The organism is Streptomyces sp. NRRL S-118 (assembly GCF_000716335.1).
Lineage (GTDB): Bacteria > Actinomycetota > Actinomycetes > Streptomycetales > Streptomycetaceae > Streptomyces.
Genome location: NZ_KL591002.1, coordinates 293,282 through 348,601 on the forward strand (window position 1 = coordinate 293,282; position 55,320 = coordinate 348,601).

58 protein-coding genes and 2 tRNA genes (1 of these 60 running past the window's edge) are annotated in these 55,320 nt (G+C 71.9%); 36 read left to right on the forward strand and 24 right to left on the reverse strand.

Going from position 1 to position 55,320, the window contains the following annotated elements; translation table 11 throughout:
* Positions 1-135: 135 nt before the first annotated feature.
* Positions 136-675, reverse strand: a complete 540-nt coding sequence (locus IH00_RS39860) for a DUF4145 domain-containing protein (protein ID WP_158827666.1) — start codon at positions 673-675, stop codon at positions 136-138.
* A 94-nt stretch (positions 676-769) separates the two neighbouring features.
* Between IH00_RS39860 and IH00_RS42600 the strand changes: the two genes are divergently transcribed.
* Positions 770-867, forward strand: a tRNA-Ser gene (locus tag IH00_RS42600).
* 467 nt (positions 868-1,334) lie between these two features.
* On the opposite strand, the gene IH00_RS0104745 is transcribed toward IH00_RS42600, so the two are convergent.
* Entirely contained in the window at positions 1,335-1,562 is a 228-nt protein-coding gene (locus IH00_RS0104745; RefSeq protein WP_324615771.1) for an e9imm peptide, read from the reverse strand.
* Positions 1,559-2,026: an NUDIX hydrolase gene (locus IH00_RS0104750; RefSeq protein WP_031069895.1), complete on the reverse strand. Its 468-nt coding sequence runs from the start codon at positions 2,024-2,026 to the stop codon at positions 1,559-1,561. Before IH00_RS0104750 ends, IH00_RS0104745 begins: the two co-directional genes overlap by 4 nt.
* Positions 2,027-2,044: 18 nt before the next feature.
* Between IH00_RS0104750 and IH00_RS0104755 the strand changes: the two genes are divergently transcribed.
* The 12 genes from IH00_RS0104755 (at position 2,045) to IH00_RS0104810 (ending at position 9,756) form a co-directional block, all read left to right on the forward strand.
* Positions 2,045-2,824: a GntR family transcriptional regulator gene (locus tag IH00_RS0104755; protein WP_031069897.1), complete on the forward strand. Its 780-nt coding sequence runs from the start codon at positions 2,045-2,047 to the stop codon at positions 2,822-2,824.
* Between the two features lie 138 nt (positions 2,825-2,962).
* Positions 2,963-3,307, forward strand: coding sequence for an SCO3933 family regulatory protein (locus tag IH00_RS0104760; RefSeq protein WP_031069899.1), 345 nt, complete (start codon positions 2,963-2,965; stop codon positions 3,305-3,307).
* Positions 3,308-3,309: 2 nt separating this feature from the next.
* On the forward strand, positions 3,310-4,665 hold the full coding sequence (locus tag IH00_RS0104765) for an FtsK/SpoIIIE domain-containing protein (RefSeq protein ID WP_031069901.1): 1,356 nt from the start codon (positions 3,310-3,312) through the stop codon (positions 4,663-4,665).
* A gap of 84 nt (positions 4,666-4,749) precedes the next feature.
* Positions 4,750-5,469 (forward strand): DUF2637 domain-containing protein, encoded by a 720-nt coding sequence (locus tag IH00_RS0104770; protein WP_031069903.1) that lies wholly within the window; start codon positions 4,750-4,752, stop codon positions 5,467-5,469.
* A gap of 12 nt (positions 5,470-5,481) precedes the next feature.
* A complete protein-coding gene (locus tag IH00_RS0104775) occupies positions 5,482-5,673 on the forward strand; it encodes a mobile element transfer protein (RefSeq protein WP_031069905.1) in 192 nt (63 codons plus the stop codon).
* A 19-nt stretch (positions 5,674-5,692) separates the two neighbouring features.
* Positions 5,693-5,848: a hypothetical protein gene (locus IH00_RS43245; RefSeq protein WP_199819690.1), complete on the forward strand. Its 156-nt coding sequence runs from the start codon at positions 5,693-5,695 to the stop codon at positions 5,846-5,848.
* A gap of 11 nt (positions 5,849-5,859) precedes the next feature.
* Positions 5,860-6,192 (forward strand): hypothetical protein, encoded by a 333-nt coding sequence (locus IH00_RS0104785; protein ID WP_031069907.1) that lies wholly within the window; start codon positions 5,860-5,862, stop codon positions 6,190-6,192.
* 5 nt (positions 6,193-6,197) lie between these two features.
* Positions 6,198-6,746: a GGDEF domain-containing protein gene (locus tag IH00_RS0104790; RefSeq protein ID WP_031069910.1), complete on the forward strand. Its 549-nt coding sequence runs from the start codon at positions 6,198-6,200 to the stop codon at positions 6,744-6,746.
* A gap of 91 nt (positions 6,747-6,837) precedes the next feature.
* Positions 6,838-7,020, forward strand: a complete 183-nt coding sequence (locus IH00_RS0104795; RefSeq protein WP_420710857.1) for a hypothetical protein — start codon at positions 6,838-6,840, stop codon at positions 7,018-7,020.
* 5 nt (positions 7,021-7,025) lie between these two features.
* A complete protein-coding gene (gene repSA / locus IH00_RS0104800) occupies positions 7,026-8,420 on the forward strand; it encodes a replication initiator protein RepSA (RefSeq protein WP_031069914.1) in 1,395 nt (464 codons plus the stop codon).
* Positions 8,417-8,605, forward strand: a complete 189-nt coding sequence (locus IH00_RS0104805; RefSeq protein ID WP_031069916.1) for a helix-turn-helix domain-containing protein — start codon at positions 8,417-8,419, stop codon at positions 8,603-8,605. Before repSA ends, IH00_RS0104805 begins: the two co-directional genes overlap by 4 nt.
* Positions 8,605-9,756, forward strand: a complete 1,152-nt coding sequence (locus IH00_RS0104810; RefSeq protein WP_031069918.1) for a tyrosine-type recombinase/integrase — start codon at positions 8,605-8,607, stop codon at positions 9,754-9,756. The genes IH00_RS0104805 and IH00_RS0104810 overlap by 1 nt, the downstream gene beginning before the upstream one ends.
* Positions 9,757-9,828: 72 nt before the next feature.
* Here the strand turns inward: IH00_RS0104810 and IH00_RS0104815 are convergent.
* Positions 9,829-9,903, reverse strand: a tRNA-Val gene (locus IH00_RS0104815).
* 170 nt (positions 9,904-10,073) lie between these two features.
* Here IH00_RS0104815 and IH00_RS0104820 point away from each other — a divergent pair.
* The 3 genes from IH00_RS0104820 to IH00_RS39865 all read left to right on the forward strand — a co-directional run bounded on the left by IH00_RS0104820 (position 10,074) and on the right by IH00_RS39865 (position 12,558).
* Positions 10,074-10,856: a DUF4097 family beta strand repeat-containing protein gene (locus IH00_RS0104820; protein ID WP_078887587.1), complete on the forward strand. Its 783-nt coding sequence runs from the start codon at positions 10,074-10,076 to the stop codon at positions 10,854-10,856.
* A 118-nt stretch (positions 10,857-10,974) separates the two neighbouring features.
* Complete coding sequence (locus IH00_RS0104825; RefSeq protein ID WP_031069922.1) at positions 10,975-12,285, forward strand: coiled-coil domain-containing protein; 1,311 nt, start codon at positions 10,975-10,977, stop codon at positions 12,283-12,285.
* Positions 12,286-12,333: 48 nt separating this feature from the next.
* Positions 12,334-12,558, forward strand: a complete 225-nt coding sequence (locus IH00_RS39865; RefSeq protein ID WP_039946233.1) for an FmdB family zinc ribbon protein — start codon at positions 12,334-12,336, stop codon at positions 12,556-12,558.
* 162 nt (positions 12,559-12,720) lie between these two features.
* On the opposite strand, the gene IH00_RS0104830 is transcribed toward IH00_RS39865, so the two are convergent.
* Entirely contained in the window at positions 12,721-13,365 is a 645-nt protein-coding gene (locus IH00_RS0104830; protein WP_031069923.1) for a response regulator transcription factor, read from the reverse strand.
* Positions 13,356-14,546: a sensor histidine kinase gene (locus tag IH00_RS0104835; protein ID WP_031069926.1), complete on the reverse strand. Its 1,191-nt coding sequence runs from the start codon at positions 14,544-14,546 to the stop codon at positions 13,356-13,358. The genes IH00_RS0104830 and IH00_RS0104835 overlap by 10 nt, the downstream gene beginning before the upstream one ends.
* Positions 14,547-14,658: 112 nt before the next feature.
* Here IH00_RS0104835 and IH00_RS0104840 point away from each other — a divergent pair, with 112 nt between their 5' ends.
* Positions 14,659-15,273 carry a DedA family protein gene (locus tag IH00_RS0104840; protein WP_031069928.1) on the forward strand — a complete coding sequence of 205 codons (615 nt, stop codon included), beginning with the start codon at positions 14,659-14,661 and terminating at the stop codon, positions 15,271-15,273.
* Here IH00_RS0104840 and IH00_RS0104845 read toward each other — a convergent pair.
* The 3 genes from IH00_RS0104845 to IH00_RS0104855 are packed head-to-tail and all read right to left on the reverse strand — an operon-like array spanning position 15,239 to position 19,826.
* Complete coding sequence (locus IH00_RS0104845) at positions 15,239-16,060, reverse strand: HAD family hydrolase (protein WP_031069931.1); 822 nt, start codon at positions 16,058-16,060, stop codon at positions 15,239-15,241. The two genes, IH00_RS0104840 and IH00_RS0104845, sit on opposite strands and share 35 nt — an antisense overlap.
* Complete coding sequence (locus tag IH00_RS0104850) at positions 16,057-18,633, reverse strand: phosphoribosyltransferase (RefSeq protein ID WP_031069933.1); 2,577 nt, start codon at positions 18,631-18,633, stop codon at positions 16,057-16,059. Before IH00_RS0104850 ends, IH00_RS0104845 begins: the two co-directional genes overlap by 4 nt.
* A 29-nt stretch (positions 18,634-18,662) precedes the next feature.
* Positions 18,663-19,826, reverse strand: a complete 1,164-nt coding sequence (locus IH00_RS0104855) for an HpcH/HpaI aldolase/citrate lyase family protein (RefSeq protein WP_031069935.1) — start codon at positions 19,824-19,826, stop codon at positions 18,663-18,665.
* Between the two features lie 188 nt (positions 19,827-20,014).
* On the opposite strand from IH00_RS0104855, the gene IH00_RS0104860 reads away from it, so the two are divergent.
* Positions 20,015-20,887 (forward strand): TerD family protein, encoded by an 873-nt coding sequence (locus IH00_RS0104860; protein WP_031069937.1) that lies wholly within the window; start codon positions 20,015-20,017, stop codon positions 20,885-20,887.
* Between the two features lie 37 nt (positions 20,888-20,924).
* Here IH00_RS0104860 and IH00_RS0104865 read toward each other — a convergent pair whose 3' ends face one another.
* The 6 genes from IH00_RS0104865 to IH00_RS0104890 form a co-directional block, all read right to left on the reverse strand.
* Positions 20,925-21,665 (reverse strand): TerD family protein, encoded by a 741-nt coding sequence (locus tag IH00_RS0104865; RefSeq protein WP_031069939.1) that lies wholly within the window; start codon positions 21,663-21,665, stop codon positions 20,925-20,927.
* Positions 21,666-21,814: 149 nt separating this feature from the next.
* Positions 21,815-22,957 (reverse strand): DUF475 domain-containing protein, encoded by a 1,143-nt coding sequence (locus IH00_RS0104870; RefSeq protein WP_031069941.1) that lies wholly within the window; start codon positions 22,955-22,957, stop codon positions 21,815-21,817.
* Between the two features lie 83 nt (positions 22,958-23,040).
* Complete coding sequence (locus IH00_RS0104875) at positions 23,041-23,616, reverse strand: TerD family protein (protein WP_031069943.1); 576 nt, start codon at positions 23,614-23,616, stop codon at positions 23,041-23,043.
* 131 nt (positions 23,617-23,747) lie between these two features.
* On the reverse strand, positions 23,748-24,323 hold the full coding sequence (locus tag IH00_RS0104880; protein ID WP_031069946.1) for a TerD family protein: 576 nt from the start codon (positions 24,321-24,323) through the stop codon (positions 23,748-23,750).
* 112 nt (positions 24,324-24,435) lie between these two features.
* Complete coding sequence (locus tag IH00_RS0104885) at positions 24,436-24,912, reverse strand: peroxiredoxin (RefSeq protein WP_031069948.1); 477 nt, start codon at positions 24,910-24,912, stop codon at positions 24,436-24,438.
* A 153-nt stretch (positions 24,913-25,065) separates the two neighbouring features.
* Positions 25,066-25,506, reverse strand: a complete 441-nt coding sequence (locus IH00_RS0104890; protein ID WP_031069951.1) for a DUF3052 domain-containing protein — start codon at positions 25,504-25,506, stop codon at positions 25,066-25,068.
* A gap of 538 nt (positions 25,507-26,044) precedes the next feature.
* Between IH00_RS0104890 and aceE the strand changes: the two genes are divergently transcribed.
* Both aceE and IH00_RS0104900 read left to right on the forward strand, forming a co-directional pair.
* Positions 26,045-28,777: a pyruvate dehydrogenase (acetyl-transferring), homodimeric type gene (aceE, locus tag IH00_RS0104895; protein WP_031069952.1), complete on the forward strand. Its 2,733-nt coding sequence runs from the start codon at positions 26,045-26,047 to the stop codon at positions 28,775-28,777.
* 105 nt (positions 28,778-28,882) lie between these two features.
* The gene (locus IH00_RS0104900) at positions 28,883-29,635 is read left to right on the forward strand and encodes a potassium channel family protein (RefSeq protein WP_039946238.1); all 753 of its coding nucleotides are present in this window, start codon (positions 28,883-28,885) and stop codon (positions 29,633-29,635) included.
* An 89-nt stretch (positions 29,636-29,724) separates the two neighbouring features.
* Here the strand turns inward: IH00_RS0104900 and IH00_RS0104905 are convergent, their stop codons facing one another.
* Both IH00_RS0104905 and IH00_RS0104910 read right to left on the reverse strand, forming a co-directional pair.
* Positions 29,725-30,138, reverse strand: coding sequence for a peptidase inhibitor family I36 protein (locus IH00_RS0104905; protein ID WP_031069955.1), 414 nt, complete (start codon positions 30,136-30,138; stop codon positions 29,725-29,727).
* Between the two features lie 286 nt (positions 30,139-30,424).
* Entirely contained in the window at positions 30,425-32,035 is a 1,611-nt protein-coding gene (locus IH00_RS0104910; RefSeq protein WP_031069957.1) for an MFS transporter, read from the reverse strand.
* Between the two features lie 115 nt (positions 32,036-32,150).
* Here IH00_RS0104910 and IH00_RS0104915 point away from each other — a divergent pair, with 115 nt between their 5' ends.
* Positions 32,151-32,798, forward strand: a complete 648-nt coding sequence (locus IH00_RS0104915) for a TetR/AcrR family transcriptional regulator (RefSeq protein ID WP_031069959.1) — start codon at positions 32,151-32,153, stop codon at positions 32,796-32,798.
* A 109-nt stretch (positions 32,799-32,907) separates the two neighbouring features.
* On the opposite strand, the gene IH00_RS0104920 is transcribed toward IH00_RS0104915, so the two are convergent.
* Entirely contained in the window at positions 32,908-33,414 is a 507-nt protein-coding gene (locus IH00_RS0104920; protein WP_039946239.1) for a GNAT family N-acetyltransferase, read from the reverse strand.
* A 460-nt stretch (positions 33,415-33,874) separates the two neighbouring features.
* Here IH00_RS0104920 and IH00_RS0104925 point away from each other — a divergent pair, with 460 nt between their 5' ends.
* From IH00_RS0104925 to IH00_RS0104950, 6 genes are all read left to right on the forward strand, one after another.
* Positions 33,875-35,089 (forward strand): alpha/beta hydrolase, encoded by a 1,215-nt coding sequence (locus IH00_RS0104925; RefSeq protein WP_031069964.1) that lies wholly within the window; start codon positions 33,875-33,877, stop codon positions 35,087-35,089.
* Between the two features lie 85 nt (positions 35,090-35,174).
* Positions 35,175-36,044, forward strand: coding sequence for a DUF4429 domain-containing protein (locus IH00_RS0104930; protein WP_031069966.1), 870 nt, complete (start codon positions 35,175-35,177; stop codon positions 36,042-36,044).
* Between the two features lie 344 nt (positions 36,045-36,388).
* Entirely contained in the window at positions 36,389-37,717 is a 1,329-nt protein-coding gene (locus IH00_RS0104935; protein WP_031069968.1) for a sensor histidine kinase, read from the forward strand.
* A complete protein-coding gene (locus IH00_RS0104940; protein WP_031069970.1) occupies positions 37,714-38,388 on the forward strand; it encodes a response regulator in 675 nt (224 codons plus the stop codon). Before IH00_RS0104935 ends, IH00_RS0104940 begins: the two co-directional genes overlap by 4 nt.
* A 129-nt stretch (positions 38,389-38,517) precedes the next feature.
* Entirely contained in the window at positions 38,518-39,579 is a 1,062-nt protein-coding gene (locus IH00_RS0104945; protein ID WP_031069972.1) for an alpha/beta hydrolase, read from the forward strand.
* Positions 39,576-40,766, forward strand: a complete 1,191-nt coding sequence (locus IH00_RS0104950) for an acyltransferase family protein (RefSeq protein WP_031069973.1) — start codon at positions 39,576-39,578, stop codon at positions 40,764-40,766. The genes IH00_RS0104945 and IH00_RS0104950 overlap by 4 nt, the downstream gene beginning before the upstream one ends.
* Positions 40,767-40,788: 22 nt before the next feature.
* Here IH00_RS0104950 and IH00_RS0104955 read toward each other — a convergent pair whose 3' ends face one another.
* Entirely contained in the window at positions 40,789-41,808 is a 1,020-nt protein-coding gene (locus tag IH00_RS0104955; protein WP_031069975.1) for an aldo/keto reductase, read from the reverse strand.
* On the reverse strand, positions 41,805-42,275 hold the full coding sequence (locus IH00_RS0104960) for a MerR family transcriptional regulator (RefSeq protein ID WP_031069977.1): 471 nt from the start codon (positions 42,273-42,275) through the stop codon (positions 41,805-41,807). Before IH00_RS0104960 ends, IH00_RS0104955 begins: the two co-directional genes overlap by 4 nt.
* Positions 42,276-42,356: 81 nt before the next feature.
* Between IH00_RS0104960 and IH00_RS0104965 the strand changes: the two genes are divergently transcribed.
* A complete protein-coding gene (locus IH00_RS0104965; RefSeq protein ID WP_031069978.1) occupies positions 42,357-43,199 on the forward strand; it encodes a serine hydrolase domain-containing protein in 843 nt (280 codons plus the stop codon).
* A 33-nt stretch (positions 43,200-43,232) separates the two neighbouring features.
* On the opposite strand, the gene IH00_RS0104970 is transcribed toward IH00_RS0104965, so the two are convergent.
* Positions 43,233-43,889, reverse strand: coding sequence for a pirin family protein (locus tag IH00_RS0104970; RefSeq protein WP_031069980.1), 657 nt, complete (start codon positions 43,887-43,889; stop codon positions 43,233-43,235).
* A gap of 96 nt (positions 43,890-43,985) precedes the next feature.
* On the opposite strand from IH00_RS0104970, the gene IH00_RS0104975 reads away from it, so the two are divergent.
* The 5 genes from IH00_RS0104975 to fabF all read left to right on the forward strand — a co-directional run bounded on the left by IH00_RS0104975 (position 43,986) and on the right by fabF (position 48,895).
* Positions 43,986-45,170: a PucR family transcriptional regulator gene (locus IH00_RS0104975; RefSeq protein ID WP_031069982.1), complete on the forward strand. Its 1,185-nt coding sequence runs from the start codon at positions 43,986-43,988 to the stop codon at positions 45,168-45,170.
* A gap of 100 nt (positions 45,171-45,270) precedes the next feature.
* Positions 45,271-46,194 (forward strand): ACP S-malonyltransferase, encoded by a 924-nt coding sequence (locus IH00_RS0104980; RefSeq protein ID WP_031069984.1) that lies wholly within the window; start codon positions 45,271-45,273, stop codon positions 46,192-46,194.
* Positions 46,195-46,221: 27 nt separating this feature from the next.
* Entirely contained in the window at positions 46,222-47,223 is a 1,002-nt protein-coding gene (locus IH00_RS0104985; RefSeq protein WP_031069985.1) for a ketoacyl-ACP synthase III, read from the forward strand.
* 94 nt (positions 47,224-47,317) lie between these two features.
* Positions 47,318-47,566: an acyl carrier protein gene (locus tag IH00_RS0104990; protein WP_031069987.1), complete on the forward strand. Its 249-nt coding sequence runs from the start codon at positions 47,318-47,320 to the stop codon at positions 47,564-47,566.
* A gap of 66 nt (positions 47,567-47,632) precedes the next feature.
* A complete protein-coding gene (gene fabF, locus IH00_RS0104995; RefSeq protein ID WP_031069989.1) occupies positions 47,633-48,895 on the forward strand; it encodes a beta-ketoacyl-ACP synthase II in 1,263 nt (420 codons plus the stop codon).
* A 122-nt stretch (positions 48,896-49,017) separates the two neighbouring features.
* Here fabF and IH00_RS0105000 read toward each other — a convergent pair whose 3' ends face one another.
* The gene (locus IH00_RS0105000; protein ID WP_031069992.1) at positions 49,018-49,512 is read right to left on the reverse strand and encodes a DUF3145 domain-containing protein; all 495 of its coding nucleotides are present in this window, start codon (positions 49,510-49,512) and stop codon (positions 49,018-49,020) included.
* Positions 49,513-49,777: 265 nt separating this feature from the next.
* Between IH00_RS0105000 and IH00_RS0105005 the strand changes: the two genes are divergently transcribed.
* Complete coding sequence (locus IH00_RS0105005; protein WP_031069994.1) at positions 49,778-50,626, forward strand: SGNH/GDSL hydrolase family protein; 849 nt, start codon at positions 49,778-49,780, stop codon at positions 50,624-50,626.
* Here IH00_RS0105005 and IH00_RS0105010 read toward each other — a convergent pair.
* Positions 50,616-53,147, reverse strand: a complete 2,532-nt coding sequence (locus IH00_RS0105010; protein ID WP_107064401.1) for a beta-glucosidase family protein — start codon at positions 53,145-53,147, stop codon at positions 50,616-50,618. The genes IH00_RS0105005 and IH00_RS0105010 overlap by 11 nt on opposite strands.
* 110 nt (positions 53,148-53,257) lie before the next feature.
* On the opposite strand from IH00_RS0105010, the gene IH00_RS0105015 reads away from it, so the two are divergent.
* Complete coding sequence (locus IH00_RS0105015; RefSeq protein WP_031069997.1) at positions 53,258-53,824, forward strand: TetR/AcrR family transcriptional regulator; 567 nt, start codon at positions 53,258-53,260, stop codon at positions 53,822-53,824.
* Between the two features lie 141 nt (positions 53,825-53,965).
* Complete coding sequence (locus tag IH00_RS0105020) at positions 53,966-55,201, forward strand: pyroglutamyl-peptidase I (protein WP_031069999.1); 1,236 nt, start codon at positions 53,966-53,968, stop codon at positions 55,199-55,201.
* Here IH00_RS0105020 and IH00_RS0105025 read toward each other — a convergent pair.
* Positions 55,188-55,320, reverse strand: the 3' portion of a protein-coding gene (locus tag IH00_RS0105025) for a LysE family translocator (protein WP_031070002.1). The gene runs 479 nt beyond the window's last position; the window shows 133 of its 612 coding nt (coding positions 480-612); its start codon lies off the right edge, out of view; it ends in the stop codon at positions 55,188-55,190. The two genes, IH00_RS0105020 and IH00_RS0105025, sit on opposite strands and share 14 nt — an antisense overlap.

Below are 55,320 nucleotides of genomic sequence, written 5' to 3' on the forward strand. Positions count from 1 at the left end.
AACCGCCGACATCTGCTTTGTAAGTTCGATCCGAGTCTGTTCCGGCTGCTGCGGTCGACTGGCGCGGTAGCCGGACAGAGACGCTGACGTACGCCTCTGTCTGGCGTCGTTGATGTCAGCTGTGGATGTCAGAACTCAGTTTGCTGACGCCTGCCTACGTTTCTGAAACTCCTCGTACTTGGCTGTGAAAACGTAGATGTAGTTCAGTAGAGCCTCGGCAAGAGACAATGCATCCGCTGCGTCTTCCCGGCTCACCGATTCCTCGCTGAAGTGCGCGCCTTGGTTGCCTAGCACTCGCAACGCCTGCGCCCAGTCGAAGAGACGGCCCTCGATCTTCCCGTTATCGCGGAGCTCCTGGAGTGCCTGGAAGAGGGCTTTTTTCTGCGTGCCCTGGTCGATGCACATGCCTTCAAGCGTGCGGCGGACCATGACGGCAGCTGCTGTGTACAGGTTCGCATCAAAGCATGCACGCGCTTCCACCATCTCGCGCGCTATCGATGTTGGGACGCCCGGAGCAAGTGCGGTGACCGGGGGCCACAACCGTTGATTTTCGGGCTCGTACCAGAGTTGGGGCTGTCCACACGCCAGGCAACCCCAGAGCTTGAAGTCAGCCGGGCGGCCAACTTGGCCTGGTGCCCCGTCGCGACGTATGACCCATTCGTCAAGAATGGACACTTCCTCGCATTGTGGACACTGAAGCAACCGCGAAACTTGGCTCATGCATGCCCCCGGGTTCGGCGCGACCAGCTGCTGAGCCTAGCGTGCAACAGGTTGGTGGAGTCTCAATAGGCGGGTCACGCCAGTTAGCGATCTCGAAAACCGTCGTGGCGCGAGTCACCGTGGGTTCAAATCCCACACCCACCGCCAGTGAAACGGCCCCTGACCAGGCAACATGGTCAGGGGCCGCTCTGTGTGCCGCGTCCTGTGACTACCCGCCGTTCCCCCTGTTTCCCCGACCGATCGGGCACGCCGGGGGCACGGGTCGCCTGAGGTCGGTGGAGCGGCTTTGGGCGGGAGCTGCCATGGGGCGAGAGATCGGGGGCCCGTAAGCTTCCCGCGACTCGGGCAGTCTCTGGACCTGCCCGCTAAGGCCCGATGTGGGCCCCCGATCTTCGAGGCTCGCCCCATGGTGGCTGCCTAAAGCCGTGGAGCCGACCGGCCCCAGCCACATCGGGGTTCACCCCCGATCCCCCTCGCCGCTTTGCGTGCGGCCGGCGGCCGGGCCGCGCCGGGCGAAGACAGGGGTGCGGGCCGAGCCGTCGGGCCGCGCGCTGCCGCGCCGTGCGCGGCGGTGCGTGCCTTGATGAAGTAGAGAAAGTCTTACCGCACTGCCCTCAGAGGGCGATCGGCTTGTAGGCCAGTGCCCTGTCGACGACCTTCTCGGCGGTCAGCTCCGGATCGAAGTCCCAGAAGATGTAGTCGCTGATGTGCGGGCAGGCCAGGCCTCGTCTTAGGTTGTCCAAGATGTCGTCCCCCTCCTCCTCGGAGGCCTCCGCGTTCATGAGGCACTGCACGAGAGGAATCGCTTCCTCGCGGGACATCCGCGTCGGCTTCGCGGTCACGGCTGCGTGATCAGTCGGCGGCCGTCGTGGCTGCGCACGTGGGGCCCCGCCCCGTCCAGGGCGTCCAGCAACCTGATCGCGAAGACCTCGGCCATACGCTCCTCGACCTCGGCCGGCGTCAGCCACTCGACCGCCGTCGACTCGTCGGACGTTCGCTCGGCGCCGCCCGCGGGCTTGCAGCGGAAGACCAGAGCGACGATGCCCCGCGTCGTGTTCTTGTAGACCCCGGTCAGCTCGTCCACCTCGACGCGGATGCCGGTCTCTTCCCAGACCTCGCGGACGACGCCCTCCTCCGGGGGCTCGGTGAGTTCGAGGACGCCGCCCGGAAGCTCCCACGTCCCGTTGTCGGCTCGCCGGATCGCGAGGAGGCGCCCGTCCTCCCGGACGACCGCTCCCGCCACCGATACGGAGTGCAGTGGCGTTGACTGGCCTTTGCGGGCGCTGTTACTCATGTACAGGAGCATAGGAGAGTGAAGAGGACCGTGGGAACTCCAGTAGGAGGTGGTCGAGCGGTACCTCGGTACGTTCAGATCGCCGATGAGATCGTCCAGCAGATCCGCGCGGGCGTCCTCAAGCCGGGCGAGATGGTGCCGAGCGAGTCTGAGCTCATCGATCGTTACGGCGTCGCGGGCGGGACGATCCGCAAGGCCATGGTGGAGGTCAGGGCAAGCGGCTTGGTCGAGACCCGGCACGGCAAGGGTTCGATCGTGAAGGACCGGCCGCCCGTACGGCTCCGTTCCTCGGACCGGTTCCGCGCCTCGCACCGCCGTGGAGGCAAGGCCGCGTACCTCGCAGAGTCCGAGCAGTCCGGCGCCACGGCGAAGGTGAGCGTCCTCTACATCGGCCCCATGGAAGCGCCGGCCGAGGTCGCCGAGCGACTGGGCCTCGATGCCGGGACGAAGGTTCTCGCCCGTCGCCGCCTGTACTTCCGGAACGGCACCCCGGTGGAGACGGCCTCTTCCTACCTGCCGTGGGACGTGGTCAAGGACATCCCCGAGCTGTTCGAGGAGAACCCAGGCCCCGGCGGTATCTACGCACGCCTCGAAGACCACGGCCACGTCTTCGCCGAGTTCGTCGAGACGCTTCAGGCCCGGCCGGCCACCAAGGCGGAGGCATCGGAACTCGCGCTGAGCCCTGGCGCTCCCGTGATCCACCTCCTTCGGAACGCGGTCACCGAGGAAGACCGCGTGGTCGAGGTCTGCGACACCCTCATGGCCGCTGACCAGTTCGTTTTCCAGTACCGCATCCCGGCCACCGACTGACGCCGACTCAACTGCCATCAGCCCGCCGCGATTTCTTCTTCGCGGCGGGTTGACTCATGTACAGGAGTGCTGCACTCTTCTTCATGTCACTCCTATACAGGAGTGGACAAGCCGAGCCTGTATAGAGGAGTAACCGCTGTGCGTCAGATCCCCGTCGACACCTCCACGGCCATGGTGATGGTGGCCCAGCCCCCCACCCCGAAGATGGCGAACCGACAGACCGGAGAGGTCGCCACTGACCGTGAGACCGGCGCGACCCTGATGACGATCGACGTCATGTTCGTCATGGACGGGAACGCGGAGATCCTGAACCTGACCGTCCCCGAGACCGGCATCTCCGGCGAGCTGACGATGGGCACCCCGGTCGCCCTGACCGGCGTCGTCGCCCGGCCGTGGGAGAACGAGTTCAACGGCCAGAAGCGCCACGGGATCAGCTTCCGCGCCGTCGCCGTCACCTCCCTCACCGCTGCGAAGGCGGCCTGACGATGACCGCCTTAACGGTCGCTCTCGTCCTGGTCACCACCGTCGCGCTGCTGCTGCGGTGGCAGCGTCCGGCCTGGTACTGGCTGAGCTTCGGCATCGGTCTCGCGATCGTGCGGGTCCTGGTCCGGTACTCGTCCGTCATGGACGCATGCGGGCTGACCGTCCCGCCCTCGCGCTGGCGCCTCACCCTGGCCCGCCTGACCGGGCGGCCGATTCCCGAGTCACGTTCCCCCCGGATTCTGCGGCTGCGGCCGACACGTACGGGTCTGGTGCTTCGGGTGAAACTCCGCCCGGGCCAGGACGCGTTCGACTTCTCGGCCGCCTCCGACCGGCTGCGGCACTCGTTCGTCATGCGGAACGTCACCACCCGCGAGATCCGCTCCGGCGTGGTCGAACTGCGGATGACCGGCTACGACGTCCTCAAGCGCGTACAGATGCCGGCACTGCCCGGCGGCGGGACGATGCGAGTACCAGTCGCCCTGCGGGAGGACGGAGAGGTCTACTACCGCGACTACCGCCAGATCCCACACGCGCTGAACGTCGGCGCCACTCAGTCAGGCAAGTCCGTCTACCAGCGCAACCTCGTCGCCGCCCTCGCGCCTCTCGACGTGGCCCTCGTCGGCATCGACTGCAAGCAAGGTGTCGAACTCGCGCCGCTGGCGCGAAGGTTCACGGCTCTGGCCGACAACCCCGACACAGCAGCCGACCTCCTCGACGCTCTCGTCCGGCACATGGAGGACGTCTATCAGCTCATCCGGCGCGAGCAGAGGCTGAGCGCGGACGTCCCGGACGCGGAGATCACCGCCGACATCTGGGACCTGCCCGCCGGCCTCCGCCCGACTCCGATCGTCCTGCTGGTCGATGAGGTCGCCGAACTCGCGCTCTTCGCCACGAAGGACGAGGAGAAGCGCCGGGACAGGATCGTCACGTCCCTCGTCCGGCTCTCTCAGCTCGGCCGCGCCGCCGGCGTCTACCTGGAGATCTGCGGGCAGCGCTTCGGTTCCGAACTCGGCAAGGGGATCACCATGCTCCGGGCCCAGCTCACGGGCCGTACCGCTCACCGCGTCAACGACGAGACGTCCGCCAACATGGCCTTCGGTGACATCTCGCCGGACGCCGTACTCGCCACGATCCAGATCCCCACGGACCGCCCCGGCACCGCCGTCGTCGGCGACTCCTCCGGCGGCTGGGTCCGCATCCGCACCCCGCACCTCACCCTGCGGCGGGCCGTGAACATCTGTAACGCCCACGCCCACCGGACCCCGGGGCTCCCCGTGCTGGACGCCTTCCGGCCCGTCCTGCCGCCCTTGGCGAAGTCCGCGACACCCGCCGTCGCGACGGCCCCCGCGACCGCCTGACCGTTCCCGCACCACGGCCGGTGTGACCGCCTCACGCCACGTCCCTACCCCTCCCTTGCCTGATGCCGGAAAGGAGGAACCGCGATGCGCCCCACGCTCCGGCCGGACGCCGTCCTCGTGCAAGCCGTGATCGCCGGTGCCCTGTCCTTCGCCCATCTGCATGACCTCGCCCAGGCCGCCGGACAGACCGGATGGAAGGCGTGGGCCTACCCGGTCTCCGTCGATCTCCTCCTCGTCGCCGCCTGGAACCGCCTCCGGAGCCTCCGGGCCGCCGGCACTTCGGCTCGGTCCGCCTGGACCTGGTTCACCGTGGCCCTGGCCGCGTCTCTCGGCGCGAACATCTCCACTGCCGGGCTCCTCGACCTCACCGACGTACCGGACTGGCTGCGCATCCTCGTCGCAGGGTGGCCCGCCCTGGCCTTCCTCGGCGGCACCCTCCTTGTCCACTCTCCTGGGCATCCGGCGGCCGATCCGCCCGCCGAACCCGACGCGGAGGCGGGGCATCCCCCGGCCGTGGAAGCGGTCATCGAGCGGGACGCGGTGGCCGAGCCGGAACCGGAGGTTGCTCCCGCCCCGGCCCTCCCTTCCCCGGAACCGGAGCCCGGCCCCGAGCCTGCCGAGGAAGCTGCCCCCGAGCCGGAGCCCGTCCCCGTGGCTGTACCGCCGGCGCTCGTCGCTCACGCCCGCAAGGTCGCCGACGACCACCGCGCCCGCACCGGCTACCCGATTGACGCCGACACCCTGCGCGCCCGCCTCGGCGTCCCGCCCCCGATGGCCAACGCCATCGCCGCCCAGCTCGCCTGAAAGGAGAACGCGATGCCCGCCCGCGACCGCTTCCACTCCGTGATGCGGATCGGCCCCGTCCAGATCGGCACCCACCGCGACCGCCACCGCCGCACCAAGTACGCCGCCGTCTGCACCGCCGACCGCTGCGGCTGGTCCGCCGACTACTCCAGCTCCTCCGCCGCCCAGCTCGCCGCCCGCACCCACCGCTGCACCGTTCGCTGACCCGAAGGAGAACCGCGTCATGGACGTCCCGCTCTGGCTCGCCCTGATCGTCGTCGGCGCCCTCGGCATCAAGTTGATCCGCCCGCCCTGGTGGCTCATCGCCGTGATCCTCCTCGGCGGCTACCTCCTCTCCGACAGCGTCATCGCCCCGCTCATCGACAGCACGATCAAGTAGGGAGAACCGCCATGTTCCGTCCGCGCATTCCGGTCAACCCGCTGCCGACCGGCATCGTCGCCCCGCTCGTCCAGCCGACCGACTCGACCTCGATCGAGCCGACGCCCTGCCACCACAGCCACGCCCCGACACCCGCCCAGGCCACGCCTGCCGTCCAGGTGCCGGCCATCCGCCTCACCCCGACCGGCCTCGTCACCGTCGTCGCCGGCGGCGCCGGACTCGTCCTCCTGGTGGGCACGGTCCTCGTCTCGCTGCTGCTCGCGGTCGCCATCACCGGCGCGTCCGTCGCCGTGAGCGCCGTGGTCCTGCGGCTGCTCGTCCGCGACCTCCAGAAGGGCCGGTGACCCACATGGACGCCCAGACGATCGCAGCCGCAGGCTTACCGGCCCTGGGCTGGGCCCTGCACGGCGGTCTGCTCCTTCGCCGCCTGGCCACCGCCCGCCGCGATCCCCTGACCGGTCTGCACACCCGCGCCGGATGGACCGCTCGCGCCGAACACCTCATGGCCAAGAACGCGAACGCCGTCGTCCTCCTGGTCGACCTGGACGACTTCAAGGCCATCAACGACACCCACGGCCACGCCGCCGGAGACGCGGTTCTCACCGCCACCGCCGACCGGCTCACCACCTGGTGCGGACGCCACGGCATCGCCGCCCGCCTCGGCGGAGACGAGTTCGCCGCCATCGTCACTGACCCCGACCGCACCGCAGGGCTCCTGCCGCTCCAGACCGCACTGGACCAGCCAGTCACCCACCACGGCCACGTCCTACGGGTCTCGGCCTCGGTCGGCCAGTGCCACCGCACGGACCTCACGGTCCCGGCCCTCACCGACGCCCTCTCGGCCGCCGACGCCTCGATGTACGCGGCCAAGGGCCACGGCAGGCGCAACACACGCTAAGCGGCCCCCGGGACGGCCTCTGTCGCCAAACATCCGCCGCCCCGGGCGCCTGAACCCCTCCCAGATCCAACGGACCCGAAAGGGACAGCTCATGATGCCCCAGACCCCGACCACGCGCGTTTGCTCCCACTGCGACGGCTTCCCCGTCGTCCACATCACCACCGGCACCACCACCCCGGACGGCCGACGCCAGACGCTCCCCGCCACCTGCCCCGTCTGCAAGGGCACCGGCCACCGCACCGCCCCCTCCGCCCTCGTCCGCGCCGGGAAGTGACCCTCTTGAACGACACCGCTCTCACTGCGGCGGGCCTGGACTCGGCCACCCTGGGCGACATGCTCCGGGTGGCCGGGTCCACCGGCTTCGACCGCTGGAAGGAGCAGATCCAGCGCACCGGTGGCTGCTCCAACCCCGTCCACCTCCAGGGCTGGACCCTTACTCAGGACAAGACCACCGGCGAGACCCTGCACCGGTACTCCACCGACACCGAACCCGGCGGACGGCTTCGGGTCGCCTGCGGCAACCGGCGGGCCTCCCGCTGTCCCGCCTGCGCCTGGACCTACGCCGGGGACACCTTCCACCTCATCCGCGCCGGCCTCGCCGGGGACGACCGCCGTGACATCCCCGCCGCCGTACGCGACCACCCCCGGGTGTTCCTGACCCTCACGGCGCCCTCCTTCGGCCCCGTCCACAACAGGCCCGGCAACCGCCCCTGCCGGTGCGGCACCCACCACGCCGAGGACGACCCCGCGCTCGGCACTCCGCTCGACCCCGACACGTACGACTACGCGGCCGCGGTCCTCTTCAACAACCACGCGGGGCAGCTCTGGCAGAGGTTCACGAATCGCCTTCGCCGCGAGATCGCCGCGGGCGCGGGCCTCTCCCAGCGGGAGTTGAAGGAGCTCGCGCGGATTTCGTACGGGAAGGTCGCGGAGTTCCAGAAGCGCGGCGCGGTCCACTTTCACGCCGTCGTCCGCGTCGACGGCCCGGATGGCCCCGACAGCCCTCCGCCGTCCTGGGCCACAACCGAGCTGCTGACGAATTCGCTACGGGCTGCTGTCGTGCACACGTACACCACCGTCACCGTCCCCGCCGCCGGCGACCAGCCCGCCCGCCGTCTCCGCTGGGGCACCCAGCTCGATATCCGGCCCGTCAAGGCCTTCGGCGACGGCTCCGACATCACCGAACAGGCCGTCGCCTCCTACATCGCCAAGTACTCCACAAAGGCCGCCGAGACGACCGGCAGCCTGGACCGCCGCATCGGCAACCGCGAGGCCCTGGTCCTCCTCGGCGTTCCCGACCACACCCGGCGCCTGGTGGAAGCCTGCTTCGACCTCGACCCGCTCTACCCGGACCGGCGCCTCCTCGCCTGGGCCCACATGCTCGGCTTCCGGGGCCACTTCTCCACCAAGTCCCGGCAGTACTCGACCACGTTGGGCGACCTCCGCCAGACCCGCGCCGAGTACCGCGCCGCCCAGGAACGCGCCGCACGGGGGCTGGACGACATCGAGCCGGACACCGTCCTCGTCCTCGCCTCCTGGCAGTACGCCGGCCAGGGTCACAGCCCCGGAGAGGCCGTCCTCGCCGCATCCATCGCCCGGGACATCGCACTCAATCGCGAGACCGCCCGCGAAGCCCTGCACGACCACCTCGCCCTGGAAGGAGCAGCAACGTGACCACCGCCGCCCCCGAACTGCTGACCGTGCCTGAGGTTATGGCGCGGCTCAAGCTCGGACGTTCGACCGTCTACGACCTCATCCGCTCTCGCCGACTGATCTCCATCACGATCGGCCGGTCTCGCCGGGTTCCCGCCGAAGCCGTCCGGGACTTCATCGACAACCAGATTGAGGAGGCTGCCTGATGGCCACTCCTCGCAAGCGCAACCCCAACGGGGCCGGCACGATCACCAAGCGGGCAGACGGTCGCTACCAGGCTGCCGTCTACGTCCTCCAGCCCGACGGCACGCGGGCCCGGAAGTTCGCCTACGGCAAGACCTGGGCCGAGTGCGACGCCAAGCGCCGCGCGCTCCTCGACAAGGTCGACAACGGCGTTCCCGTCCCGACCCGTTCGATGAAGCTCTCCGAGTGGCTGCCGTACTGGCTGGACAACATCGTCAAGCCGCGCCGCAAGAAGACCACCGCGGCCAAGTACGAGGTGCACGTCCGGCTCTACCTCGTCCCGATGCTCGGCTCCAAGCGGCTAGAGTCCCTCGCCGTCGCCGACGTCCGGCGCTTCCTCGTCCAGTTGGAGAAGAAGACCAGCGCCGCCACGGCCAAGGAGTCGCACCGCGTCCTGCGCACCGCCCTCACCGCCGCCTGCCGTGAAGAGCTGGTGAGCCGGAACGTCGCGACGCTCGTCGAGCCGCCGACCGTCACCACCCGGGAGCTCTCCCCCTGGTCCCTGGACGAGACGCTCGACTTCCTCGCCGCCGCCCGGAAGGACCCGCTGTACGCCGCCTTCGTGCTCGCCATCGCCCTCGGCTTTCGTCGCGGGGAGGTCGTCGGCCTCCGCTGGGAGAACGTCGACCTCGACAAGCGGGAGATCCGGGTCAGGACGCAGCGGCAGCGGGTGGCCGGTGAGGTGTACGAGGACGATCCCAAGGGGCGCCGTCGCAAGCAGACGCTTCCCCTCCCGGCGATCTGCGTCGCTCCCCTGCGGTGGCAACGTCTCAAGCAGGCTGCCGCCCGCGAGCGTGCCGGGGAGAAGTGGACGGAGACCGGGTACGTGTTCACCACCCGCACCGGCCAGCCCATCGAGCCGCGCAACCTCTACCGCTCGTTCACCCGTGTCGCGAAGAACGCTGGCCTTCGCGTCGTCCGGCTGCACGACGCCCGGCACGGTACGGCGACGCTCCTGACCGCCGCCGGCGTCCCGCCCCGCGTCGTGATGGAGATCCTCGGGCACAGCCAGATCGCCGTGACGATGAACGTGTACACGCACGTCGTCCAGGACACGCAGCGGGAGGCCGTGAGTCACGTGGATCGGCTGCTCAGGAGCCGTCCCCGGTCGTGATCGACCGTCCCCGTTGATGTCAGAAGTGGATGTCAAAGGCCCCGGACCATGATCGGTCCGGGGCCTTTGTGCTGGTGGGCGCGGACGGTTTCGAACCGCCGACATCTGCTTTGTAAGAGCAGCGCTCTACCCCTGAGCTACGCACCCGTGGAGTGAGGCAACAGCGTACATGGCCCACCGGTGGGTCCTGCAAACCAAGGGGCGGGGCCTCGCGAGTGGGGGGTTGTCCCCACCATGCGACGGTGGGCCGCCGGATCGTGCGGCGAGGGTGTGGATACGTAGCGTGGAGGGACAGTAACAGCGCTACCTGGGGGTTCATCGTGGCCGGAGTCCGTGTTCGTCGTCGTGTCCGTACGCTCCTCGCCGTCGGCGGAGCCGTGCTCGTCGCGGTCGGGGTCGGTGGGTGCGGGAGCACCGATGTGGCCGAGGCACCGACGGAGAAGAAGGTCTTCGCGTTCGAGGGGGACAAGCTGACCGTCGACTCGGACGACTCCGCCCTGGTGCTGGTCCCGGCCGATGTGGAGGACGTGGAGGTGACCCGGCAGGTCGACGGCTGGGTGGTCGCGGGTGAGGGGCCGGAGCCCAGCTGGCAGCTGGAGGACGGGAAGCTCACGCTGCGGCTCGGGTGCACCGGGATGATCAGCAACTGCCAGGCGCGCCACGAGGTGAAGGTGCCGCGCGGCGTCGCCCTCACCGTGGCGGGCGACAACGGGAGCGTGACCGCCGACGGATTCCGTACGGCGCTGAAGGTGCGGTCCGACAACGGCGAGGTGGTCGTGCGGAACGCGAGCGGGCCGCTGGAGCTGCAGAGCAGCAACGGGGAGATCGTCGTGGAGCGGGCGGCGTCCCGCAGCGTCATAGCCCGGTCCGACAACGGGGAGGTGCGGCTCGGGTTCACGGCCGCGCCGGACAGGGTGGACACGACGAGCGACAACGGGGAGATCAGCATCGAGCTGCCGACCGGGAAGGTCTCGTACGCCGTCGAGACGCAGAGCGACAACGGCGAGATCGAGGTGGGCGTGCCCACCGACAAGAGCAGCGCTCACATCGTCACGGCGCGCAGCGACAACGGGGAGATCACCATACGCAACGCGAACTAACCGGGCCCTGTGTTCGTCCTTACCTGGTGGGAGAATGACCGGGCAGGGCGGACACGGCACGGGAGTGGATGTGACGGCGAGACATGCGCGGCGGTACGCGACGGATGTGCTCGCGCTGATGCTGCTGCCGGTTCCGCTCCTGATCGCCGCCGCCCCGGCCGCCTTCGCCGGCGGTGGTACGCGCCGCTGGTTCGGCGGTGGACGCGGCGAGAGCCGGCGGGCCGACGCGCAGGCAGCCAAGGACGCGGCGGCCGCGGCGTTCTACGAGCTGGACACCGCGCAGCGCGACCTGCGGATCTCGATCGAGACGATCACGGCCATGGACGGGTCGCCGGCCGCGCGGCGCGCGGCGGACGACTTCTCGGCGCTCGGGCGGCGCATCGACGAGGCGAGTCATGCGTACATCACGGCCGTCGACGCGCACGACCTGGACCGGGACGACCTGGAGTCGGCGGCGGCCGGGCGGGCGCTGGCCGAGCTGACGCGAGCCAAGGACGAGCTGGTACGGGTCAAGGGGGAGCTGGACCGGTTCGAGCGGGGCCTCGGGCCGCTGCTGGAGGAGGCGGAGACACAGCTGTCGCGGCTGGCCCCTGCGGTCGAGCGGGCGAGAGCGGCACTCCTCTCCGCGAGCAATGCTCTCGACGTGGTGCGCGGCTCCGGTCTGCGAGCGGACGATCTCGCGGCGCGGCTCGCCGCCCTCGCCCCCGAGCTCACCAAGCTCAACCAGGGCGCGGGCCGGCACGGCGTCACCGAGACGCTGCAACGCGCCGACCAGGTCGTACGCGAAGCGGAAGCCATACGTATCGAGGCGGAGCGGCTGCCCGAGCGCGCCGCCGAAATGGCGAAGAGGCTCGTGTCCCTCCGTACCCGCGCTCAGGCGCTCGCCAACCGTGCCACGTCCGTCGAGCCGGTCCTCAGCGAGCTGCGTCGCCGCTTCACCGCCGCTTGCTGGCAGGACCTCCAGCACGTGCCCGAGGAGGCCGCCCAGCACGTCCGCCAGGCCGAGGAGAGGCTGGGCGAAGCGGGTAAAGCCCATGACGAGCAGCGGTGGGCCGACGCGACCGCCCTTCTCGCCACCGTACGAGCGCTGCTGAACAGCACCGACGAAGCCGTCTCCGCAGCCGGGGACCGGCTGCGGCGCCTGGAGGCCGTCGCCGCGGACCCGCAGCAGGAGATCCAGCGCACCCGTTTCGCCATCCGCGACGCGCAGCGCCTCGCCATGGCCGGCCGCAACACCCCGGACCCGCGCCATGCCCGCCCGCTCGACGACTGCGTTGCCCGGCTGGAGCGTGCCATCGGCGGCTTGGAGGGCCGTCACCCGGATTACTGGCACTTCCTGCAGGAGACGGAGGCCGTGCGGCGGACCGTGGCGCGCGTGGTGGAGCTCATCCGCGAGGAGCGCGGCGGGAGCGCGGCCCGCAGGGGCTGAGTCGCTGTCCGGGCCCTGTACGGTCGCACGCGTCGTTAATCTGGGGCCATGCCTCGTTACGAATACCGCTGCCGCACCTGTGGCGACACCTTTGAGCTGAACCGCCCCATGGCCGAGTCGTCCGCGCCCGCCGCGTGCCCCGCCGGACACGACGACACCGTGAAGCTGCTGTCGACCGTCGCCGTCGGTGGTACGGCGTCGCGCGGAGGCGCGCCGGCACCCGCGCCGGGGGGAGGCGGTGGCGGCTGCTGCGGCGGGGGGTGCTGCGGCTGACGCCGTACGCGCGCGGCGCAGCGACCCGGTGGTGACGGCGGCCGGGACATCGCGCGGCCGGCACATCGAGGGTGGCCGGGACATCGACGGTGACCGCGGCCGGCCGACCTCCCCGCGGGACCCGGGCGTCAAGGGGGCCGGCCGGGCCCGAGAGGGACGGGTCTAGCCGCCGAGGTAGCGCAGCACCGCCAGTACGCGGCGGCTGTAGCCCGCCGTGCCGCTGAGCTCCAGCTTGTCGAAGATCGCGTTGATGTGTTTTTCGACCGCGCTCTGCGACACGTACAGCCGTGCCGCGATCGCCGCGTTCGTGTGGCCCTGGGCCATTTCGGCCAGGACGTCACGTTCGCGGGCGGTCAGGCGGGACAGCGGATCCGTGCGGGTGCTGCGCGCCAGCAGGCGGCGGACGACCTCCGGATCGAAGGCGGCCTGCCCCGCCCCGACCCGCTCCAGCGCGTCGAGGAACTCGTCGACCTGCGCCACCCGGTCCTTGAGCAGGTAGCCGACCCCTTCCGACTCCCCGGTCAGCAGCTCCGTCGCGTACCGCCGCTCCACGTACTGCGACAGCACGAGCACACCCGTCCCGGGCCACCGCCGCCGGATCTCCAGGGCGGCGCGCAGCCCCTCGTCGGTGTGGGTCGGCGGCATACGGACGTCGGCGACGACGACGTCCGGCGGGGTCGACGCGACGGCGGCCAGCAGGTCCTCGGCATCGCCGACCGCCGCGAGGACGTCGTGCCCCTCCTCCGAGAGGAGCCGTACCAGCCCTTCCCGCAGCAGCGTCGAGTCCTCGGCCAGGATCACTCGCACGGCAGCACCGCCGGGTGGTAGACCGGGAGCACTGCCGTCACGGTCGTCGGTCCGCCGGGCGGGCTGGCCACCGTGAACCGCCCGTCCAGCGCCGCCACCCGGTTCGCGAGCCCGGCGAGCCCGCCGCCGGACGGGTCCGCGCCTCCGCCGCCGTCGTCCGTCACCGTCACCGTCACCGTCACCGTCTCGTCCTTCCCCTCACAGCCGAGTCGTACGTCGGGGCGTAGGTCGAGCCCTGTCCCGGGTCGTGCGTCGAGTCGTATCTCGATACGGGTCGCCCCGGCGTGCTTGACCACATTGGTCACCGCCTCCGACACGACGAAGTAGGCCGCCGTCGCCACTTGTTTCGGCACCTCGCGCCCGGCCCGGTATTGCAGGGCCACCGGCAGCGGGCAGCGTTCCGCGACCGACTCCAGGGCCGCCCGCAGCCCGGCCTCGTCCAGGACGGTCGGGTACACCCGCCACGCCACCTCGCGCAGTTCGGCGAGCGCCCGCCGGCTCTCCTCGTGTGCCTGGAGCAGCAGTTGGCCGGCGCGCTCGGGGTCACGGCTGCGCCGGGCGCGGCCCAGCAGCATGCCGAGGGCGACGAGACGCTGCTGGACGCCGTCGTGCAGGTCCCGTTCGATGCGGCGGCGTTCGTCGTGGACGGCGTCCATGACCCCGGCGCGGCTGGCCGCCAGGTGAGCGATGCGCCGCTCCAGCTCGTCCTGGTGGCTGGGCCCGAGGAGCCGGCGGGCCAGCCGTTCCTCCAGCGCGGCGACCGCGTGCACGCCCTGGACGGAGAGGAAGAGCAGAAGTAGGCCCGCGAGACCGGTCAGGGCGACCGCCCACAGGTGCTCGACGTCGGTGATGGCCCAGCCGTAGAGGACGAAGGTGCTGTACGCGGCGCCGATGAGGACGCAGCCGAGGACCACTCCGCCCAGCAGGCCCAGCGGCCAGCGCGCCGCCACGTACTGCACGGCACGCGCGTCCTCGTACGCGCCGGACAGGCGTACTCCGTGGAAGCGGCCGAGCCGGCGCCGCTCCACGGCGGCGAGGCGTACGGCCCGGGCCCGGAGCGGGCGCGGCGCCGCGCCCGTCAGGGCGAGCAGTACCGCCAGGGGCAGCTCGACCACCGCGGTCAGGGTTCCGAGTGCGAGGCCGAGGGCCTGCCGGGACCACCGCACGACGACGTCTCTCATGATCCGGCCACGCTAGCCAACCGCAACGCTCGCGCGCACTGCGGAAAACCGCAGGCCTGCTGTGCGGCTGCCTTCAGGGTCTCTTCAGCCTCACATCCCTAGCGTGGGCGGCATGGAACGCTGGATAAACAGCCTCATGGACACGCTGGGTGCGCCCGGTGCCGGGATCGCCATCGCCCTGGAGAACCTCTTCCCACCGATCCCCAGCGAGGTGATCCTGCCGTTGGCGGGCTTCGCCTCCGCGACCGGCAGGATCGGCCTGCTCGCCGCCCTGCTGTGGACCACCGCCGGGTCGGTGATCGGGGCGCTCGCGCTGTACGGGGTGGGGGCGGCGCTCGGCCGGGACCGTACCGTCGCCATCGCCGGGAAGCTCCCGCTGGTGAAGGTCGCCGACATCGAGCGGACGGAGGCTTGGTTCGCGCGGCACGGCACGAAGGCGGTGTTCTTCGGGCGGATGCTGCCCATCTTCCGTTCCCTGATCTCCGTGCCGGCCGGTATCGAGCGGATGCCGCTGCCCGTGTTCCTCGCGCTGACGACCGCCGGCAGCGCGATCTGGAACACCGCCTTCGTGCTGGCCGGCTATGCGCTGGGGGACAACTGGGAGGAGGTCACCCGCTATGTGTCGCTGTACTCGAAGGCGGTGCTGGCGGTGGCCGTGGGTGCGGTCGTGGTCTTCGTGGCCGTACGGCTGCTCAGGCCGGGCAGGGGCGCTCGGCGGAGCAGCTGAGGAAGCGGCGCAGGATCTCCTCGCCCGCGATGACGCCCCGCTCGTCGAGCACGTCGACGTGGGGGGCGCTCCAGCCGGTGTCGGCGAGTTCGCCGTGGCCGGGGCGCCAGGCGCGGTCGGCGGCGAGCAGCAGGTCGGCGTCGAGGAGGGAGTCGCCGGCGGCGAGGACGTGGGTGGAGCCGCTGCGGCGGGCGACTTCCCGCATGGCGGCGCTCTTGGTGAGGGGTTTGGGTACGGCGTAGACCTTGCGGCCCTGGAGCGAGACGGTCCAGCCGCGGGCCTCGGCCCACTCGGCGAGCTCCTTCAGCCAGCCCTCCGGGAGCAGGGCGCGCTCGACGACGAGGTAGGCGAAGAGGTCCTCGGCGACGCGTTCCTTGAGCAACCAGGCGGGATCGGCGGCGGCCAGCAGGTGACGGTGCACCTCCTCCAGGGTGGCGCACTCGTCGGCGAGGCGGCCGGCGACGGTGCGCTGCCAGCCGGGGTCGCTCTCGCCGTCGACCAGCAGATGTCCGCCGTTGGCGCAGATGGCGAAGCCGGGCGGCGGTCCGGGGAGCCGGATGCGGTGGTACTGCTCCCGGGTACGCGTGGTGGTCGGTACGAAGACGGCGTGGCGGGGCAGCTCGGTGAGGAGCGCGGCCGCGTCCTCGGTCAGGTACGACAGCGGTTTGTGCTGGTAGACCTCGACGCACAGCAGGCGCGGGGCCTCGGCGTCGGGCATGGTCAGGCCGAGGGCGGCCGGCGAGTAGATGAGCGTGCGGTCGAGGTCGCTGGCGATGAGGGTGGTCATCCCCGCGTCACCGCCTTGCCGTCGGCGCCGGTGGCCCCGCGCGTGTACCGGGGGTGGATCAGGCCGACGCAGGTGTACGGCAGGCCGTCGACCTCTTCGACCGGTACCCCGCGCTGCTGGGCGAGGAGGCGTACGTGGTCGAGGTCGGCGCCCGCGCCGCGCTGGGCGAGGATCTTCCACGGGACGCGGCGCAGCAGGACGCGGGTGGTCTCGCCGACGCCGGGCTTGACCAGGTTGACGTCGTGGATGCCGTACTCCTCGCTGATGCGCTCGACGGCGGCCCAGCCGGCCCAGGTGGGGGTGCGGTCGGTGGCGAGGAGTTCCTTGACGTCGGCGTCGACGACGTCGGCGACGTCGTCGAAGCGGGCGGCGACGGTGTCGAGGAAGTCGCCCGACACATCGGCGTGGGCGAGTTCCCGGTAGTACTTGGCGCCGTGGAAGTCGTCGGGGCCGACGAGGTCGGCGCGCAGGACGGTGCGCGATATCAGGCCGGAGACGGTGGAGTTGAGGCAGGCGGAGGGGATGAGGAAGTCCTCGCGGGTGCCGTAGGTGCGCACGCAGGAGCCGGGGTCGGCGAGCACGGCGATCTCCGGGTGGAAGCCCTCGAAGTCCTCGAGCGCCTCGGCCAGTTCGCGGGTGATGGCGCCCTTGCCGGTCCAGCCGTCGACGAAGACCACGTCGGCGGGGTTGTGGTGGGCGGCGAGCCAGCGCAGGGCGTTGGCGTCGATGCCCCGGCCGCGCACGATGGACACGGCGTAGTGGGGCAGGTCGAGGCCGTGGCGGTGGTGCGCCCAGCGGCGCATGAGGATCCCGACGGGCGTGCCGGCGCGGGCGAGCGACACCAGCACCGGGCGGGGGGAGCGCTCGGCGAGGACCGTTTCGGTGACGGCGCCGACGGCGCGGGCGATGCGGGCGGCCGAGGCGGTCAGCGCCGCGTGGTAGAGCTCCTGGTACTGGGCGGAGGGCTGGTACTCGACGGGCAGCGATTCGGCGTAGTGCGCGCCACCGCTCTGGATCGCCTCCTCGCGCTCCTCGGTGGGCGCCTCCAGCTCGACGTCGGAGAGGTCCTGGAGGAGCCAGCCGACTTCCTCCGGGGCGTACGAGGAGAAAGCTGGGCCACGGAGCGGCTCGGACAGCATGGGGACCCTTCCGGGTTCGGGAACGTACGACGGTACGACGGCGAGGACGACGTGCGGTATGTGCGCGGCGAGCCGGGCGAGCAGTCCGTCGGGGGCGTGCAGGGCGGGGGTGTCGGCGACGGAGTCGACCACGGCGACGACCGCGTCGAAGCCGGCGCCCGCGACGTTGTAGGCGTACCGGTCGCCCGGCCCGTCCGCGGGGTCGTCGTGGGCGGGGAAGACGAGCCGGGTGCGTATGGCGTACCCGGGGTCGTCGACGGCGAGGACGGGCGAGCGGGTGGTCGTGGAGTACCGGACGTCGGCTCCGCCGCGTGCTTCCAGGGCGACGCCGAGCGCGAGCGGCGCGTACATGAGCTCCTCGAACCCGAGGACGAGCACTCGCGGCGGCGCGGCGCCCGGCTCGCCGTGCAGATCGCCCTCCGGGCCGCCGTCCGGGCGCTGTGCGGGGCCGCCGGTGCCGGGCGGGCCGGGCAGGGCGAGCGCCTCGGCGATGCGCTCGGCCATCGCGGGGAGCGCTGCGTCGAGACGGGCACGGTGCTCGGGGGTGAAGCCGTGGCGGCCCCCGTCCGGGACCCCGGCGGGCCAGGCGAGGTCCACCCGCCGCACGGACGGGGCGTCCGCGGGCCGACGCCCGGCCCCGGCCGCGGCATCCCCCGGCTCCGCCAGCGGGGCGGGCACCGGCGGCCGTGCGGAGGAGGCAGAGGCAGAGGAGGCAGAGGATGCGGCGGAGGCAGCGGACTCGTGCCGGGCCACCAGCGCCTGGCCCTTCTCCAGGACGCCGTCCGGCAGGCGGACCCTGCCGGAGGCGAGGGCGACGAGGTCCACGCGGGCGCCGATCTCCGCGGCGAAGGCGGTCAGGCGGTCGCGGTCGGCCGGCGCGCGCATGTCGACGAGCGCCACGATGACGTACCGGTCGCGCGGATAGCGCGCGTGGAGGGCGCGCACGGTGTTGAGCACGGTGTTGCCCGTGGAGAACTCGTCGTCGACGAGCACCAGCGGCCCGGGGCCGGCCAGCAGCATCGGGTCCTCGGGGAGCAGCAGGTGCGAGGTGGCGTGGGAGTGGGACTCCTCGAAGCCTCCCGCGGGGGCGACGCCCGCGACCGGCCGGCGTGTGGAGTGCAGGTACGGCGCCACGCCGAGCCCGTCCGCGACCGAGTGCCCGAGGCCGGTCGCGGTCTCGGCGTACCCGAGGACGACCGCGCGCCGGGCCTCGGCGGGACCGAGCAGCTCACGGACGCGTACGCCCAGGTCGTACCCGGCGCGCCAGACCACGCGGGGGCTCTGCGGGACGTGCTTGCCGAGCACGTTGGAGACCAGCAGGTGCGCCCGCTTGGGGTTGCGGCGCAGGGCCAGGCCCAGCAGCTCGCGCAGCGGTGCGTCACCGACCAGCTCGACGCCCAGCCGCTCCGCGACCCACGTGCCCGACCAGACCATCACGTCGTCGTTGTCCTTCCGGGGCCCCGTCACAGGCCCATCCCGGCGGTGAGCAGCTCCACGAAGCCGACGTCCTCCTTCGCGACGCCGAAGACCTCGGCGCGCTGGAGGGTCCGCTCGGCCCACGCGCGGTGCGGCTTCACCTCGTTCATCTTGTTCGTGTACGCGGAGCGCAGGACTCCGCCGCCGCCGCGCTCCGGCCGGAGGATGTCCTGGGCGTCGCTGAACTCCTCGTGGCTGACGACGGACAGGGCGTGCACCGGCATGACGTGCGACGGGTGGATGCAGGTCTTGCCCATGAGTCCGTTGGCGCGGTCCAGTTCGATCTCGCGCAGCAGGCCGTCCAGGTCGTGCTCGATCAGCGCGGTGCGCAGTTCGTCGGCGCGCTGTTCCATGAAGGGGCTGCGGCGCAGTTGCGGCTTGAACATGCGCTCGCCGAGCCGGAAATACTCCCAGACGGGGCCGGTGATGGTGAACCCGGTGCCGTCGGAGCGGCCCAGCACGTTCACCACGTCGCCGATCACGCTCGCGACGATCTGCACGTCGTACGCGGTCATGTCGGGCGAGCGGCGCAGCCCGTAGGCGGAGCAGAAGTCGGTGACGCCGAGCCGCAGCGCGAGGACCCGCTCGCGGTACTTGTCGATGACGCGGCCGATGCCGGTCAGGGTCTCCGCGCGGGTCTCCATGTGGAGCAGCTCGGGCGATTCGAGGACGGGCATGGCGAAAAGCCGCCGTCCGGTGTCGGTCTCGGTGTCCGTGAGCGCCTCCAGGAAGGCCGCGCCGCGCTCCTCGGTGAACTTCGGCAGTACGAATCCGGACAGCAGCCGCCCGGCTGCGCCGAGGCGCCGTACCAAGTCGTGGATCTGGGCGGGCTCGCGGACCCGGATGAAGAGCAGGGGCGTGTCGGCGCCGCGCTCGTGGAGGTCGGTGAGCTGCCGGACGAGATTCTCCTCAGCCCCTTCCACCTCCGCGTCATCAATGGAATCCTCCAGGCACAGCACCATCGATACGACCCCGCGCCCCACCTGCTTCAGCACGTCGTCGGCGAGGTGCGGCCGCGTGGCGGGGCTGTAGAGCGTCGCCCCGAGGGCGGCCGCCAGGACCCGCGCCGGGGAGTCCGCGGTGAACTCGCAGGGCTCCCGGTGGAAGAGTCCGGCCCGGGCGGAGGGCGCGATGTGCCCGAAATGACGCATATAACTCCCCGAACCGGCCCTAGGGCTCCGACGACATGTGGCCGGTAATAGTACGTAGAGACAGGTGTCTCGGGTTCCCCGCCGTCATGAACTTCAGGTAACTCGTCTGCTTATCGCCCCCGCGCGCCTCCGCACTCCCCCGCCCCCCGCGTTGTCCGGTCCGCGGGCCGCCAGGCAGGATGGCGGGCATGACGCACGCCATGCTGAAGGGCTCGAACGTCCCGCTCGACGCCGCGGCCGTACGGGCCGTCCTGTGCTGGACCCCCGGCCCCGGGGTCCCCGACGTGGATGCCTCGGCCCTGCTGCTCGGGACCGACGGGCGGGTGCGTTCGGACGAGGACTTCGTCTTCTACAACCAGCCGCGGCATCCGTCCGGCCTGGTCAGGCGGCTGCCGAAGAAGCGTGTGGCGGAGGGGCTGACCGACACGGTCGAGGCGGACGTGTCGGCGCTGGACGCGTCGGTGGACCAGGTGGTCCTCGCCGCGTCCTCGGACGGGGACACCTTCGACCGCGTGCGGGACCTGCGGATCCTGCTGTACGACACCGGCGCGGGCTCCGGCGCGGAGCCGCTGGCCGTCTTCGAGGTGAAGGCGGAGACCGGCGAGGAGACCGCGATCATCTGCGGTGAGCTGTACCGGCGCGGCGACGGCTGGAAGTTCCGTGCGGTGGGCCAGGGCTACCCGACGGGACTCATCGGTCTGGCGACCGCGTTCGGCATCTCCGTCGATGAGGAGGATGCGGCGGGGAGCGACTCGCCCGCGCAGCCGACGGCGGCGGGCGACGACCAGGAGACCCAGGCCGTACCGTCCCCGCCTCCGGTGCCCGGCGTGCCGCCGGTCCCCCCGGCTCCCCCGGCTCCGCCGGCGCCCGGACCGGCGTACGGGTACCCGCAGCCGGCCGCGGCCCCCGCCGGCGGGCCCGCCTACGGCTACCCCCAGCCGGGCTCGGCGCCCGCGCCCCAGCCGGCGTACGGCTATCCGCAGCCGGCCGCCGCGGCGGCGCCCGCACCGGACCCGAACTTCCGGCTGCCGCCGATGGGCCCGCAGTTCGTACGGACCTGAGGGGCGTGCGCGGGGTGCGCGCCGGGGCCGTGCGGGATCAGGTCTTGCCGGCCTTGAAGCCGCGCCCCCACTGCATGCCCCACCCGTAGAGCCGGTCCAGCTCGGCCTGGAAGCCGTACACGAACCGCACCTCGCGCCGTACCAGCAGCTCGCCCTTGACGTTCTCCAGCAGGAAAACGGCGCACGAACGCGCCTGCGGGGCCCGCTCGTCGAGCTCTATCTCGATGCGCGGGCCGTTGCTCGGGTAGAGCGTCATCGTGGCGTGCGTACGGTCGAACGCGGGCGTCTGGTCGTAGATGTAGACGAAGAACAGCAGCCGTTTGATCTCGTCGCGGTGGTCGAGGTTGACGAAGATCGTCTCGCCGGACGGCGCGCCGAACCGGTCGTCGCCGCTGAGCTTCACGAACGGCGCCGAGTTGAGGTCCCCGAAGAAGCCTCCGAGCGGCTGCACCACGCCCTTGCTGCCGTCGGCCATCTCCCACAGGCACCCGATGTCGAGGTCCACGGTGGCCACGCCCTGGGTGTGCGCCTGGACCACTTCCGGCTTGAAGAGCTTGGACGGGTGGCGCAGCAGCCGGCCGCTCTGCTTGGAGCGGCCTTCGATGTCGGAGGTGCGCATGCGCCAGGAGAGGTTGACCCGCAGGTTGCCGGTGGCGGCGCCCTGTTTGGTCAGGGAGACGGACGGGCGCCGCTTGGTCAGGTCGATGGAGTTCGTCACGGCGCTGCCGGAGTCGAACTGCGCCGCGTTGTTCCGCCACAGGTTGTCCCAGAAAGCCATGCCCCACCCCTAGTGCCTGGTCGTCTCGTGCATACGCGACGGGGCGGCCGGGAGGTCCCGGCCGCCCCGCTCAGAGCGTTCCTCATTGCCCGGGTCGTCACACCCGGACGGTTGTCACATCCGCCCCGGTGTCACTACCGCACCCGGGGTCACACGCCCGACGACACCTCTGTCTTCCTGTCGTCCGGGCCAGCTCCCCCCTCGGCCGCCAGCGCCTTGTTGCGGCGGACGGAGGACCAGAAGGAGGCCGCGATCAGGAGCACGCCGACGAGGCCGGTGATGATCTCGTTGATCTCGTGCTGGATGGTGATGAGCAGGATCACGGCGAGGGCGCCGATGGCGTAGTGGGCGCCGTGCTCCAGGTACACGTAGTCGTCCAGGGTGCCCTGGCGGACCAGGTAGACCGTGAGCGACCGGACGTACATGGCGCCGATGCCGAGGCCGAGCGCCATCCAGAAGATCTGGTTGGTGATGGCGAAGGCGCCGATCACGCCGTCGAAGGAGAACGACGCGTCCAGGACCTCCAGGTACAGGAAGAGGAAGAAGGCGGCCTTGCCCGCGAGGCCGACCGCGGAGACCTCCTTGCCCTCCTTCTTGGCCTTCTCCTCCTCCTCGTGCTCGCGCTCCTCCTCTTCCTCCAGCTTGTCCTCGAAGTAGCCCGAGAGACCGCCGACCACGAGGTACGTGATGAGGCCGGCGACGCCGGAGAGCAGTACGGTCGCCGACTTGTCGGCGTGTCCGGTACTGGTATGTGCCTGGGTGGCGAAGGTGATCGCTGTGATCAGCAGGACGATCAGCGCGATGCAGACCGACAGCATGTCGACCTTGCCGAGCTTGGCGAGCGGGCGCTCCAGCCAGCCGAGCCACTTGATGTCGCGGTCCTCGAAGATGAAGTCGAGGAAGATCATCAGCAGGAACATGCCGCCGAAGGCCGCGATCGCGGCGTGCGCGTCGGTGACGAGGTCCTCGTACTGGTCGGGCTTGTCCACGGCCAGTTGGACGGCCTCGATCGGTCCGACCTTGGCGCTGATGGCGACGATGACGACGGGGAAGACCAGCCGCATACCGAAGACCGCGATCAGGATGCCGATCGTCAGGAAGATCTTCTGCCAGAAGGCGTTCATCTTCTTGAGGATCCCGGCGTTGACGACCGCGTTGTCGAAGGACAGCGAGATCTCCAGGATCGACAGGATCAGTACGACCCCGAACGCCTCCCAGCCCCACTGCCAGGCGGCGAATGCGAGGCCGAGCGCCGTGACGGCGAACGACCAGCCGAAGGTTTTCAGAACCACTGGCTACCCAATCGTGTTAAGTACGGGTAAGGGTCTCCCCCGCGCCGTGTGCTCCGGGTTTTGAACCAACCCGGAGCAGTGCTTTAGGAAACATTGACCCCGAAGTCTAGAGCGATGCCCCGGAGGCCGGACGCATACCCCTGTCCCACCGCACGGAACTTCCATTCGGCGCCGTAGCGGTAGAGCTCACCGAAGATCATCGCGGTCTCGGTGGAGGCGTCCTCGCTGAGGTCGTAGCGCGCGAGCTCCTGGCCGTCGGCCTGGTTGACGACCCGGATGAAAGCGTTGCTGACCTGGCCGAAGGTCTGGCCGCGGTTGTCGGCCTCGTGGATCGAGACCGGGAAGAGGATCTTGTCGCAGTGCGCGGGCACCTTGGAGAGGTCCACGATCAGGGACTCGTCGTCGCCGTCGCCCTCACCCGTGAGGTTGTCGCCGGTGTGCTCGACCGAGCCGTCGGGACTGGTGAGGTTGTTGTAGAAGATGAACCATTCGTCGCCCAGCACCCGGCCGCTCTGGCAGAGCAGCGCGCTGGCGTCGAGGTCGAAGGGCGCTCCGGTGGTGGAGCGCGCGTCCCATCCGAGTCCGACCAGCACCTGGGTGAGGTTGGGTGCGGCCTTGGAGAGGGAGACGTTGCCTCCCTTGGCGAGCGTGACGCCCATGACGATGATCCTCCCCTGAGGTGTACTGCTGAATGAGGCACGTCCGGCGCCGCACGCGTGTGCGTGCGGCGCCGGACGACGCTGCGCGGCCGTGCGCAGCATCCGCCGCGTCGGCCGTTTCGGCTCGGTGCTCAGACGTTGACGCCGAAGTCCTGCGCGATGCCGCGCAGGCCGGAGGCGTAACCCTGGCCGACGGCGCGGAACTTCCACTCCGTGCCGTGGCGGTACAGCTCGCCGAAGACCATGGCGGTCTCGGTCGAGGCGTCCTCGCTGAGGTCGTAGCGGGCGATCTCGGTGCCGCCGGCCTGGTTCACCACGCGGATGAACGCGTTGCGGACCTGACCGAAGGACTGCTGGCGGTTCTCGGCGTCGTAGATGGACACCGGGAAGACGATCTTGGAGACGTCGGCCGGCACGCCGGCGAGGTTCACCTTGATCTGCTCGTCGTCGCCCTCGCCCTCACCCGTGAGGTTGTCGCCGGTGTGCTCGACCGAGCCGTCGGCGCTCTTGAGGTTGTTGAAGAACACGAAGTCCTGGTCGTTGCGGACCTTGCCGTCCTCGCCGGTCAGGATGGCGCTGGCGTCGAGGTCGAAGTCCGTTCCGGTGGTGGTGCGGACGTCCCAGCCCAGACCGACGGTGACGGCCGTCAGGCCCGGGGCCTCCTTGGTCAGCGAGACGTTGCCGCCCTTGCTGAGGCTGACTCCCACGAGTCCCTCCATTGGTTTCCAGGGGCAGCGCCCCCGTCGTGCGTTGGCATCGGATCAACGACTGGATCCTAGTGACCGGTTCCCGTCGTGAGCAGGCTCTTGGCCGGAAGAATCAGAGGGTGTCGAGCGCCTTGACGTAGTCGTTCAGGTCACGGGCGTCCGGCAGCCCGTTGACGACGGTCCAGCGGACCACGCCCTCCTTGTCGATGATGAAGGTGCCGCGCACCGCGCAGCCCTTCTCCTCGTCGAAGACGCCGTACGCGCGCGAGGTCGCGCCGTGCGGCCAGAAGTCCGACAGGAGCGGGTACTCGAGGCCTTCCTGCTCGGCGAAGACGCGCAGCGTGTGGATGGAGTCGTTGGAGACCGCCAGCAGCTGGGTGTCGTCGTTGACGAACGTCGGCAGTTCGTCGCGGAGCGCGCACAGCTCGCCCGTGCACACACCGGTGAAGGCGAAGGGGTAGAAGAGCAGCACCACGTTCTTCTCGCCGCGGAAGTCCGAGAGCCGCACGGTGCGTCCGTGGTTGTCCTTCAGCTCGAAGTCCGGGGCCTTGGTGCCGACGGTGATCGCCTCGATCGCCTCGGTGGTCATGAAACGCATCATCCCTTCCAGTGCCAGGTGCCGTGGTGCCGTACGGCCGGCGGGCCGCGCCGGGGTCTTCCGGCGGTGTCCCACCCTACGCACAGGGCTCCCGGCCGACGGTGTCGGCCGGGAGCCCTGTGGTGCTGTCGTGGGGCCGGCGGCTCAGCGCTTGCCGGACTTGACCGCCTTCGGGGTGGCCAGGCGACTGCCGGTCCAGTCCTTGCCCGCGTTGATGCTCCGGGTCTGGGTGAGGCCGGCCGTCTGGACGGCCTCGTTGATGTCGCTGGGCTCGATGTAACCGTCACGGCCGGTCTTGGGCGTCATGAGCCAGATCTGGCCGCCCTCGTCGATCAGGCCGATGGCGTCAACCAGCGCGTCCGTGAGGTCACCGTCCTCGTCCCGGAACCACAGCAGCACGACGTCGGCGACGTCGTCGTACTCCTCGTCGACGAGATCCTGGCCGATGATGGCCTCGATGCCTTCACGGAGCTCCTGCTCGACGTCGTCGTCGTAGCCGATCTCCTGGACCACCTGTCCGGGCTCGAACCCCAGCTTTGCTGCCGGGTTGGTCCGCTCCTCCGCGTGGTCCGCGGTCGCGCTCACGGCTTGCCTCCTGATCGTGTTTTGGAAAATGCTGCGGCCGCGCGCGTACGCGAGGCGTTGGCCGTAGTCCACACGTGCTGGGCGGATCGCGCAAGTACCCGGCGGCCGAGACCGCCGAAACGGTGACTTTTGGGGCCGTCCCGCCCCAACTCCTGGCACCGCTTCCGCCCGCGCCCATGATGCGACCGCGGCTCTTGACCCACTTTAGGGGCTTCTGCGACTTCCCGGCGCCCGGGGGCGGCCGACCAGCGGCCGGAGGGACGGGCCGAACCGGGCGCAAGGTGACGAATCCGGCTGCGATCCGGCTCGATCCGGCTCGATCCGGCCGCGGACGCAGGGCCGCCGCCGCACGGCGGGGCAGGCCCGGCGGGAACCGGCACCGCATCAGCGGTGGAGCCGGGATCGTAGCGGGATCCGGGGGCCACTGGGGTTACCTTTCGGTAGAGATGACGTTTCCGTCCGCGGGGTAGACGATGGTGGCGGCGCGACCGTACTGCCCCTGACCTACCCGTTGGCACCACCGAACAGAAGGAACAGCGTGGCTTCCGGATCCGATCGCAACCCGATCATCATTGGCGGGCTTCCCAGCCAGGTCCCGGACTTCGATCCCGAAGAGACCCAGGAGTGGCTCGACTCCCTCGACGCCGCCGTCGACGAGCGGGGCCGGGAGCGCGCCCGCTACCTGATGCTCCGCCTGATCGAGCGGGCCCGCGAGAAGCGCGTGGCCGTGCCCGAGATGCGCAGCACGGACTACGTGAACACGATCGCCACCAAGGACGAGCCGTTCTTCCCGGGCAACGAGGAGATCGAGCGCAAGATCCTCAACGCGACCCGCTGGAACGCCGCGGTCATGGTCTCCCGCGCCCAGCGCCCGGGCATCGGCGTCGGCGGCCACATCGCCACCTTCGCCTCCTCGGCGTCCCTCTACGACGTCGGCTTCAACCACTTCTTCCGCGGCAAGGACGAGGGCGACGGCGGCGACCAGATCTTCTTCCAGGGGCATGCCTCCCCCGGCATCTACGCCCGTGCCTTCCTGCTGGACCGGCTGAACCAGGCGCAGCTCGACGCCTTCCGCCAGGAGAAGTCCAAGTACCCCAACGGCCTGTCGTCGTATCCGCACCCCCGGCTCATGCCGGACTTCTGGGAGTTCCCGACGGTCTCCATGGGCCTGGGCCCGATCGGCGCGATCTACCAGGCGCGGATGAACCGCTACCTGCACGCCCGCGGTATCGCCGACACCTCCAAGTCGCACGTGTGGGCGTTCCTGGGCGACGGCGAGATGGACGAGCCCGAGTCGCTCGGCCAGCTGTCGATCGCCGCGCGCGAGGGCCTGGACAACCTGACCTTCGTCGTCAACTGCAACCTTCAGCGCCTCGACGGCCCGGTGCGCGGCAACGGCAAGATCATGCAGGAGCTGGAGTCGCAGTTCCGCGGGGCCGGCTGGAACGTGATCAAGCTGATCTGGGACCGCTCCTGGGACCCGCTGCTCGCCCAGGACCGGGACGGGGTGCTGGTCAACAAGCTGAACACGACGCCGGACGGACAGTTCCAGACCTACGCGACGGAGACCGGCGCCTACATCCGCCAGCACTTCTTCGGCGACGACCACCGGCTGCGGGCGATGGTCGAGAACATGACCGATCACCAGATCCTGATGCTGGGACGCGGCGGTCACGACCACCGCAAGATCTACGCGGCGTACAAGGCAGCCGTCGAGCACCAGGGCCAGCCGACCGTGATCCTGGCGCAGACGGTGAAGGGCTGGACGCTGGGCCCCAACTTCGAGGGGCGCAACGCCACGCACCAGATGAAGAAGCTGACGGTCGACGACCTGAAGCGCTTCCGGGACCGGCTGCACCTGCCGATCGCCGACAAGGACCTCGAGGACGGCCTGCCGCCGTACTACCACCCGGGCCCGGACTCCGAGGAGATCCAGTACATGCACGACCGCCGCAAGGCGCTGGGCGGGTACGTCCCGACCCGGGTCGTGCGGTCGAGGCCGCTGGCGCTGCCCGACGACAAGACGTACGCGGCGGTCAAGAAGGGGTCGGGGCAGCAGTCGATCGCCACCACCATGGCGTTCGTGCGGCTGCTGAAGGACCTGATGCGGGACAAGGAGATCGGCAAGCGGTTCGTGCTGATCGCGCCCGACGAGTACCGCACCTTCGGTATGGACTCGTTCTTCCCGAGCGCCAAGATCTACAACCCGCTGGGCCAGCAGTACGAGGCGGTCGACCGCGAGCTGCTGCTCGCGTACAAGGAGTCGCCGACCGGCCAGATGCTGCACGACGGCATCTCGGAGGCCGGCTGCACGGCGTCGCTGATCGCTGCGGGGTCGTCGTACGCGACGCACGGCGAGCCGCTGATCCCGGTGTACGTCTTCTACTCGATGTTCGGCTTCCAGCGCACCGGTGATCAGTTCTGGCAGATGGCCGACCAGCTGGCGCGCGGTTTCGTGCTCGGTGCGACCGCCGGGCGTACGACCCTGACCGGTGAGGGCCTCCAGCACGCGGACGGCCACTCGCAGCTGCTCGCCTCGACCAACCCGGGCTGCGTCTCCTACGACCCTGCCTTCGGCTACGAGATCGCGCACATCGTCAAGGACGGTCTGCGCCGGATGTACGGGCCGGACGCGGAGGACGTCTTCTATTACCTGACCGTCTACAACGAGCCGATCCAGCACCCGGCCGAGCCGGCGGACGTGGACGTGGACGGCATCCTCAAGGGGCTGTACCGCTTCCAGCGCGGCGAGAAGGGTGCGATCCCCGCCCAGATCATGGCGTCGGGCGTCGCCGTGCCGTGGGCGGTGGAGGCCCAGCGGATCCTCGCCGAGGAGTGGAACGTGCGCGCCGACGTGTGGTCGGCGACCTCGTGGAACGAGCTGCGCCGCGAGGCCGTCGCGGTGGACGAGCACAACCTGCTGCACCCGGAGGAGGAGCAGCGCGTCCCGTACGTGACGCAGAAGCTGTCCGGTGCGGAGGGCCCGGTCGTGGCCGTCTCCGACTGGATGCGGTCGGTCCCTGACCAGATCGCGCGCTGGGTGCCGGGGACGTACACCTCGCTCGGCGCGGACGGCTTCGGCTTCGCGGACACGCGCGGCGCGGCGCGGCGGTACTTCCACATCGACGCGCAGTCGATCGTGCTCGCGGTGCTGACCGAGCTCGCGCGCGAGGGCAAGGTGGACCGCTCCGTCCTGAAGCAGGCCATCGACCGGTATCAGCTGCTGGACGTGTCGGCGGCGGACCCGGGCGCCGCGGGCGGCGACGCGTAGGGACGACGTCCGGGTGCGCGGGGAGGTGCGGAGGGATCGTGTCCCTCCGCACCTCCCCCGCACCGCGATGCCGGGCGTGCACGCCGCGCGACCTAGCATGCGGGGATGGAAGAACGCTGGGAGGCGCGCACCCAGGTGCCGCTGCTGGGGCTTGCCGTCGTGTTCGGCGTGGCCTACGCGATACCGATCATGGCGCCCGACGCCGCGCCGGGGGTGCACCGCGCCTGTCAGGCGGTGGAGTGGGTGGTGTGGGGCGCCTTCGCCCTGGACTACGTCGTGCGCCTGGTGCTCTCGCCGGAGCGCTGGGCTTTCGTGCGGCGCCACCCGCTGGACCTGGCGGCGGTGGTGCTGCCGCTGATCCAGCCGCTGCGGCTGCTGCGGGTCGTCTCCACGCTGCTGCTGATGGGCCGGCGGGCCCGGATGGCGCCTCAGATCACGCTGACGACGTATGTGGCCGGGTCGGTGGTGGGCCTGTTGATGTTCGGCTCGCTGGCCGTGCTCCACGTGGAGCGGAACGCGCCGGACGGGAACATCAAGACGCTGGGTGACGCGGTGTGGTGGTCCTTCACCACGATGACGACCGTCGGCTACGGCGACCACGCACCGACGACCGGTCTCGGGCGGGTGCTGGCCGTCGGGCTGATGCTGTCCGGCATCGCGCTGCTGGGTGTCGTCACCGCGAACATCGCGGCGTGGTTCATCTCCCGCTTCGAGCGGGACGATGCCGAGGAGCGCCGGCAGACGGCGCTCCTCGAGGCCCTGACACAGGAGGTCAAGGACCTGCGGGCCGAGGTGGCCCGGCTGTCGGAGGGCGTCCCGCGTCAGCGTTCCGCAGCGACGCCCTCCGATCGGCCCTGAGGTCCCGCGTCGCGCGTTCCGGCCCGGTCCACGACCACGTCCGGCCGTGTGACCGAGGGTTCCCCGCGCTGCACTGCGGGTACCCCGGTTCACGACTCCCAGACCTTGAAGGCGCGTACGCGGTAAGGCGATTCGGGCACCCAGGTCCCTCCGCCCGGGTAGGTCTCGAACTCGCCGGTCTCCGCGCACTCGGCCGACTGGTACGTGGTGACGGGGCGTCCGGTGCGGTTGGCGAGTGCGGTGGCGGCGGTGCCGGCGGGCAGCGGGACGCAGCTCTCGACGTCGACGCCGGCCAGCTCGTACGTCTGCCGCGCGCCGCGGAAGTCCGTCTTGGGCCAGAGGCACAGCTGTCCGGTGTCGCAGGGCCCGAGCCGCTGCGGCCCGGCAGCGGCGACGCGCGCTGCCGGAGCCCCGGCGGTCGGTGCCCCGGCGGCCGGCACGCCCGCGGCGAGCGCGCTTGCCGCGAGTGCGGCGGCGGTGAGGAGGACGGTGTACGTACGCATGAGGAACCCCCGTGACGTGGTGTGCTGATCACTGACCACCATCGTGACGGAGAGTGACGATCAGGGGAAAGGCTCCGCTCCCCTATCCACCCGAACGGGTGACGCCGGACGACAGCGCACCCGGTCCCGGGCCCTTCTCCCGCGGGCCCTTCTCCCGTCCCCGCGGGAGATCGGCGCGAAGGAGAGCGGCCCGGGGGCGGGAGATCGCGCGAGGGTGGGAGAACGGCCCGGGCCCCGGCAACCAGTGCGGTCGCCGGGGCCCGGTGCAGGTACGGGAGCGCAGGCGTCAGATGTGGACGCCGCCTCCGCCCGCCTCCGCGTTCGCGCCCCGCTTGGTCAGGGTGGCCACCAGGGCCGCGACGACCGCGACGACACCCGCGACCAGGAAGGCGAGGTGCATGCCCGACAGGAACGTGTCATGGATGACGTCGGTGATCCGGGCGAGGATGTCGGGCGTCATCCCCGGGGCCTTCGCCAGTTCGGCGGGCGCCACACCGGACTCCGCGGCCGCCTGGAGCCGCGGGTCGGGCGGCGTCGGGATGCCGGACTCACGCCAGTTGGCGGCGAAGTCGGAGTTCACCTTGCTGGACATGACGGCGCCGAGCACCGCCGTACCGAGCGCACCACCCACCTGCATGGCGGCCTGCTGAAGCCCGCCTGCGACACCGGAGAGCTCCAGCGGGGCGTTGCCGACGATGACTTCGGTCGCCCCGACCATCACCGGTGCCAGACCGAGGCCCAGGACGGCGAACCAGATCGACATGGCCAGGGTGCTGGTGTCCTTGACCAGGGTGGTCATGCCGAACATGGCGACGGCCGTGAAGACCATGCCGCCCACCAGCGGGATCCGCGGGCCGAACTTGGTGATCAGCGCACCGGCGATCGGTGAGGACACGATCATCATGGCCGTGAGCGGCAGCAGGTGCAGGCCGCTGTCGACCGGGCTCATGCCGTGCACGCCCTGGAGGAAGAAGGAGACGGGGAAGAGGCCGCCGAGGAAAGCGAAGGCCATGAGGACCATGAGGACCGTGCCGGCGGAGAGCGGGACCGACCGGAACAGGCCCAGCGGGATGAGCGGTTCGGCGACCTTCGTCTCCCAGAAGGCGAAGACCGCGAAGAGCACCACGGCGCCGACCAGCCAGGCCCACGTCCGGAAGCTGTCCCAGCCCCAGGATTCACCGGCCTTGATGATGGCCCAGATGAGGGCGAACATCGCGCCGGACAGCAGCACGATGCCGACCACGTCGAAGGAGCGCGGTGCGTTCTCGGCACGGTGGTCCAGGAGGATGATCAGACCGAGCGCGAGCGCGACCACACCCACCGGCACGTTGATGAAGAAGACGGACTGCCAGCTGACGTGCTCGACGAGCAGGCCGCCGACGATCGGGCCGCCCGCGGTCGACGCTCCGATGACCATGCCCCAGATGCCGATCGCCATGTTGAGCTTCTCGGCCGGGAAGGTCGCCCGCAGCAGACCGAGCGCCGCCGGCATCAGCAGGGCGCCGAACACGCCCTGCAGCACCCGGAAGGTGATCACCAGGGCGATCGAGTCGGACAGACCGATGGCGGCGGACGCGACGGCGAAGCCGGCGATGCCGATGAGGAAGGTCTGCCGGTGGCCGAAGCGGTCGCCCAGCTTGCCCGCGGTGATCAGCGAGACCGCCAGGGCCAGCAGGTAGCCGTTGGTGATCCACTGGACCTGCGCCCAGGACGCACCCAGGTCCGCCTTGATGGCCGGGTTGGCGATGGCGACGATCGTGCCGTCGAGCGCGACCATCATCACGCCCACGGCCACGGCGAAGAGCGTCAGCCAGGGGTGACCGCGCAGCCCCTTGGCCGGCGCCGGCACGGGCTCCCCGCCCGGCGACGACTTTTCGATGGTGGTCTGACTAGTCATACCGCGAGGCTAGTGTCAGTGACTGACAATTGACAAAGCGATTCACACGCCGGTAACTGTCACGTAGCTCACAGGTACGCTGACGTGGTGAAAGAGACAGAAGGAAGGCCGGGACGTGACGGTTGAGCAGCCGCCCGCCGTGGGTCTGCGTGAACGCAAGAAACAGCGCACCCGCGACGCCCTGCTGCGCGCCGCCCTGGAGCTCTTCACCACGCAGGGGTACGAGCGCACCACCGTCGACGAGATCGCGGCCACGGTCGACGTCTCGCAGCGCACCTTCTTCCGCTACTTCGCGAGCAAGGAGGACGTCGCCTTCGCCGTGCAGCACATGGTCGAGCAGCACTTCGTGGCCGCGCTGCGCGACCGCCCCGCCCACGAAGGCCCGCTCGACGCGATGCGCAACGCCGTGCTGCTGTCGTGGGACACCATCGGGGAGGCGATCGCCGAGGTCGTACCGGTGGAGCTCTACCTGCGCACGTTCCAGGTCATCGAGTCGACGCCCGCTCTCCTCGCCGTCCACCTGCGCCGCTCCATCGAGATGGAGGAGAACGTCGCCCGGCTCATCGCCGGCCGTGAGGGCCTCGACCCGGACACCGATCCACGGCCCCGCGTCGCCGTCGCCGCGTTCTGCGGGGTGATGCGGGTCGCAGGCCAGCAGTGGGGCCGCGGTACGGACACGTCCGTGGAGGCGATCCGGGCGCTCACCGAGACGTACCTGGACCACCTCGGCCCGACCCTCGCGGGGGGCTGGCGCCGCCACTGACGCCTCCGCCCGCCCCTCGGCGGCAGCGGGACCCCGATGGCGAGACCCGATGGGGAGAGCTTGCAGCGAGACCCGGCGGCGGTTCGCGCCGCCGCCGGCCCCCTCGCCCCTACTGCTGCCGCGTCGGCGGATCCGCGGCGATGACGCGGAACCGGGCCGTCGTCCCGTCGCTGCTCCAGCGGCGCAGGCCGGCCTTTTCCAGTACGCGCACCGACGCGGGGTTCGACAGCTCCACGCCCGCGCACACCGCGCGGACCTCCGGTGCCGACAGGGCGAACTCCACGACGGCCCGGGCGGCTTCGGTGGCGTAGCCGCGGCCGCGGCGCGAGGCCACGATGCCGTACCCGAACTCCACGACGCCGTCGGTGGGCGGCCAGAACAGTCCTATGGAGCCGACCACCAGGCCGCTGGCGCGCTCCACGATCTGGCGGTGCCCGTGGGCGCCGGGGGCGGCCGGGTGGCCGGCGAGGAATCCGGCGATGACGCGATCACCGTCGGCGGGGAAGTCCGCCGCCCAGTGCGGCAGTCGGCCGTCGTCGACGACGGCGGTGATCTCGGCGGGGGGCCACGGCCTCAGCACGAGACGCTCCGTGGACAGGTCCGTGGACAGATCCATGGCCCGACCCTGGGCCGGATCCGCGACCCGGCCCGTAGCCGGATCCGTGGCCCGACCCGTGGTCAGGTCCGCTGCCGGATCCGCGCCGGGCGATGAGAAGAAAGTGGACACGCGACGCTCCTGGTCGTGTTCGGAAACGACCGGGCCGCCTCCTACGGTCGGGCGACCCGGACAAGGGCATGCCGAAGGAACATGGGGCCAGCCATATTCATCAACCTCCCTCGTCGCAGCGGCAGTCACGCGCCTCGCACGTGAGGCGACCTTAACAAAGCGGTAGTTGACCACGGGTACCGTCGTCCGACCGGCCGCCCGCCGGGACCGCCGTACCGGCGGTAGCGCGCCGCAGCGTACGCCCCGCGCGCACGAAGCGTGAGCATGCTTCCCCGCATTCCCCCGTTCAAGCGTGAGCTACGTCACCCTCGTCCCGACGCTCCGCGCGCTTCTCCTAGGGTGTCCCGCAGTGACTTCCTTCGACTCCTCCCCCACGCTCACCGTCTGGCGCACGCTGCTCGCCCTCTCGGTGGTCTTCGTCCTCCTGATGACGACCGGCTGGACGGCGATACGCCCCCAGCGCGTGCAGGGGGACCCGCGCCAGACCGCACTGACCGCCTGGCGGCACGGCCGGATCGGGACGCACGAGCTGCCCGACCCGCAGGCGTCGCCGCACGTCCTGGCCCGGTTCTTCCGCTCCCTCACGGCTCCGCAGCGCGAGCGCCTGGCCCGCGAGCACCCGCTCGTCGTCGGCAACCTCGACGGAGCGCCCGTGCAGCTGCGCTACCTCGCCAACCGCCACGCCCTCGGGCGCGCGCTCGCCGCCGAACGCGAGCGGGTGGCCGGCGCGCGGCTGTCCGCCGACGGCCGCCGCGAGGCCGTGCGCCGTATGCACCGGTTCGACTCGCTCATGCGCGACGACCGCCAGATCCTCTCCTTCGACCCGGACGGCAAGGGGCGCGTCGCCGAGGTCTTCGGCGACCTCGACCGCGCCGAACGCGTCTCGGTGATCGTCCCCGGCGTCGACACCAACCTGCTCACCTTCCAGAAGAGCGCCCGCAAGTACACGGCTCCCGTCGGCATGGCGCAGTCGCTGTACGCCGCCGAGCGTGCGGCCTCGCCCACCACCCGTACCGCCGTCATCGCCTGGGCCGACTACACCGCGCCCGTCGGGGTCGGTATGGACGCCGCGATCGGGCGGCTCGCGGAGAGCGGCGCCGTACGGCTGGTGTCGATGACCGGCGCACTGCCCGGACGGGCGCCGGTCTCGCTGTTCTGCCACAGCTACGGCTCGGTGGTGTGCGGAGTCGCCGCGCGCCGTCTGCCCGCGCGCGTGACGGACGTCGCCGTCGCCGGCAGCCCCGGGATGCGCGCCGAGAACGCGGCCGCCCTCGGTACCGGAGCCCGCGTGTGGGCCATGCGCGACGCCGACGACTGGATCGCTGACGTGCCGTACCTGGCGGTCGGCGGGCTCGGGCACGGCGCCGACCCGGTGGCCCCCGAGTTCGGTGCGCGGGTGCTGTCGGCATCCCGGGCGGTCGGGCACGGCGGGTACTTCGAGCCGGGCACCGAGAGCCTGGAGAACTTCGCGGAAATAGGCGTCGGCGCGTACGACGGCGTCAGCTGCGCGGGTGACGGCAACGACGCCTGCCGCAGTGGAATCTCCGGTTCCTCGGCTGCCTGACGCGCGTAGAGACCCGTGGGGGGTCGCGCACTTCGGAACTCTTGGAGGGGCGACGCGCGGGCGCACGCCGCATACGATGAGGCGCATGGGTGATGTGCTGGCCGGAATTCATGCCACCTGGGAGTTCGAAACCGATGCCGTGCTCATCCGCTTCGAACGGGGGATACGCGCACCGAAGCTCTTCCAGAGCCTGCGCGAACGTCGCATCCCTCACGAGGCGTTGGCGTCGGTGACCCTCTCCCCGGGCAAGCGCGGCACGGTGGTGCTGCACGCGGTACCGAGAGCGGGCGCCGATCCGCTGATGGAGGCGGCCGCCGGCCAGCTGAAGGAGGGCAGCGACCCCTACCGGCTGGTGCTGCCCGCCGACCGGGAGACCCTCGCCGAGTACTACGCGGACGAGTTGCGCGCCCTGCTCGGCCCGGAGGCGGCGGAGCCCGCCCACCGGTTCCTGGTGGCGGCACCGGAGGGGCCCTTGCAGTTCAAGGCGTACGACGGGAAGGCGTCGTTCGACGGCGGCCAGGTGGCGTTCCGGTGGTTCTGGACGGGGGCGTCGTCGGCCAAGTGGAAGGCCGGCGACCAGACCTTCTCCGTACGGGAGCTGAGCGGGGTCGAGTGGCGCTCCCCGGACGTCTTCGACGGCTACCTGCGGCTGTTGCGGCGCGGGCACGCGGGCGAGATGCAGCCGGCCCAGGCGGACCAGGACCCCGCGGCCGTCGTCTTCGGCCTCGGATACGGGCCGGTGCACGAGTCGCTGCCGTTCGCGGCGGCGGTGCTGGCGGCGGTACGGGCCGCGGACGCGGCCCCCGTCCCCGTGGGCGCCGTGTCCGCGACGGGGCGGCGCGACCCCGCGGACATCGCGGAGCGCATCCGCCACCTCGGGGAGCTCCACCAGGCGGGGCTGGTGACGGACGAGGAGTTCGCCGCGAAGAAGGCGGAACTGCTGGCGGAGCTCTGACCGCGACGGAGGCCCGACCCCGGTTGGCTCCGACCGCGGCAGAGCCCGTAACGCAGCGGAGTTCAGGCCCCGGCGGAGCCCGTGGCGCGGCGAGGTTCAGCCCCCGGCGGTTCGGACCGCGGCCGCCCGCCGACTGCCGTCCGTCGTCGACCGGCGAACCTCGACCGGCGAACCTCGACCGCCGAACCTCGACCGCCGTCCGCCTGCGCCCGCCGTCCCCCGTCCCCGGGAGCTCCGGGGCCCCAGGCGGCGGGCGTGTCATACCCCGGTACCGGGTGGGGCCCGGGCTGCCGGTCTCCGGTATGACGTCGGGGGCACCGGTGGCTGCCTAGGCTGGCAGGGCCATGAAGACCCTTGTCACGCCCCCGCCCCCGCCGCCCGCCCGCCTGCGCGACGCTCTGCGCGCGTCCCTCCGTACCCTCGGCACAGCGCTCGGCACGCCGACCGAGCCCGGCGCGCCGCTGCTCGCGCAGGCCGGGTCGCGCCCGGTGCGGCTGCTGCCGTACGTCGTCGCCGTTGCCCTGGTCGCGTCGCTGCTGCCGGTCACCGTCACCGTCCTCGCCGGCGACTACCAGGTCAACGGCGCGCTCGCCGGCGCGCTCGCCACGGCGCAGACCGCGCCGCTGCTGCTGGCCGTGACCCGGCCGCTGCAAGCGTGGTGGATCATCGGGACGGCCGACGTCCTGGGCGCGCTGGTGCTGCTGGGCGCGGACGGAGTGGGGGACCGGTCGTGGCCGTGGACACCGATGATCGTGGTCGGTTACCTGGGGCTCATGCTGGCCGTCGGGCTGCGCGAGCCGCGGCGGACGCTGCTGGGCGTCTGGCTGGTGACCGGCGCGGCGGGTGGCGCGTTCGAAGTGATCTCGCAGCGGCGCAGCGACGGCATCCACGTGCTGCTTTTCGTACTGACCGGGGTCGTGCTGCTGCTGACGGCGACTCTGCGGGAGCGCGGGGACGCCCAGCGGCGGCTCGCCGAGCAGGAGACCATCAGCGAGGCGGAGCGGGCGCGGCGCACGCTGCTGGAGGAACGCGCCCGGATCGCGCGGGAGTTGCACGACGTGGTGGCCCACCACATGTCGGTGATCACGGTGCAGGCGGATTCGGCGCCGTACCGGATCGAGGGGCTGCCGGAGGCGGCGCGCGAGGAGTTCACGACGATCGCCGCGGCCGCGCGCGAGTCCCTGACGGAGATGCGGCGGCTGCTGGTGGTGCTGCGCAGCGAGGGCGCGGAGGGCGAGCGCGCCCCGCAGCCCGGCCTGGACCGGGTGCAGCAGCTCGTCGAGGCGACGGTACGGGCGGGGGTTCCGGCCGAGTTGTCGCTGCCGGCGGAGCTGGGCCCGGTGCCGCCGGCGGTGGACCTCTCCGCGTACCGGATCGTGCAGGAGGCGCTGGCCAATGTGGTGCGGCACGCGCCGGGGGCGCCGACCCGGGTGTCGGTGACGGTGACGGACGGCCGGCTGACGGTGCTGGTGGTCAACGGCCCGTCCGAGCAGGGTGGTTCGCCGCGGGGGCGTTCGCCCGTGGAGCCGCCCGGGAGCGGTACCGGTCACGGTCTCGTGGGCATGCGTGAGCGCGTACGGTTGACGGGCGGCACGCTGGACACCGGGCCGCTGCCGGACGGCGGCTTCCGGGTCGCGGCCCGGCTGCCGCTGACCGTGAAGGAGCCCGCGTGACCATCCGCGTGATCATCGTCGACGACCAGGCCATGGTGCGGGCGGGGTTCGCCGCGCTGCTGTCGGCGCAGTCGGACATCGACGTGGTGGGCGAGGCGGCGGACGGACGGGCCGGCGTGGCCGTGGCCCGTTCCGCGCACCCGGACGTGGTCCTGATGGACGTCCGGATGCCGGAGATGGACGGGCTGGCGGCGGCGCGCGAGATCCTGTCGCCGCCGGGGGCGTCGCACCGCCCGAAGGTGCTGATGCTGACCACCTTCGACGTGGACGACTACGTGTACGAGGCCCTGCGTGCCGGCGCGTCGGGGTTTCTGCTGAAGGACGCCCCGCCGGCGGACCTGATCTCCGCGGTCCGGGTGGTGGCGGCCGGCGAGGCGCTGCTGGCGCCGTCGGTGACGCGGCGTCTGATAGCCGACTTCGCCGCCTCCCGTCCGGCCCCGCGCCGCGACCGCACCCTGCGCCTGAACGGCCTGACGCCCCGTGAGACGGAGGTCCTGGAGCTGATCGCGCGGGGGTTGTCGAACCAGGAGATCGCGGAGCACCTGGTCCTCGCGGAGCAGACGGTGAAGACCCACATCGGCCGGGTGCTGGCGAAACTGAGCCTGCGGGACCGGGCGCAGGCCGTGATCTTCGCGTACGAGTCGGGCCTGGTCTCTCCCGGCGGGGCGTAGGCGCCCCGGGGGGTACGCCCCCTACTCCGGTATCACTCCGCGGTTGGCTCCGCGGGGTGACGCTCCCTCGGCGGGCGTCCTCCTACCTTCCTCTCGCCGCACAGGACGAAGGAAGCAGAGGGGGGCGCCATGCGCCGGTACAAGAGGACCCTGGTCGCCGTCGGGCTCGCGACGGCGGTCGTCACGGGAACCGCCGGGTGGGCCACCGGGAACGGGCAGCGGCCGGTGACCGGGCCGCCGCCCGGGACGACGGCGTGGCGGGCCGACACGTCGCTGGGGCGTGCGCTGCCCGACCCCGCGAGCGCGGCGCCCCGCGACATCGCCGCCTTCTTCCGCACGCTCACCCCGGAACAGCGGCACGGCCTGGCGCGCCGGCACCCCTCCGTGGTCGGCAACCTCGACGGCGCTCCGGTCGCCCTGCGGTACGAGGCGAACGCCCGGGCGGTACGGCAGGACCCGCGCTGGGCGCACCTCGCCGGGCGGCAGATCCTCGCGTTCGACCCGCGCGGCCGCGGCCAGGTCGCCGAGGTGTACGGGGACCTGCGGCGCAGCCGGCACGTCGCCGTGGTCGTCCCCGGCTCGGACATCGACGCGGGGACGTACGACCGCCCCTCCGATCCGTACGGCACGCCCGCCGGGATGGCCGGGCAGTTGCGCGCCGCGACGGGCGGCCGTACCGCCGTCATCGCCTGGGCCGGGTACACGACTCCCGTCGGCGTGGGCCTCGACGCCGCCGCCGGCGAGCTCGCCGAGGCCGGGGCCGGGCGGCTGACCCGGTTCACCGACGGGCTCGCCGCCACCGGCGCCCCCGCTCCCGCCGTGTTCTGCCACAGCTACGGCTCCGTGGTGTGCGGCCTGGCCGCCCCGCGCCTGAAGGCGAAGGACCTCGTCGTCTTCGGCTCCCCCGGTATGCGCGCCGAGAACGTGGCCGATCTGCGCACCACCGCCCGGGTGTGGGCCGCCAAGGACGCGACGGACTGGATCTCGAAGGTGCCCCACACGCGGTTCCTGGGGCTGGGGCACGGCCCCGATCCGGCCGCCCCCGCGTTCGGCGCCCGGCCGGTGCCGGCTGTCGGCGCCCACGGGCACACCGGCTACTTCGCGCCCGGTACCGATTCGCTGCGGGCCTTCGCCGCCATCGCCGAGGGAACCCTCGCCGAAGGCACCCTCGCCGAGGGGAACGCGCGATGAACCTCGTGGAGCGCATCGAGGCGGGTACGCCCGCGCATCGCGACCGTGCCGTCGACGGGCTGCGCGCCCTGGCCCTGCTCGCCGTGCCGACCGGGCACTGGCTCCTCGGCGGCTTCACCCTCGACTCCGCCGGCGGTCTGCACAACGCCAGCCCGCTGACCGCTTTCGGGTTCTTCGCGCCGCTCAGCTGGGTGCTCCAGATGCTCGGGATCTTCTTCCTGGTGGGCGGGTACGCGTCGGTCCTGTCGTACCGGCGGCGCACCGGCTCGGCGGGCACGTGGCTGCGGGGCCGGCTGGCGCGGCTGGGGCGGCCCGTGCTGGGCGTCACCGCCGTGTGGGCCGTACTGCTGCCGGTGCTGTGGGGGGCCGGCGTGCCCGCCGACACGCTCCGCACCGGTTCGACGCTCGTCGTCCAGCCCCTGTGGTTCGTGGGGGTGTACGCGGTCGTCACGGCGCTGACCCCGCTCTGCGTGCGGGCGGCCCGCCGGTACGGGGTGGGGGCGGCGGCCCCGCTGCTCGGCTCGGTCGCCGCCGTCGACTTCCTGCGCTACGGGCCGTACGCCGAGACGATGCCGTCCTGGCTGGGCTTGCTGAACGTGCTGCCGGGCTGGCTGTTCGCGTACCAGCTCGGCGTGTGCTGGGGTGAGCGGCGGCTGGGCGGGCGGGCGGCGTGGGCGCTGCTCGCCGGTGGCGTGGCGCTGTTCGCCGTGCTGCTGGCCGTCTTCGGCTACCCGGCCTCCATGGTGGGCGTCCCGGGCGAGGCCCGCACCAACTCGCACCCGCCGTCGCTGCTGGTGCTGGCGCTCGCCGCCGCGCAGAGCGGTGCCGCGGTCCTGCTGCGCGACCGGCTGGGCGCCCTGCTGCGGCGGCCCGCGCTGTGGGCGCCGGTCGTGCTGGTCAATCTCTCGGCGATGACGATCCTGTGCTGGCACCAGACGGCGATGCTCGCCGCGGCCGTGCCGGCGTCGCTGACCGCGGGCACGGTGCCGGGCCTGACGACCGCGCCCGACACCCTCGCGTGGGTCGGGGCACGGCTCGCCTGGCTGCCGCTGTTCGCCGGGCTGCTCGTCCTCATCGGACGGTACGCGCGCGGCTTCGAGTCGCCGTGGACGAGGACGGGGACGACCGGGCGGGCGGCGGCGGGACTGCTCGCGGCCGGGTTCGCCGTCTTCGTCCTCGCGGCCTGACGCGACGGCTCGGGGGAAGGGTCTACTCCTCGCGGGCGACGGAGGTGAAGGACATGTCGGGGTAGCGGTCCCCGGCCACCTGCGCGGCGATCGGCTCCAGCAGCGCCAGTTCGTCGGCGCCGAGGGTGATGCGGGTGGCCGCGGCGTTCTCCAGCAGCCGGGCCCGCTTGCGGGTGCCGGGGATCGGTACGACGGTCAGGCCGTGCACGGCCGCCCGCTGCTGCACCCAGGCCAGCGCGATCTGCGCGGCGGTCGCCCCGTGCGCTTCGGCGATCTTGCGGAGGGGCGCGAGCAGTTCGGCGTTGCGGCGGGCGTTGTCGCCGGAGAAGCGGGGCTGGAACTGCCGGAAGTCGCTGCCGGACAGGTCCTTCGCCGCATCGGTGAACGCGCCGGTGAGGAAGCCGCGGCCGAGCGGCGAGTACGGCACGAACGCCACGCCGAGCTCGGCCGCCGCGCCGACCGCGCTGCGCTCGACGTCCCGGCTGAACAGCGACCACTCCGACTGGAGCGCGGTGATCGGGTGCACGGCGTGCGCCTCGCGCAGCTCGGCGCCGGTCACCTCGCTCAGCCCGAGGTGCTTGACCTTGCCCTCCTGCACCAGCTCGGCCATGGCGCCGACGGACTCGGCGAGCGGTACGGCGGGGTCGCGGCGGTGCATGTAGTAGAGGTCGATGACGTCGACGCCGAGGCGGCGCAGGCTGCCCTCGACGGCGGACCTGATGTACGCGCGGTCGTTGCGGACGCTCCGGTGGCGCGGGTCGTCGGTGCGCTCGATCGCGAACTTCGTCGCCAGGGTGATCTCGTCGCGGTGGGCGGCGACGAACGGTGCGAGGAACTCCTCGTTGGCGCCCCGCCCGTAGATGTCGGCGGTGTCGATCAGTGTGACGCCCGCTTCCAGGGCGGCGTCGAGGGTGTCGCGGGCGGCGGCCTCGTCGGTGTCGCCGTAGAACTCGCTGATGCCCATGGCGCCGAAGCCCTGGACGCCCACCTCGGGGCCTCCGTCGGTGCCCAGACGTACTGTCGCGATCTTCTCGATGCTCATGCGGTCCTCTCCGGGGCCCGGTCGCGGGCACCCGCATAGAAGTCGATCTTGTGGTCGAGAACGGCGAGCGTGTCGCGGAGTTCCGCGATCCGCGCCCGCACGTCGGTGCGCGTCCGCTCCAGCAGCTCCTGGCGCTGCTCGAAGGTGTGCTCGCCCTCGCGCACCAGCTCCGCGTACCGCACCATGTCGGCCACCGGCATGCCGGTCAGCCGCAGTTTGCCGACGAACGTGAGCCAGTCCAGGTCCCGGTTGGTGAACCGGCGCTGGCCGGTGTGCGACCGGTCGATGTGCGGCATCAGCCCGATCCGCTCGTACCAGCGCAGCGTGTGGACGGTCAGCCCGGTCCACGCGGAGACCTCGCTGATGGTGTAGTGGTCCCGCCCGTCGGGGCGGGGGTGCGGCGGGGGCGGGGCGGTGCAGAGGCCGGCGGGCGACATCCGTGCGGGGGTGCTCTCGATCACCGTCATGGCCTCCACGCTAAAAGGTTGGAGTGCACTCCAGGCAAGGCCGGATCCGCGGCGCGGCGGCCCGGCGATACGCTCGTACGCATGCAGAGCCTGGCGATGATCGAGAACTGGCCCGTCCCCACCGCGGCCGCCGCCGTCGTCCGCGCGGACGGAACGGTGGCCGGCGCGCACGGCCCCACGGGGCGCCGCTTCCCGCTGGCCTCGGTCACCAAGCCGCTCGCCGCGTACGCCGTGCTGGTCGCGTACGAGGAGGGGGCGGTCGAGCTGGACGAGCCGGCCGGGCCCGAGGGGTCCACGGTGCGGCACCTGCTCGCCCACACGTCGGGCCTGGCGTTCGACGAGCACCGGGTCATGGCGGAGCCGGGGACGCGGCGGATCTACTCCAACGCCGGCTTCGAGGTGCTCGGCGACCACGTCGCGAAGGCGACGGACATCCCGTTCGCGGAGTACGTGCGCCAGGCGGTGCTGGAGCCGCTGGGCATGACGGACACGACGCTGGACGGCTCTCCCGCGAAGGACGGCGTCTCGACGGTCGACGACCTGGTGCGGTTCGCGGCCGAGGTGCAGGCGCCGCGGCTGCTGGACGCGCGCACCGTGCTGGCGGCCATGTCGGTGGTGCACCCGGGGCTGACCGGCATCCTGCCGGGCTACGGCCACCAGCGGCCCAACGACTGGGGTCTCGGCTTCGAGATCCGGGGCTCCAAGTCGCCGCACTGGACGGGGGCTTCGTCGTCGCCGCGGACGTTCGGGCACTTCGGGCAGTCCGGCACGTTCCTGTGGATCGACCCGGACGCCGGGTGGGCGGGCGGGAACGGCCGGGGCGGTGCCTGCGTCGCCCTGACCGACCGGGCCTTCGGGCCGTGGGCGATCGAGGCGTGGCCGCCGTTCACGGACGCGGTGCTGGCGGAGCTGCGCGCCTCCTGAGCGGGGGCCGGGCCGGGCTGCCGGCCCGGGCCGTCAGCCGGTCATCTCCCAGACGAGGACCTCGCACGGCGCGACCGCGGTCAGCTCCAGGCCCTCGGCGCCGGTGATGCGGGCCGCGTCGCCCGGGCCCAGTTCCGCGCCGTCGAGCCGCACCCGTCCGCGGACCACGTGGACGTGGGCGAAGGGCGCGTCCGGCACGGCCGCGCGCTCGCCCGCCGCGGCCAGGCGCCGTACGTGCAGCGTCGCGCCCGCCGCCGGCACGGGGTACGGCGTCGAGTCGTCGATGCCGGACACGGTGGCGTACGACGGCTCCCCGCCGGGCTCCAGCGGCGCGAGCCACATCTGCACGAAGACGAGGGGCGCGTCGCCGTCGTTGCGCTCCTCGTGGCGCACCCCTCCGGCCGCGCTGAGGTGCTGGACGTCGCCGGGGCGGACCACCGTGGCGTGGCCGGCCGAGTCGCGGTGGGTCAGTTCGCCCTCGACGACCCAGGTGACGATCTCGGTGTGGCTGTGCGGGTGCTCGGCGAAGCCGGCGCCGGGGGCGAGGCGCTCCTCGTTGCACGCGAGGAGCGCGCCGAAGCGGAGGTTGTCCGGGTCGTAGAAGCGCCCGAAGGAGAAGGCGTGCAGGGTCTCGATCCCGGCGTCGGGATCGCCCCCGCGGTAGCGGTCGCCAGCGCGCCGTACATCCATCACGGGCCCACCCTAGAACAGGGCTGCCGGGGCGGGGCGGGCGGGGAATCCGGCCCGGCTGGTCACTCCCCCGTCCCGATAAGGCAGTCTTGTCCCGTGCCTGAACCCGCAGCGAACGACGCCCACTCGCATTCCGCGACCCTCAAGCGCCTGGAGCAGTCCTCCGGGCGGCTCGCGGCGAGCGCCATTGCCCGCATGGACGAGACGCTGCCCTGGTACCGGGCGATGCCCCCGGAGAACCGGTCGTGGATCGGTCTGGTCGCCCAGGCCGGTATCGCCGCGTTCACGGAGTGGTTCCGGCACCCGGAGACCCCGCAGGCCATCTCCACGGACGTGTTCGGTACGGCGCCGCGCGAGCTGACCCGGGCGATCACGCTGCGCCAGACCGTCGAGATGGTGCGCACCACGATCGAGGTCATGGAGTCGGCGATCGAGGAGGTCGCGGCGCCCGGCGACGAGTCGGTGCTGCGCGAGGCGCTGCTGGTCTACGCACGGGAGATCGCCTTCGCGACGGCGCAGGTGTACGCCCAGGCCGCCGAGGCCCGCGGCGCCTGGGACGCCCGGCTGGAGTCGCTGGTGGTCAACGCCGTCCTGTCGGGCGAGGCCGACGAGGGCGCCGTGTCCCGGGCGGCCGCGCTGGGGTGGAACTCCCCGGAGCACGTGTGCGTGATCCTCGGCACCGCTCCGGACGGGGACAGCGAACTGACGGTGGAGGCGATCCGGCGCGCGGCCCGGCACGCCAAGCTCCAGGTCCTCACGGGTGTGCTGGGCGACCGGCTGGTGGTGATCGCGGGCGGCAGCGACAACCCGCTGCACGTGGCGAAGGCGCTGATCGGCCCGTACGCGGCCGGGCCGGTCGTGGCGGGCCCGATCGTGCCGGACCTGCTGGCGGCGACCCGGTCCGCGCAGGCCGCGGCGGCCGGATTGAAGGCGTGTACGGCGTGGCAGGATGCGCCGCGCCCGGTGCTGGCGGACGATCTGCTGCCGGAGCGCGCGATCGCCGGTGACCCGTCGGCGCGGGAGCAGCTGGTGGAGGACATCTACAGACCACTGGAGGAGGCCGGATCCGCCCTGCTGGAGACGCTGAGCGTCTACCTGGAGCAGGCGAGCAGCCTGGAGGGTGCGGCGCGGATGCTGTTCGTCCACCCCAACACCGTCCGCTACCGGCTGCGACGTGTGACGGACGTCACCGGATGGTCGCCCTCCGACGTACGGTCGGCCTTCACCCTGCGGATCGCCCTGATCCTGGGGCGGTTGGCCGAAGCAGACATCCAGATGTGACCCGCGCCTAGACTTTTGTCGAAGGCCAACAATTCGCCCGACGGTTCTTCGTCCCAATCTCCACGGGCGCCCAGGACCGTCCACAAGAGAGAGTGTGAGGGTGCTCGTACTCGTCGCTCCCGGCCAAGGCGCTCAGGCGCCCGGCTTCCTGACCCCCTGGCTCGACCTCCCCGGTGCCGCCGACCGTCTCGGCGCCTGGTCCGAGGCCATCGGGCTCGACCTCGTCCACTACGGCACGAAGGCCGACGCGGACGAGATCCGCGACACGGCCGTCGCCCAGCCGCTGCTGGTGGCCGCCGCGCTGCTGTCCGCCTCCGCGCTCGGGGACGTCACCCCGGGTGCCGTGGCCGGTCACAGCGTCGGCGAGATCGCCGCCGCCGCGTTCGCGCGGGTGCTCGACGACACGGCCGCGCTCAGGTTCGTCCGCAGCCGCGGGCTGGCGATGGCGGAGGCCGCCGCCGTCACCGAGACCGGGATGTCGGCGCTGCTCGGCGGCGACCCCGAGGTGACGGTCCCGCACCTGGAGAAGCTCGGCCTGACCGCGGCGAACGTCAACGGCGCCGGGCAGATCGTCGCGGCCGGCACGATGGAGCAGCTCGCCGCGCTGGCGCAGGACAAGCCCGAGGGCGTCCGCCGCGTGGTGCCGCTGAAGGTGGCGGGCGCGTTCCACACGCAGCACATGGCACCCGCCGTGACCGCGCTGCAGCAGGTGGCGGACGAGCTCACGGTGGCCGACCCGGCCGTGCCGTACGTGTCCAACAAGGACGGCCGGACCGTCACCTCGGGCGCCGACGTCGTCGCCCGTCTGGTGGGCCAGGTGGCGAATCCGGTCCGCTGGGACCTGTGCATGGAAACGTTCCAGCAGCTCGGTGCCACCGCGCTGGTCGAGGTGTGCCCCGGCGGGACCCTCGTCAACATCGCCAAGCGCGCCCTGCCGGGTGTGGCGACGCTCGCGCTGAAGACGCCGGACGACCTCGACGCGGCGCGCGAGCTCATCGCCGAGCACGCCCGACCCGCCGCCTGACGCCGCCTGAACAAGGAGCCACAGAGCATGGCGAAGATCAAGCCCAGCCAGGGCGCCCCGTACGCACGGATCATGGGCGTCGGCGGTTACCGTCCGACCCGGGTCGTGCCCAACGAGGTGATCCTGGAGACGATCGACTCGTCCGACGAGTGGATCCGTTCGCGCTCCGGCATCGCCACCCGCCACTGGGCCTCCCCGGAGGAGACCGTGACGGCGATGTCGGTCGAGGCGGCCGGGAAGGCCATCGCGGACGCAGGGCTCACCCCGGAGCAGATCGGCGGTGTGATCGTCTCCACCGTCTCGCACTTCAAGCAGACCCCGGCCGTCGCCACCGAGATCGCCGACAAGATCGGCGCGAAGAAGCCGGCGGCGTTCGACATCTCGGCGGGCTGCGCCGGCTTCGGCTACGGCATCACTCTCGCCAAGGGCATGGTGGTCGAGGGCTCCGCCGAGTACGTCCTGGTCATCGGCGTGGAGCGGCTCAGCGACCTGACCGACCTGGAGGACCGGGCGACGGCCTTCCTGTTCGGCGACGGCGCGGGCGCGGTCGTCGTCGGCCCCGCGAAGGAGCCCGCGATCGGCCCGACCGTGTGGGGTTCGGAGGGCGACAAGTCGGAGACCATCAAGCAGACCGTGCCGTGGACGGACTACCGCGACGGCGAGGTCGAGCGGTTCCCGGCCATCACGCAGGAAGGCCAGGCGGTGTTCCGCTGGGCCGTGTTCGAGATGGCGAAGGTCGCCCAGCAGGCGCTGGACGCCGCCGGTATCACCGCCGCTGACCTGGACGTTTTCATTCCGCACCAGGCCAACATGCGGATCATCGACTCGATGGTGAAGACCTTGAAGCTGCCGGAGCACGTCACGGTCGCCCGTGACGTGGAGACCACCGGCAACACCTCGGCCGCCTCGATTCCGCTCGCGATGGAGCGGCTCCTGGCGACCGGGCAGGCGAAGAGCGGCGACACCGCGCTCGTCATCGGCTTCGGGGCGGGTCTCGTCTACGCCGCGACGGTGGTTACCCTCCCCTAGGCACCAGTCCGGTTCCTTCCGCGGAAGCGGTCCGGACGACCAGCCTCACACCCCCGAGAAACACCCTCTGAGAAACACACCGAAGGAGCGCCACATGGCCGCCACTCAGGAAGAGATCGTCGAAGGTCTCGCGGAGATCGTGAACGAGATCGCCGGCATCCCGGTCGAGGACGTCCAGCTGGACAAGTCCTTCACCGACGACCTGGACGTCGACTCGCTGTCCATGGTCGAGGTCGTCGTCGCCGCCGAAGAGCGCTTCGACGTCAAGATTCCCGACGAGGACGTCAAGAACCTCAAGACGGTCGGCGACGCTGCCGACTACATCCTGAAGCACCAGGGCTGATCGGTCCGCCACCCGGCGGTGGCGCCGCATTCACGCATACCTCATACACGTGGAGAAAGAATTCCTGTGAGCCCGACCAATCGCACCGTGGTCGTCACCGGTATCGGCGCAACCACACCGCTGGGTGGCGACTCCGCCTCGACCTGGGAAGGTCTGCTGGCGGGACGCTCCGGCGTCAAGCCCCTCGAGGGTGACCGCTTCGCCGACATGCCCGTCCGTATCGCGGCCCCCGCGGCCGTCGATCCGGGCGAGGTCCTGCCCCGCCCGCTCGCCCGCAAGCTGGACCGCTCGGCGCAGTTCGCCGTGATCGCGGCGCGCGAGGCGTGGGCCGACGCCGGCTACACCGCGCCCGCGGGCGAGGACGAGAAGATCCGGCCCGAGCGGCTGGGTTCCGTCATCGCCTCCGGCATCGGCGGTGTCACCACCCTGCTCGACCAGTACGACGTGCTGAAGGAGAAGGGCGTACGCCGCGTCTCCCCGCACACCGTGCCGATGCTGATGCCCAACAGCCCCTCCGCCAACGTCGGCCTGGAGGTGAACGCCCAGGCGGGCGTCCACACCCCGGTCTCGGCGTGCGCGTCGGGCGCCGAGGCGATCGGCTACGCGGTCGAGATGATCCGCACCGGCCGCGCCGACGTGGTCGTCGCGGGCGGCACCGAGGCGGCGATCCACCCGCTGCCGGTCGCCGCGTTCGCCAACATGATGGCGATGTCCAAGAACAACGACGAGCCCGAGAAGGCGTCGCGCCCGTACGACAAGGGCCGTGACGGCTTCGTCCTCGGCGAGGGCGCGGGTGTCGTCATCCTGGAGTCCGCCGAGCACGCCGCCGCGCGCGGGGCCCGGGTGTACTGCGAGGTGCTGGGCCAGGGCCTGTCGGCCGACAGCCACCACATCGCGCAGCCCGAGCCGACGGGCCGCGGCATCGCCGCCGCGCTGCAGAACCTGCTGGACACCACCGACCTGAAGCCGTCCGAGGTCGTGCACCTCAACGCACACGCCACGTCCACCCCGCAGGGTGACGTCGCCGAGGTGAAGGCGCTGCGCAAGGTCCTGGGCGACGACCTGGACCACGTCGCCGTGTCGGCCACCAAGTCGATGACGGGGCACCTGCTGGGCGGCGCGGGCGGCATCGAGACCGTCGCGACGGTCCTGGCGCTGTACCACCGCACGGCCCCGCCGACGATCAACGTCGACGAGCTGGACGAGGAGGTCGACGCCGACGTCGTCCGTGACGAGCCGCGCGCGCTGCCGGAGGGCACGATCGCCGCGATCAACAACTCGTTCGGTTTCGGCGGCCACAACGTGGTCCTCGCCTTCCGCACGGTCTGACCTCGCACCACGCGCATGAGGACGGGCCCGCCCCCCGGTCGGGGGCGGGCCCGTCGTCGTGTTCCGGGGCCGTGTCCGCGGGCGGCCGGGACGTGCGGGAGAGGCGGTCCACGCGGGAGGGGTCAGACGACCTGGTGCAGCCAGCGGACGGGGGCGCCCTCGCCTGCGTAGCGGAAGGGCTCCAGCTCGTCGTCCCAGGGCTTGCCGAGCAGTTTGGCGATCTCCGCCTCCAGCTGGGTCTCGCCCTGGGCGGAGCGGGCCAGGGCGGCGCGCAGCCGGTCCTCGGGGACCAGGATGTCGCCGTGGATGCCGGTCACCGCGTGGAAGATGCCCAGGTCGGGCGTGGCGCTGTAGCGCTCGCCCTCCGCGGTGGAGGACGGTTCGGCGGTCACCTCGAAGCGGAGCATCTGCCAGCCGCGCAGCGCGGACGCCAGCTTGGAGGCGGTGCCCGGTTCGCCCTGCCAGGAGAACTCGGCTCTCCAGGTGCCCGGGGAGGCCGGCTGCCGGATCCAGTCGAGCTGGACCCGCGCACCGAGCACGCCCGCCACCGCCCATTCGACGTGCGGGCACAGCGCGCGCGGTGCGGAGTGTACGTACAGGACTCCACGTGTCGTCACCGGGACCTCCAGTGTGGGACGAGGTTCGCCTTTCCCAGCGGCCTCAGTAAACAGCATCGGGAGCGAAACTCCGCAAAAGGGACAGCATGTGACGTGATGTAATTTACCGGAGCCGGTTGGCCGGGGCGCTTCAGGTTCGACGGGGAAAAGCTACCGTGCGCCACGGGGATCGGTATGACGTACGGTCGGTCCCATCGGCCGATGACACCAAGCTTTCACCCGCCAGGACTCCGAGGAAAGGGCCGGGAGGATGCCCGCCATACGCATGCGTTCCGCCGTAGCCATGTGGGTGACGACGGTTGTGGTGGCAGCGGCCGCGCTGACCGGATGCGACACGCCGTCAGAGGGCGGCGCACGCAAGACGTCACCCCGCCCGTCGCCCTCCCCCACGCCCGTGTGGGACCGCAGTCCGGCATCCGTCGCCGCCGTGGGCGACTCCATCACGCGCGGCCTGAACGCCTGCGTCCTGCTGGCCGACTGCCCCGAGGCGTCCTGGGCGACGGGCACCGACGCGCAGGTGAAGAGCCTCGCCACGCGGCTCGGCACCCCGGGCTGGAACTTCGCCCGCTCCGGGGCCCGGATGGCCGAGCTGCCCGGGCAGATGTCGCTCGCCGCCGCGAAGAAGCCCGGCCTGATCACGGTGATGGCCGGGGCCAACGACGCCTGCCGGGACTCGGCCCGGCTGATGACTCCGGTCGCCGACTTCCGCGCCTCCTTCGAGCAGGCCATGCGGGAGCTGCGCAAGGTCTCCCCCACCACGCAGGTCTACGTCTCCAGCGTCCCCGACCTCAAGCGCCTGTGGTCCGAGGGGCGAGGCAACCCCCTCGGCAAGCAGATCTGGAAGCTCGGCCTGTGCCGTTCGATGCTCGCCGACGCCGACGACCTGGGCAGCTCCGCCGAGCAGCGGCGCACCCGGGTCCACGAACGGGTGATGGCGTACAACACGGTCCTGAGGGACGTCTGCGCGAAGGACGCGCGCTGCCGGTACGACGGCGGCGCGGTGTTCGCCTACCGCTTCACCGGTGAGCAGCTGAGCCCGTGGGACTGGTTCCACCCCAGCCGGAACGGCCAGGAGCGGCTGGCGGAGATCGCGTACCGCGTCATCACCTCGTGACGCGCCGCACGGACGGGTCGCCGCCCGCCTCCTTCCGGACCTCCAGAGTGGCGCTCAGCCGGCGGTCCGCGACCGAACGCCCGGCCTGCAGTTCGTACGTCCCCGGAACGACGGTCCACCGTCCCGCTTCCTCGTCCCAGATCTCGAAGGTGCGGCGCGGCAGCGGGATCTCCACGTCCACCGCCTCGCCGGGACCGGCCCCGACGCTCGCGAAGCCGGCCAGCCAGCGCGCCGGGCGCTCGACGGTGTCGGTCATCGGGGCGGCGTAGAGCTGCACGACCTCGCGGCCGCCGCGGGCGCCGGTGTTGCGGACGCGGACGGTGGCGTGCTCCGGGGCGACGTCGAGGGATTCGTACTCCCAGGTGGTGTAGCCGAGGCCGTGCCCGAAGGGGTACGCGGGGCTGGTCCCGGCGCGCTCCCAGGCGCGGTAGCCGATGAAGAGGCCCTCGGTGTAGGCGAGGGTGCCGTCGGTGGGGGTGACCTCGGTGACCGGGGCGTCGGCGAGGGCGGCCGGCCAGGTGGTGGGCAGGCGGCCGCCCGGCTCCTCGGCGCCGAGCAGGACGTCGGCGAGGGCGGCGCCGCCCTCCTGGCCGGGGAACCAGCTGAGCAGGACGGCCGCGACGTCGTCGCGCCAGTCCATCTCGACCGGGGATCCGGCGTTGACCACCACGACCGTGTCGGGGTTGGCGGCGGCGACGGCCCGGACGAGCTCGTCCTGGCGGCCGGGCAGCCTCAGGTCGCGGCGGTCGAACCCCTCGGACTCGACGCGCTCGGTGGTGGCGACCACGACGACCGCCGTGTCGGCGGCGCGGGCGGCCTCGACGGCCTCGGCGATCAGCTCGTCGGGGTCGCGGCGCGGGCCGAGGTGGACGAGTGAGAACAGAACGCCGGGCAGTGGCGCCGCGGGGGCGCGGTCGAGCGGGTGCAGGAGGGACACCTCGACGGCGACGTCCTGGGTGAGGGCGACTCTTCCGCGTTCGGTGGGGGCGCCGAAGAGCGCCTCGAACGGGTCGGCCTGGTCACCCATCCCCTGGACGCCGTCGTAGAGGGTCTCGCCCGCGACGGTGAGCGTGAAGGCGCCGAGCCCGCGCGTGCCGAAGGAGTGCTCGCCGCTCTCGCGGGGCGTGAACGTGCCGGTGATCTCGACGCTGTGCAGGGTGTCGTGGGTGACGCCGTCGGGCAGGTCGTCGCCGATCCACCGGACCTGGCCACTGGGCAGCGGCGCGGTGCCGACGACGGTGCCCCGGGCGTCGCGGCAGACGGCCCGCAGCGTGAAGCCCGGCCCCGCGGGCGCCGGTTCGTCGCTGGGGTCGGCGCCGGTCGCGTAGGTCAGCGCGCCGGGCGGGAGGGCGGCGGTGAGGCCGTCGAGCGGGGAGACGACGTGGTCGGGGAAGACCTGGGCGGAGCCGCCGCCGAGGATCCGGGCGTCGCGGGCGGCGGCGCCGATGAGGGCGACCGTGCGGCCGGGTGCGACGGGCAGGGCGCCGCGGTCGTTGCGCAGCAGGACGAAGGAGCGGTGGGCGATCTCCCGGGCGAGGGCGTCGCCGTCGAGGGGCTGCGGCGGTTCGGTGACGGCCGGCCGCACGCCGTCCAGGGCGCCGACGCGGGCGGCCAGGCGCAGCACGTTGCGCACGGCCGCGTCGACGGCGCTCTCGTCGGCCTCGCCAGCCCGGACGGCGGCGGCGAGGGCCTCGCCGTACACGGTGCGGGGGCCGGGCATGGCGACGTCGAGGCCGCCCGCGAGGGCGCGCCCGGTGTCGCGGGCGGCCATCCAGTCGGAGACGTTGCAGCCGTCGAAGCCCCATTCGGCGCGCAGGACCTCGTTCACCAGATGGTGGTGCTCCGTCATGGTGCAGCCGTTGACCTGGTTGTACGCGGTCATGATGCCCCAGGGGCGGGCGTTCTCGACGATCGCCTCGAAGGGGGCGAGGTAGAGCTCGCGCAGCGGGCGGCCGGCGATCGTGTTGTCGACGGTGAAGCGGTCGGTCTCGGCGTCGTTGGCGACGAAGTGCTTGACGGTGGTGGCGACCCCGCCGTCCTGGACGCCGAGGACGTACCCGGTGCCGATCGCGCCGGTGAGGAACGGGTCCTCGCTGTAGGCCTCGAAGTGGCGGCCGCCCAGCGGGGAGCGGTGCAGGTTGACGGTGGGGGCGAGCAGGACGTGCACGCCCTTGCGGCGGGCCTCCTGGGCGAGGAGCCGTCCGGCGCGGCGGGCGAGGGCGGGGTCCCAGGTGGCGGCCAGGGCGGTGGGCGACGGCAGGGCCACCGACGGGTCGTCGGCGGTCCAGCGCACCCCGCGCACGCCGACCGGGCCGTCGGACAGGACGACGGAGGCGAGGCCGATCTCGGGGAGGGCCGGCAGCGACCACATGTCCTGACCGGCCAGGAGCCGCGTCTTCGCGTCCAGGTCCAGCTTGCCGAGCGCGGCCTCCACGGCCGCTTCGCGGGCCTGCTCCTGGGGAGGTTCGTGTCCCGTCACCGTGGTGCCTCCTCGTCGGGGTGCTGCTGCGGTGCCGCTCATGGTGGCGCACCTACCGGTGGATCGGTAGTTTTCGTTATCTTCCCGTGATACACGTCTTCCCGCATGCCGTACGGTCTGACGCGCAGCGACATGACGAAGGGACCAGGGCGATGGCAGCGGCCAGGGCCAGGAGCGGGGAGCGGCGGGCGGAGATCCTGCGGGCCGCCCTCGAAGTGATCGCCGAGCGCGGCTACCGGGGCGCGACCCTGGGTGCGGTCGCCGAACGGGTCGGCCTCACCCAGCAAGGGCTCCTGCACTACTTCCCCACCAAGGAGGCGCTCCTGGTCGCGGTCCTGGAGGAGCGCGACCAGTGGGACACGGGCGGCGGCACGAGGGAGGGCTGGCGACTGGACCTGCTGGGCTCCCTGGTGGACTACAACGCCATGCGGCCGGGCATCGTGCAGACCTTCTCGGCCCTGCTCGGCGAGAGCGTGACGGAGGGTCACCCGGCGCGCGCGTTCTTCACCCGGCGCTACGCCCAGGTGCGCGAGGAGATGGCGAGCGTCCTGCGGGCCGAGTACGGGGACCGGCTGCCGGGCGGGCTGACGCCGGAACAGGCGGCGCCGCTGCTGACGGCGGTGATGGACGGGTTGCAGTACCAGTGGCTGCTGGACCCCGAGTCGGTGGACATGCCGGCTGCTTTCCGGGACTTTCTGGGGCTGTTGGGCGCGCGGTAGCGTGCCGGGACCCGACGGAAGGATGGCTTCCCCGTGTCCCGTGCATCCCGTGTGCGCCGTGCGACCACCGCGTCCGCCGCGACCACTGAGCCGCCGAAGGCCGCCGCCCGCGCCACGTCCTGGCCGGCCCGTGCGCCCCGTGTGCTCCCCGCGGCCCGGTTAGGCGCGGCCCTGCTGGCGCTGCCGGCCCTCGCCCTCGCCGCTCCGGGCCCCGCGTCGGCGGCCGCGCCGCCCGTCGCGCCCCCCACCGCCGAGGAGGCGCGCCTCGACAGGGCCGTGCCGCAGGAGATCCTGCGGCGCAGCGGATTCGGCACCGCGGCGGCGGAGTTCGGTGACGCCCTGCACGCCTCGCGCTCGTACGGGGCGGCCGAGCGCGCCGTCGTACGGCACGGCGCCCGCCTGTGGCAGCGGGCGGTGGACCGGGTGCAGGGGCGCGGCCCCGCCGGGGGCGACCTGAGCCGGGACGACGACCGCCCGCTGTACTGGGCGCGGCTGTCCCTGACCCGGGAACTGCGGGCGTGGCAGCCCGCCTTCGGCCTGCCGGCCGACGCGCGGGCCCGGCTCCTGGAGCGGCTGGAGACCGCCTCCCGCGGCCAGGACGCGATCCGCTTCCCGCCCGGCAAGGGCGTCAAGCGCGTCCTCGTGACGGGGTTCGACCCCTTCACGCTGGACCGCGACGTCCGCATCAGCAACCCGTCGGGGGCGGCGGCCCTGGCCCTGGACGGCACGCTGGTCCGCACGGCGGACGGGACGCCGGCCCGGATCGAGACGGCCGTCTTCCCGGTCCGCTGGCAGGACTTCGCGGACGGCACGGTCGAACGCACCCTGCGCCCGCACCTGCCGAGCGTGGACCTCTTCACGACGGTGAGCCAGGGCCGCCCCGGGCGCTTCGACATCGAGCGGTTCAACGGCGCCTGGCGCGGCGGCTTCGCCGACAACGAGAACCTCTCGTCCACCGGACCCGTGCCGGTCGCCGACCCGGCCTCGCAGCCGCAGTGGACGACGACGACCCTGCCGTACGGGGCCATCGTGGCGGCGGACACGGGACGCTTCCCGGTGTACGACAACACCACGGTGACCGAGGTGCCGCAGGGCGGGACGGCCCCGGTGGTCCGCCCGGCCGGCCCGACGCCCGGGTCCGCCGCCCGCGCGGGCGGCGGCGGTGACTACCTCTCCAACGAGATCGCCTACCGCGCCACCCTGCTGCGCGACCGGCTGGGGCGGCCGGACCTGCCCGGCGGCCATGTGCACACCCCGGTGCTCCGGTTCGGCGCGGGCAACACGGACGCGGTGACGGACCCCGAGTTCCTGCGCAACCGCGCCGACATCACGGCGCAGGTGCGGGCGATCGTCGCGGTGGCGCTCAGGGGGAGGTGACGCCGAGCGTCACGCCCAGGCCGACCAAGGTGGCGCCGATCGTGCGGTTCAGGGCCTTCTGGGCCCGGAGCAGGGAGGTGCGCAGGCGGGTGCGGGAGAAGAAGAGGGCCACCAGGGCG

Excerpts from the sequence above, each read along its gene's own strand:
- IH00_RS0104750 (WP_031069895.1), bottom strand. The coding sequence starts at position 2,026 with ATGCTCCTGTACATGAGTAACAGCGCCCGCAAAGGCCAGTCAACGCCA.
- IH00_RS0104765 (WP_031069901.1), top strand. The coding sequence starts at position 3,310 with ATGACCGCCTTAACGGTCGCTCTCGTCCTGGTCACCACCGTCGCGCTG.
- IH00_RS0104770 (WP_031069903.1), top strand. The coding sequence starts at position 4,750 with ATGCGCCCCACGCTCCGGCCGGACGCCGTCCTCGTGCAAGCCGTGATC.
- IH00_RS0104775 (WP_031069905.1), top strand. The coding sequence starts at position 5,482 with ATGCCCGCCCGCGACCGCTTCCACTCCGTGATGCGGATCGGCCCCGTC.
- IH00_RS43245 (WP_199819690.1), top strand. The coding sequence starts at position 5,693 with ATGGACGTCCCGCTCTGGCTCGCCCTGATCGTCGTCGGCGCCCTCGGC.
- IH00_RS0104785 (WP_031069907.1), top strand. The coding sequence starts at position 5,860 with ATGTTCCGTCCGCGCATTCCGGTCAACCCGCTGCCGACCGGCATCGTC.
- IH00_RS0104790 (WP_031069910.1), top strand. The coding sequence starts at position 6,198 with ATGGACGCCCAGACGATCGCAGCCGCAGGCTTACCGGCCCTGGGCTGG.
- IH00_RS0104795 (WP_420710857.1), top strand. The coding sequence starts at position 6,838 with ATGATGCCCCAGACCCCGACCACGCGCGTTTGCTCCCACTGCGACGGC.
- IH00_RS0104810 (WP_031069918.1), top strand. The coding sequence starts at position 8,605 with ATGGCCACTCCTCGCAAGCGCAACCCCAACGGGGCCGGCACGATCACC.
- IH00_RS0104825 (WP_031069922.1), top strand. The coding sequence starts at position 10,975 with ATGCTGCTGCCGGTTCCGCTCCTGATCGCCGCCGCCCCGGCCGCCTTC.
- IH00_RS39865 (WP_039946233.1), top strand. The coding sequence starts at position 12,334 with ATGCCTCGTTACGAATACCGCTGCCGCACCTGTGGCGACACCTTTGAG.
- IH00_RS0104835 (WP_031069926.1), bottom strand. The coding sequence starts at position 14,546 with ATGAGAGACGTCGTCGTGCGGTGGTCCCGGCAGGCCCTCGGCCTCGCA.
- IH00_RS0104840 (WP_031069928.1), top strand. The coding sequence starts at position 14,659 with ATGGAACGCTGGATAAACAGCCTCATGGACACGCTGGGTGCGCCCGGT.
- IH00_RS0104845 (WP_031069931.1), bottom strand. The coding sequence starts at position 16,060 with ATGACCACCCTCATCGCCAGCGACCTCGACCGCACGCTCATCTACTCG.
- IH00_RS0104850 (WP_031069933.1), bottom strand. The coding sequence starts at position 18,633 with ATGGTCTGGTCGGGCACGTGGGTCGCGGAGCGGCTGGGCGTCGAGCTG.
- IH00_RS0104855 (WP_031069935.1), bottom strand. The coding sequence starts at position 19,826 with ATGCGTCATTTCGGGCACATCGCGCCCTCCGCCCGGGCCGGACTCTTC.
- IH00_RS0104860 (WP_031069937.1), top strand. The coding sequence starts at position 20,015 with ATGACGCACGCCATGCTGAAGGGCTCGAACGTCCCGCTCGACGCCGCG.
- IH00_RS0104865 (WP_031069939.1), bottom strand. The coding sequence starts at position 21,665 with ATGGCTTTCTGGGACAACCTGTGGCGGAACAACGCGGCGCAGTTCGAC.
- IH00_RS0104875 (WP_031069943.1), bottom strand. The coding sequence starts at position 23,616 with ATGGGCGTCACGCTCGCCAAGGGAGGCAACGTCTCCCTCTCCAAGGCC.
- IH00_RS0104885 (WP_031069948.1), bottom strand. The coding sequence starts at position 24,912 with ATGACCACCGAGGCGATCGAGGCGATCACCGTCGGCACCAAGGCCCCG.
- IH00_RS0104900 (WP_039946238.1), top strand. The coding sequence starts at position 28,883 with ATGGAAGAACGCTGGGAGGCGCGCACCCAGGTGCCGCTGCTGGGGCTT.
- IH00_RS0104905 (WP_031069955.1), bottom strand. The coding sequence starts at position 30,138 with ATGCGTACGTACACCGTCCTCCTCACCGCCGCCGCACTCGCGGCAAGC.
- IH00_RS0104910 (WP_031069957.1), bottom strand. The coding sequence starts at position 32,035 with ATGACTAGTCAGACCACCATCGAAAAGTCGTCGCCGGGCGGGGAGCCC.
- IH00_RS0104920 (WP_039946239.1), bottom strand. The coding sequence starts at position 33,414 with ATGGATCTGTCCACGGACCTGTCCACGGAGCGTCTCGTGCTGAGGCCG.
- IH00_RS0104930 (WP_031069966.1), top strand. The coding sequence starts at position 35,175 with ATGGGTGATGTGCTGGCCGGAATTCATGCCACCTGGGAGTTCGAAACC.
- IH00_RS0104935 (WP_031069968.1), top strand. The coding sequence starts at position 36,389 with ATGAAGACCCTTGTCACGCCCCCGCCCCCGCCGCCCGCCCGCCTGCGC.
- IH00_RS0104945 (WP_031069972.1), top strand. The coding sequence starts at position 38,518 with ATGCGCCGGTACAAGAGGACCCTGGTCGCCGTCGGGCTCGCGACGGCG.
- IH00_RS0104950 (WP_031069973.1), top strand. The coding sequence starts at position 39,576 with ATGAACCTCGTGGAGCGCATCGAGGCGGGTACGCCCGCGCATCGCGAC.
- IH00_RS0104955 (WP_031069975.1), bottom strand. The coding sequence starts at position 41,808 with ATGAGCATCGAGAAGATCGCGACAGTACGTCTGGGCACCGACGGAGGC.
- IH00_RS0104960 (WP_031069977.1), bottom strand. The coding sequence starts at position 42,275 with ATGACGGTGATCGAGAGCACCCCCGCACGGATGTCGCCCGCCGGCCTC.
- IH00_RS0104965 (WP_031069978.1), top strand. The coding sequence starts at position 42,357 with ATGCAGAGCCTGGCGATGATCGAGAACTGGCCCGTCCCCACCGCGGCC.
- IH00_RS0104970 (WP_031069980.1), bottom strand. The coding sequence starts at position 43,889 with ATGGATGTACGGCGCGCTGGCGACCGCTACCGCGGGGGCGATCCCGAC.
- IH00_RS0104985 (WP_031069985.1), top strand. The coding sequence starts at position 46,222 with ATGGCGAAGATCAAGCCCAGCCAGGGCGCCCCGTACGCACGGATCATG.
- IH00_RS0104990 (WP_031069987.1), top strand. The coding sequence starts at position 47,318 with ATGGCCGCCACTCAGGAAGAGATCGTCGAAGGTCTCGCGGAGATCGTG.
- IH00_RS0105005 (WP_031069994.1), top strand. The coding sequence starts at position 49,778 with ATGCGTTCCGCCGTAGCCATGTGGGTGACGACGGTTGTGGTGGCAGCG.
- IH00_RS0105010 (WP_107064401.1), bottom strand. The coding sequence starts at position 53,147 with ATGAGCGGCACCGCAGCAGCACCCCGACGAGGAGGCACCACGGTGACG.
- IH00_RS0105015 (WP_031069997.1), top strand. The coding sequence starts at position 53,258 with ATGGCAGCGGCCAGGGCCAGGAGCGGGGAGCGGCGGGCGGAGATCCTG.